Annotated in this window: 58 protein-coding genes (2 of these 58 only partly in view); 23 read left to right on the top strand and 35 right to left on the bottom strand. The window is 65.2% G+C overall.

Features of this window, described 5'->3' with window-relative positions:
• Together AC1DN9_RS21985 and AC1DN9_RS21980 are read right to left on the bottom strand one after the other, a co-directional pair.
• A protein-coding gene (locus tag AC1DN9_RS21985) for a hypothetical protein (RefSeq protein WP_478103682.1) crosses the window boundary here: on the bottom strand, positions 1–291 show its 5' portion. The gene continues 237 nt to the left of window position 1, outside the view; only the first 291 of its 528 coding nucleotides appear in the window; it begins with the start codon at positions 289–291; its stop codon lies beyond the left edge, outside the window.
• Between the two features lie 52 nt (positions 292–343).
• Complete coding sequence (locus tag AC1DN9_RS21980; protein WP_478103681.1) at positions 344–694, bottom strand: alpha/beta hydrolase; 351 nt, start codon at positions 692–694, stop codon at positions 344–346.
• 113 nt (positions 695–807) lie between these two features.
• On the opposite strand from AC1DN9_RS21980, the gene AC1DN9_RS21975 reads away from it, so the two are divergent.
• Complete coding sequence (locus tag AC1DN9_RS21975) at positions 808–1,761, top strand: LysR family transcriptional regulator (protein WP_478103680.1); 954 nt, start codon at positions 808–810, stop codon at positions 1,759–1,761.
• Positions 1,762–1,778: 17 nt separating this feature from the next.
• On the opposite strand, the gene AC1DN9_RS21970 is transcribed toward AC1DN9_RS21975, so the two are convergent.
• Complete coding sequence (locus tag AC1DN9_RS21970; RefSeq protein ID WP_478103679.1) at positions 1,779–2,465, bottom strand: dienelactone hydrolase family protein; 687 nt, start codon at positions 2,463–2,465, stop codon at positions 1,779–1,781.
• Between the two features lie 23 nt (positions 2,466–2,488).
• A complete protein-coding gene (locus AC1DN9_RS21965; protein ID WP_478103677.1) occupies positions 2,489–3,088 on the bottom strand; it encodes a DsbA family protein in 600 nt (199 codons plus the stop codon).
• A 72-nt stretch (positions 3,089–3,160) separates the two neighbouring features.
• Here AC1DN9_RS21965 and AC1DN9_RS21960 point away from each other — a divergent pair, with 72 nt between their 5' ends.
• Both AC1DN9_RS21960 and AC1DN9_RS21955 read left to right on the top strand, forming a co-directional pair.
• Positions 3,161–3,907 (top strand): SDR family oxidoreductase, encoded by a 747-nt coding sequence (locus AC1DN9_RS21960; protein WP_478103676.1) that lies wholly within the window; start codon positions 3,161–3,163, stop codon positions 3,905–3,907.
• Positions 3,908–4,564: a MarC family protein gene (locus AC1DN9_RS21955; protein WP_478103675.1), complete on the top strand. Its 657-nt coding sequence runs from the start codon at positions 3,908–3,910 to the stop codon at positions 4,562–4,564.
• Positions 4,565–4,573: 9 nt separating this feature from the next.
• Here AC1DN9_RS21955 and AC1DN9_RS21950 read toward each other — a convergent pair whose 3' ends face one another.
• The 5 genes from AC1DN9_RS21950 to AC1DN9_RS21930 are packed head-to-tail and all read right to left on the bottom strand — an operon-like array spanning position 4,574 to position 8,767.
• Entirely contained in the window at positions 4,574–5,038 is a 465-nt protein-coding gene (locus AC1DN9_RS21950) for a metallophosphoesterase family protein (protein ID WP_478103673.1), read from the bottom strand.
• A gap of 19 nt (positions 5,039–5,057) precedes the next feature.
• Positions 5,058–5,738 carry an ABC-type transport auxiliary lipoprotein family protein gene (locus tag AC1DN9_RS21945; protein WP_478103672.1) on the bottom strand — a complete coding sequence of 227 codons (681 nt, stop codon included), beginning with the start codon at positions 5,736–5,738 and terminating at the stop codon, positions 5,058–5,060.
• A gap of 16 nt (positions 5,739–5,754) precedes the next feature.
• Positions 5,755–6,741 carry an MlaD family protein gene (locus AC1DN9_RS21940; RefSeq protein ID WP_478103671.1) on the bottom strand — a complete coding sequence of 329 codons (987 nt, stop codon included), beginning with the start codon at positions 6,739–6,741 and terminating at the stop codon, positions 5,755–5,757.
• Positions 6,742–6,746: 5 nt separating this feature from the next.
• Entirely contained in the window at positions 6,747–7,601 is an 855-nt protein-coding gene (locus tag AC1DN9_RS21935; RefSeq protein ID WP_478103670.1) for an ABC transporter ATP-binding protein, read from the bottom strand.
• Positions 7,601–8,767: an MlaE family ABC transporter permease gene (locus AC1DN9_RS21930; RefSeq protein WP_478103668.1), complete on the bottom strand. Its 1,167-nt coding sequence runs from the start codon at positions 8,765–8,767 to the stop codon at positions 7,601–7,603. The genes AC1DN9_RS21935 and AC1DN9_RS21930 overlap by 1 nt, the downstream gene beginning before the upstream one ends.
• Before the next feature lie 204 nt (positions 8,768–8,971).
• Between AC1DN9_RS21930 and AC1DN9_RS21925 the strand changes: the two genes are divergently transcribed.
• The 3 genes from AC1DN9_RS21925 (at position 8,972) to AC1DN9_RS21915 (ending at position 13,188) form a co-directional block, all read left to right on the top strand.
• The gene (locus tag AC1DN9_RS21925; protein ID WP_478103697.1) at positions 8,972–10,483 is read left to right on the top strand and encodes a CoA-acylating methylmalonate-semialdehyde dehydrogenase; all 1,512 of its coding nucleotides are present in this window, start codon (positions 8,972–8,974) and stop codon (positions 10,481–10,483) included.
• Positions 10,484–10,498: 15 nt separating this feature from the next.
• A complete protein-coding gene (locus AC1DN9_RS21920) occupies positions 10,499–12,127 on the top strand; it encodes a GMC family oxidoreductase (RefSeq protein ID WP_478103667.1) in 1,629 nt (542 codons plus the stop codon).
• 302 nt (positions 12,128–12,429) lie between these two features.
• On the top strand, positions 12,430–13,188 hold the full coding sequence (locus AC1DN9_RS21915; RefSeq protein ID WP_478103666.1) for a sulfite exporter TauE/SafE family protein: 759 nt from the start codon (positions 12,430–12,432) through the stop codon (positions 13,186–13,188).
• 28 nt (positions 13,189–13,216) lie between these two features.
• Here the strand turns inward: AC1DN9_RS21915 and mrdA are convergent, their stop codons facing one another.
• The 4 genes from mrdA to AC1DN9_RS21895 form a co-directional block, all read right to left on the bottom strand.
• A complete protein-coding gene (gene mrdA / locus AC1DN9_RS21910; protein ID WP_478103664.1) occupies positions 13,217–15,193 on the bottom strand; it encodes a penicillin-binding protein 2 in 1,977 nt (658 codons plus the stop codon).
• A 76-nt stretch (positions 15,194–15,269) separates the two neighbouring features.
• A complete protein-coding gene (mreD, locus tag AC1DN9_RS21905; RefSeq protein ID WP_478103663.1) occupies positions 15,270–15,791 on the bottom strand; it encodes a rod shape-determining protein MreD in 522 nt (173 codons plus the stop codon).
• Complete coding sequence (gene mreC / locus AC1DN9_RS21900; protein ID WP_478103662.1) at positions 15,788–16,771, bottom strand: rod shape-determining protein MreC; 984 nt, start codon at positions 16,769–16,771, stop codon at positions 15,788–15,790. Before mreC ends, mreD begins: the two co-directional genes overlap by 4 nt.
• Before the next feature lie 77 nt (positions 16,772–16,848).
• Complete coding sequence (locus tag AC1DN9_RS21895; protein ID WP_028249609.1) at positions 16,849–17,892, bottom strand: rod shape-determining protein; 1,044 nt, start codon at positions 17,890–17,892, stop codon at positions 16,849–16,851.
• 229 nt (positions 17,893–18,121) lie between these two features.
• Here AC1DN9_RS21895 and gatC point away from each other — a divergent pair, with 229 nt between their 5' ends.
• Genes gatC through gatB form a run of 3 tightly spaced genes read left to right on the top strand, consistent with a single transcriptional unit; the run spans position 18,122 to position 21,408 of the window.
• Entirely contained in the window at positions 18,122–18,421 is a 300-nt protein-coding gene (gene gatC, locus AC1DN9_RS21890; RefSeq protein WP_478103660.1) for an Asp-tRNA(Asn)/Glu-tRNA(Gln) amidotransferase subunit GatC, read from the top strand.
• Positions 18,418–19,905 (top strand): Asp-tRNA(Asn)/Glu-tRNA(Gln) amidotransferase subunit GatA, encoded by a 1,488-nt coding sequence (gatA, locus tag AC1DN9_RS21885; RefSeq protein WP_478103659.1) that lies wholly within the window; start codon positions 18,418–18,420, stop codon positions 19,903–19,905. The genes gatC and gatA overlap by 4 nt, the downstream gene beginning before the upstream one ends.
• Positions 19,906–19,920: 15 nt before the next feature.
• Complete coding sequence (gene gatB, locus AC1DN9_RS21880; RefSeq protein ID WP_478103657.1) at positions 19,921–21,408, top strand: Asp-tRNA(Asn)/Glu-tRNA(Gln) amidotransferase subunit GatB; 1,488 nt, start codon at positions 19,921–19,923, stop codon at positions 21,406–21,408.
• A gap of 130 nt (positions 21,409–21,538) precedes the next feature.
• Here the strand turns inward: gatB and AC1DN9_RS21875 are convergent, their stop codons facing one another.
• Both AC1DN9_RS21875 and pyrE read right to left on the bottom strand, forming a co-directional pair.
• Positions 21,539–22,216: a DUF4124 domain-containing protein gene (locus AC1DN9_RS21875; RefSeq protein ID WP_478103656.1), complete on the bottom strand. Its 678-nt coding sequence runs from the start codon at positions 22,214–22,216 to the stop codon at positions 21,539–21,541.
• A 24-nt stretch (positions 22,217–22,240) separates the two neighbouring features.
• The gene (pyrE, locus tag AC1DN9_RS21870; protein ID WP_478103655.1) at positions 22,241–22,924 is read right to left on the bottom strand and encodes an orotate phosphoribosyltransferase; all 684 of its coding nucleotides are present in this window, start codon (positions 22,922–22,924) and stop codon (positions 22,241–22,243) included.
• 13 nt (positions 22,925–22,937) lie between these two features.
• Here pyrE and AC1DN9_RS21865 point away from each other — a divergent pair, with 13 nt between their 5' ends.
• Entirely contained in the window at positions 22,938–23,741 is an 804-nt protein-coding gene (locus tag AC1DN9_RS21865) for an exodeoxyribonuclease III (protein ID WP_478103653.1), read from the top strand.
• Between the two features lie 12 nt (positions 23,742–23,753).
• Here the strand turns inward: AC1DN9_RS21865 and AC1DN9_RS21860 are convergent, their stop codons facing one another.
• Positions 23,754–24,662, bottom strand: coding sequence for a LysR family transcriptional regulator (locus AC1DN9_RS21860; protein WP_478103652.1), 909 nt, complete (start codon positions 24,660–24,662; stop codon positions 23,754–23,756).
• 113 nt (positions 24,663–24,775) lie between these two features.
• Here AC1DN9_RS21860 and AC1DN9_RS21855 point away from each other — a divergent pair, with 113 nt between their 5' ends.
• Complete coding sequence (locus AC1DN9_RS21855) at positions 24,776–26,035, top strand: flavin-dependent oxidoreductase (RefSeq protein WP_478103650.1); 1,260 nt, start codon at positions 24,776–24,778, stop codon at positions 26,033–26,035.
• A 25-nt stretch (positions 26,036–26,060) separates the two neighbouring features.
• A complete protein-coding gene (locus AC1DN9_RS21850; protein WP_478103649.1) occupies positions 26,061–27,023 on the top strand; it encodes a tripartite tricarboxylate transporter substrate binding protein in 963 nt (320 codons plus the stop codon).
• An 18-nt stretch (positions 27,024–27,041) separates the two neighbouring features.
• On the opposite strand, the gene AC1DN9_RS21845 is transcribed toward AC1DN9_RS21850, so the two are convergent.
• The 11 genes from AC1DN9_RS21845 to atzF all read right to left on the bottom strand — a co-directional run bounded on the left by AC1DN9_RS21845 (position 27,042) and on the right by atzF (position 38,313).
• Positions 27,042–27,788 (bottom strand): GntR family transcriptional regulator, encoded by a 747-nt coding sequence (locus AC1DN9_RS21845; RefSeq protein WP_478103648.1) that lies wholly within the window; start codon positions 27,786–27,788, stop codon positions 27,042–27,044.
• Positions 27,789–27,798: 10 nt separating this feature from the next.
• Positions 27,799–28,464 (bottom strand): cysteine hydrolase family protein, encoded by a 666-nt coding sequence (locus AC1DN9_RS21840; protein WP_478103646.1) that lies wholly within the window; start codon positions 28,462–28,464, stop codon positions 27,799–27,801.
• Between the two features lie 356 nt (positions 28,465–28,820).
• Entirely contained in the window at positions 28,821–30,431 is a 1,611-nt protein-coding gene (locus tag AC1DN9_RS21835; protein ID WP_478103645.1) for an ABC transporter ATP-binding protein, read from the bottom strand.
• A 15-nt stretch (positions 30,432–30,446) separates the two neighbouring features.
• Positions 30,447–31,160 (bottom strand): biuret amidohydrolase, encoded by a 714-nt coding sequence (gene biuH / locus AC1DN9_RS21830; protein WP_478103696.1) that lies wholly within the window; start codon positions 31,158–31,160, stop codon positions 30,447–30,449.
• 23 nt (positions 31,161–31,183) lie between these two features.
• Positions 31,184–32,104 carry an ABC transporter permease gene (locus AC1DN9_RS21825; RefSeq protein ID WP_478103644.1) on the bottom strand — a complete coding sequence of 307 codons (921 nt, stop codon included), beginning with the start codon at positions 32,102–32,104 and terminating at the stop codon, positions 31,184–31,186.
• A complete protein-coding gene (locus tag AC1DN9_RS21820) occupies positions 32,101–33,186 on the bottom strand; it encodes an ABC transporter permease (protein WP_478103642.1) in 1,086 nt (361 codons plus the stop codon). Before AC1DN9_RS21820 ends, AC1DN9_RS21825 begins: the two co-directional genes overlap by 4 nt.
• A gap of 37 nt (positions 33,187–33,223) precedes the next feature.
• Positions 33,224–34,339, bottom strand: a complete 1,116-nt coding sequence (locus AC1DN9_RS21815) for a BMP family ABC transporter substrate-binding protein (RefSeq protein WP_478103641.1) — start codon at positions 34,337–34,339, stop codon at positions 33,224–33,226.
• A 102-nt stretch (positions 34,340–34,441) separates the two neighbouring features.
• Positions 34,442–34,822, bottom strand: a complete 381-nt coding sequence (gene hpxZ, locus AC1DN9_RS21810) for an oxalurate catabolism protein HpxZ (protein ID WP_478103640.1) — start codon at positions 34,820–34,822, stop codon at positions 34,442–34,444.
• A 130-nt stretch (positions 34,823–34,952) separates the two neighbouring features.
• Complete coding sequence (locus tag AC1DN9_RS21805; RefSeq protein ID WP_478103638.1) at positions 34,953–36,377, bottom strand: AtzE family amidohydrolase; 1,425 nt, start codon at positions 36,375–36,377, stop codon at positions 34,953–34,955.
• Complete coding sequence (locus AC1DN9_RS21800; RefSeq protein ID WP_478103637.1) at positions 36,374–36,580, bottom strand: DUF4089 domain-containing protein; 207 nt, start codon at positions 36,578–36,580, stop codon at positions 36,374–36,376. Before AC1DN9_RS21800 ends, AC1DN9_RS21805 begins: the two co-directional genes overlap by 4 nt.
• Positions 36,577–38,313, bottom strand: a complete 1,737-nt coding sequence (gene atzF / locus AC1DN9_RS21795) for an allophanate hydrolase (RefSeq protein ID WP_478103636.1) — start codon at positions 38,311–38,313, stop codon at positions 36,577–36,579. Before atzF ends, AC1DN9_RS21800 begins: the two co-directional genes overlap by 4 nt.
• Positions 38,314–38,436: 123 nt before the next feature.
• Here atzF and AC1DN9_RS21790 point away from each other — a divergent pair, with 123 nt between their 5' ends.
• From AC1DN9_RS21790 to AC1DN9_RS21760, 7 genes are all read left to right on the top strand, one after another.
• A complete protein-coding gene (locus AC1DN9_RS21790) occupies positions 38,437–39,807 on the top strand; it encodes an AmpG family muropeptide MFS transporter (RefSeq protein WP_478103634.1) in 1,371 nt (456 codons plus the stop codon).
• 120 nt (positions 39,808–39,927) lie between these two features.
• A complete protein-coding gene (locus tag AC1DN9_RS21785; RefSeq protein WP_478103633.1) occupies positions 39,928–41,121 on the top strand; it encodes a beta-ketoacyl-[acyl-carrier-protein] synthase family protein in 1,194 nt (397 codons plus the stop codon).
• Positions 41,118–41,948 (top strand): beta-ketoacyl synthase chain length factor, encoded by an 831-nt coding sequence (locus tag AC1DN9_RS21780; RefSeq protein WP_478103632.1) that lies wholly within the window; start codon positions 41,118–41,120, stop codon positions 41,946–41,948. The genes AC1DN9_RS21785 and AC1DN9_RS21780 overlap by 4 nt, the downstream gene beginning before the upstream one ends.
• 7 nt (positions 41,949–41,955) lie before the next feature.
• Positions 41,956–43,584 carry an NAD(P)/FAD-dependent oxidoreductase gene (locus tag AC1DN9_RS21775; RefSeq protein WP_478103630.1) on the top strand — a complete coding sequence of 543 codons (1,629 nt, stop codon included), beginning with the start codon at positions 41,956–41,958 and terminating at the stop codon, positions 43,582–43,584.
• Positions 43,585–43,699: 115 nt separating this feature from the next.
• Positions 43,700–44,413, top strand: a complete 714-nt coding sequence (locus AC1DN9_RS21770) for a response regulator (RefSeq protein WP_478103629.1) — start codon at positions 43,700–43,702, stop codon at positions 44,411–44,413.
• A gap of 7 nt (positions 44,414–44,420) precedes the next feature.
• Positions 44,421–45,605, top strand: a complete 1,185-nt coding sequence (locus tag AC1DN9_RS21765) for a sensor histidine kinase (protein WP_478103628.1) — start codon at positions 44,421–44,423, stop codon at positions 45,603–45,605.
• Between the two features lie 127 nt (positions 45,606–45,732).
• A complete protein-coding gene (locus AC1DN9_RS21760) occupies positions 45,733–46,995 on the top strand; it encodes an O-antigen ligase family protein (protein ID WP_478103626.1) in 1,263 nt (420 codons plus the stop codon).
• Here AC1DN9_RS21760 and AC1DN9_RS21755 read toward each other — a convergent pair.
• Complete coding sequence (locus AC1DN9_RS21755) at positions 46,961–47,173, bottom strand: zinc-finger domain-containing protein (protein ID WP_478103625.1); 213 nt, start codon at positions 47,171–47,173, stop codon at positions 46,961–46,963. The two genes, AC1DN9_RS21760 and AC1DN9_RS21755, sit on opposite strands and share 35 nt — an antisense overlap.
• 5 nt (positions 47,174–47,178) lie before the next feature.
• A complete protein-coding gene (locus AC1DN9_RS21750; RefSeq protein ID WP_478103624.1) occupies positions 47,179–48,117 on the bottom strand; it encodes a branched-chain amino acid transaminase in 939 nt (312 codons plus the stop codon).
• Positions 48,118–48,236: 119 nt separating this feature from the next.
• Here AC1DN9_RS21750 and AC1DN9_RS21745 point away from each other — a divergent pair, with 119 nt between their 5' ends.
• Positions 48,237–49,226: a recombination-associated protein RdgC gene (locus tag AC1DN9_RS21745; protein ID WP_478103623.1), complete on the top strand. Its 990-nt coding sequence runs from the start codon at positions 48,237–48,239 to the stop codon at positions 49,224–49,226.
• On the opposite strand, the gene AC1DN9_RS21740 is transcribed toward AC1DN9_RS21745, so the two are convergent.
• Complete coding sequence (locus AC1DN9_RS21740) at positions 49,223–49,708, bottom strand: glycerate kinase (protein ID WP_478103621.1); 486 nt, start codon at positions 49,706–49,708, stop codon at positions 49,223–49,225. The genes AC1DN9_RS21745 and AC1DN9_RS21740 overlap by 4 nt on opposite strands.
• Positions 49,709–50,053: 345 nt before the next feature.
• On the opposite strand from AC1DN9_RS21740, the gene AC1DN9_RS21735 reads away from it, so the two are divergent.
• Positions 50,054–50,368 (top strand): hypothetical protein, encoded by a 315-nt coding sequence (locus AC1DN9_RS21735; RefSeq protein WP_478103620.1) that lies wholly within the window; start codon positions 50,054–50,056, stop codon positions 50,366–50,368.
• Positions 50,369–50,435: 67 nt separating this feature from the next.
• Here the strand turns inward: AC1DN9_RS21735 and AC1DN9_RS21730 are convergent, their stop codons facing one another.
• A complete protein-coding gene (locus AC1DN9_RS21730) occupies positions 50,436–51,482 on the bottom strand; it encodes an alpha/beta fold hydrolase (RefSeq protein WP_478103619.1) in 1,047 nt (348 codons plus the stop codon).
• 102 nt (positions 51,483–51,584) lie between these two features.
• Between AC1DN9_RS21730 and AC1DN9_RS21725 the strand changes: the two genes are divergently transcribed.
• Positions 51,585–52,556, top strand: coding sequence for a LysR substrate-binding domain-containing protein (locus tag AC1DN9_RS21725; protein WP_478103617.1), 972 nt, complete (start codon positions 51,585–51,587; stop codon positions 52,554–52,556).
• Positions 52,557–52,722: 166 nt separating this feature from the next.
• A complete protein-coding gene (locus tag AC1DN9_RS21720) occupies positions 52,723–53,112 on the top strand; it encodes a VOC family protein (RefSeq protein WP_478103695.1) in 390 nt (129 codons plus the stop codon).
• 7 nt (positions 53,113–53,119) lie between these two features.
• On the opposite strand, the gene AC1DN9_RS21715 is transcribed toward AC1DN9_RS21720, so the two are convergent.
• The 4 genes from AC1DN9_RS21715 to AC1DN9_RS21700 form a co-directional block, all read right to left on the bottom strand.
• Positions 53,120–53,851 carry an HAD family hydrolase gene (locus tag AC1DN9_RS21715; RefSeq protein ID WP_478103616.1) on the bottom strand — a complete coding sequence of 244 codons (732 nt, stop codon included), beginning with the start codon at positions 53,849–53,851 and terminating at the stop codon, positions 53,120–53,122.
• On the bottom strand, positions 53,848–54,237 hold the full coding sequence (locus tag AC1DN9_RS21710; RefSeq protein WP_478103615.1) for a VOC family protein: 390 nt from the start codon (positions 54,235–54,237) through the stop codon (positions 53,848–53,850). Before AC1DN9_RS21710 ends, AC1DN9_RS21715 begins: the two co-directional genes overlap by 4 nt.
• A 73-nt stretch (positions 54,238–54,310) precedes the next feature.
• The gene (locus AC1DN9_RS21705; protein WP_478103613.1) at positions 54,311–54,871 is read right to left on the bottom strand and encodes a dihydrofolate reductase family protein; all 561 of its coding nucleotides are present in this window, start codon (positions 54,869–54,871) and stop codon (positions 54,311–54,313) included.
• 16 nt (positions 54,872–54,887) lie between these two features.
• Positions 54,888–54,945, bottom strand: partial view of an alpha/beta hydrolase gene (locus AC1DN9_RS21700; RefSeq protein WP_478103612.1) — the end only. Its footprint extends 566 nt past the window's final position; 58 of the gene's 624 nt are visible here — the last part of the coding sequence; its start codon lies beyond the right edge, outside the window — the gene reads right to left on this strand; the stop codon is at positions 54,888–54,890.

The raw sequence follows: 54,945 nt of genomic DNA, 5'->3' as shown, positions 1-54,945 counted from the left end.
GGCTTCAGCGCCGACTTCGTCGCGGCTCTTGGCCGAGATGTTGGTTTGCACGCCTTGGTACGTTTCGGCCTGAGCGCCGGCAGCGGCGAGGATCGAGAGTGCGGCAGCGGCGAGGATGTACGAGGTCTTCATTTCAGTTCCTTTGATTCGTCGGAGTTTTTTTGAACCAGGCTCGCTGTCGCTGGCCTGTGCGCCGAAGTTTCCGGTGAAACACCCTGGGGAAAACACTGAGAAAAGAGACACCGCGTTTCCTGGATCGAAACAATAACCCGGCGAAGTGCCGAGGCTCATGAAAAAGGCCGGGGCGCGCTCTTGCGCGACCCGGCCTCCCTGGCGGCCAGAATCAGAGGCCGGCTTGTTGCGTCACCGGACGCACGATCTTGTACTGCGACGGGATCACGCTGTTCACGAAGGCCTTGCGATCCAGGTTCTGGTTCGCCTCGTGGGCGGTGGCAACAGCTTGAGCGCGAATGACCGAGCGGTCGGCTGAAGCGGTCAGGGCGGGCGCAGCGCGCGACGAGGAAGCTTCAGCGTACGGGTTGTCGCCGCGGGCTGCGGCCACGGCTTGCGCATTCACGTCGGCGCGGCTGTTGGCCGACACGGGGGCGTGCACGCCTTCGTAGGTTTCGGCTTGCGCGCCAGCGGCGGCGAGAATCGAGAGAGCGGCTGCGGCGATGATCTTCGAGGCGTTCATTTCAATGGTCCTTCATGGTTGTTCTGTGGGGATGGAGCATAAGGCGAATTCATAGGTATAAACCCTATGAAAATGAACCGCGGTGTTCATCAATCAGAAACAATGAGATTCGAATGGACGGTCTTGACTTGCTCAGAACTTTTCGCGAAGTGGCCTCGCGAGGCAGCTTTTCCCGCGCGGCGACCGCGCTCGGCATGTCGAAGGCCAACGTCAGCAAATACGTTGCGCATCTTGAAGAGCGCTTCGGCGTGCGACTGCTCAATCGCTCGACACGCTCGGTCAGCCTGACCGACGCCGGCCACCTCCTGCTCGAACGCAGTACGCCGCTGATGGAGATGATCGAGCTCACGCAGAGCGAACTGCAGGAGCATGCAGGGCACCCGCGGGGACGGTTGCGGATCACCGCGCCTCAGGGCCTTGCGCAGAGTACGTTTCCCGACATCCTCGGCGAGTTCATGGCGATCTACCCGGATGTGCACGTCAGCCTGCACATGAGCAACCGCGTCATCGACCTGGTCGAGGAAGGTGTGGACATTGCGCTGCGCCTGGGGCGCATCCGCGACGAAAACCTGATTGTTCGGCGATTGCGGATGATGGATCTGGCGCTCTGCGCCACGCCAAGCTATTGGGCCAAGCGCGGCCTGCCCAGGAAGCCTGACGACATGCGCAGGCACGACGTCCTGACCTACTCGCTTTTGGGCAGCACGCCGAGCCTGCCGTTCGAAGTCGATGGCAAACCCTACAGTGTGCCCGTGACCAGCCGGATGGATGCCAACGACACCGCCATGCTGACCGCCATCGCGCTCACCGGACTCGGCGCCGTATGCGTTCCGATGTCGATGGCTCAGCCGCACATCGAGCGCGGTGCGCTCGTGCCGGTTCTGAAGGAATACATGCCCACCGATCTCTGGCTGTATGCGGCTTATACGCAGCGTCGCCACAACAGTGCCGCGCTGCGCGCGTTGCTCGACTTTCTGGAGATGCGGATACGGAAGTCAGAGCCGCCGATCGAGCCGGCGAGGCGCATTGCCCCCCGCGGCCGCGGTGCGGCGAAGTTGCCGCACTGAGCCTCGATCCTGCCTGGTCAGGCAGCGAGATGCTTGCCAAAGAAGGCGATCGTGCGCTGCCGTGCAAGCTTGGCAGCTTCGGCGTCGTAGGAGCCGCGCTGGTCGCAATTGAACCCGTGGCCGCATTCGTAGACATGGACCTCGACCTCGGGATGTGCCTTCTTGAAGGTCTCGACAGTGTCGAGCGGAATCCAATGGTCGTTGTTGCCGAAGTGCACGAGCACCGGCACCTTCGGCTGGAGCGCGGTCTCCTCCGGCGTCGTCATGCCGCCGCCGTAGTAAGGCGCCGCGGCAGCGAGGCCGGACACCCTCGCGGCGGCGCGCCACGTCAGCAGCCCGCCCCAGCAATAACCCACGATGCCGACCTTGCCGGCCTTGGCTGCGTAGTCGACGGCCGCCTGCAGATCCTGCAGCACGCCGGGTGCCGGCAGCGCTTCGACCGCCGTCTTCAGCGCGAAGCCGGCCTTCATGTCGTCTTCGGTGTAACCAAGCTCCACGCCCTGCTTCACACGGTGGAAGGTTGCCGGCGCGACGGCGAGATAGCCGTCGGCCGCATAGCCGTCCGCCACCGAACGGACGTGCGAATTGACGCCGAAGATTTCCTGAACGACCACCACGGCGCCCTTCGGCTTGCCAGACGGCTCCGCGACGTACGCGGGAAATTTGAAGCCGTCTTTGGCGGTGAGTTCGATGAATTGACCCATGGTCATGCTCCTTTGGTTGATGGTTATTGGCTCAGTGCGCGCTCGACGAAATCCAGGCGATCCTGGCCCCAGAAGATTTCGCCGTCGATCACGTAGCTCGGGGCGCCGAACACCTTGGCATCGATGGCCTGCTGCGTGTAGTCCTCGTAGCGTTCCTGCACCGCCTGGCTGAGCGACTGCTCGACCCGTCGCGGCGAGAGCCCGCATTCTGCAACCAGCGCTTCCAGCACCTTGGGATCGGCGATGTTGCGCTCCTGCACCCACACGGCGGCGAACACCGCACTGCAGAGCTTCAAGGCGACTTCGGTGCCGTCATGGAGGTCGACCGCGATGATGAGCCGCGCCGCATCATCGCTGGCGACCGGAAAGAACTTCGGCTTGACGTTCAGCGGAATGTCGAGATGGCGCGAAAAGCGCGCCAGTTCGACCAGCCGATAGGCTTGCCGCTGGGGCGCGCGCTTGCCGAGCGGCAGGCCGCCGGAAACCGGAAAAACGGCGCCAACGTCAATGGGTCGAACGCGCACATCGGCGTTGCAGGACTTCGCGATGGCGGCAAATCGCGCATGCCCAAGGTAGGTCCAGGGGCTTTGCGGCGTGAAGTAGTAGTCGATGCTGCGGCTCACGGGGGTCTCCTCGGTGTGTAATCCGTGCGGACGTTTTTAACTGACGCACGGCTTCCGTGCAGGAGGTGGGATTTGAACCAAGTGCTCCTGATCACCGGCGGCAGCCGCGGGATCGGTGCCGCGACAGCCTTGCTGGCGGCACAGCGCGGCTACGCGGTCGCAGTCAACTACACCCGCAACTCGCTGGCTGCCGACGAGGTGGTGCGCGCCATCCGCGCCGGCGGCGGGACGGCGATCACTGTGCAGGCTGATGTCGGCGATGAAGCACAGGTACGCGCAATGTTCGAGAAGGTCGACGCCAAGCTCGGCAGCCTCACCGCGCTGGTCAACAACGCCGGCGTGGTCGACGTGCAGGCGCGGGTCGACGAGATGTCGGTCGAGCGCCTCGAGCGCATGCTGCGCATCAACGTGATCGGCAGCTTCATCTGCGCGCGCGAGGCCGTCAGGCGCATGAGCACCCGGTACGGCGGGAGCGGCGGCGCCATCGTCAATCTCTCCAGCGCCGCGGCGCGGCTTGGGTCGCCGGGACAGTACGTCGACTATGCCGCGAGCAAGGGTGCGATCGACAGCTTCACCGTCGGTTTGGCCAAGGAAGTCGCTGACGAGGGCATTCGCGTCAATGCCGTGCGCCCGGGGCTGATCGACACCGAGATCCATGCATCCGGCGGACTTCCCGATCGCGCCGCGCAACTCGCGCCGACCGTGCCCATGAAGCGCACCGGCAGCGCGGAAGAAGTCGCCAACGGAATCGTGTGGCTGCTTTCAGCGGAGGCGAGCTACGTCACAGCGACATTCCTTGACGTAACGGGTGGACGCTAGATGGCCAGCCCGACGATGGACCTCGTCAAGCCGCTGATCACGCTGCTTGCCATCGTGAATCCTCTGGCGATCGTGCCGTTCTTCATTCACTACACGCAAGGCTGCACCGAGCTCCAGCGCAGGCGCACGGCCTGGGTGTCGGCCTTCAGTGCTTTCGTGGTGATCGCAGTCAGCGCACTGCTGGGGCTGCAGCTGCTTTCGTTCTTCGGCATCTCGATCGCGAGCTTCCAGGTTGGCGGGGGCATGTTGCTGCTGATGAGTTCGCTGAGCATGCTCAACGCCCAGCCGGCTGAATCGAAGTCCAATTCCGAAGAGATCCGTGCGGCCGAGGTGAAAGCCTCACTGGGCGCCTCGATCGCGGTGGTGCCGCTGACCATCCCGCTCCTGACCGGGCCCGCGACGATGTCGACGGTGGTCATCTTTGCCGAAAGAGCACAGCACGTCTGGGAGCTTGCGATCCTGGTCGGCTATGGCGTGGTGGTCGGCGTCGCGACCGGCGTCACTTTCTCGCTCGCAGAGCCGATCGCGCGCGTGCTCGGCAAGACCGGCATCAACGTGATGACACGTTTGATGGGCCTGATCCTCGCGGCGCTTGCAGTCGAAGTCATGTCGGTGGGACTCAGCACGCTTTTCCCGGTGCTTCGTCGGACGCTTTGACCCGTCGCGTTACCTCTCCAGCAATTCGACGATTCGCGGAGTGACTGCGCCGCCCTCCAGCAGAAGTTCGGCTGCGGAAATCGGCAGCTTGAATCGCCTCGGTCCGGCACTGCCAGGATTGATGTAGAGGACGCCGTCCCTCTCCTGCGCAACCGGCCGGTGCGAATGGCCGGACACGATGACGCGCACGCCGGCAGCGACTGGATCGATGTCCAACTGCGCCAGATCGTGGATGGCATAGAGCCGCACGCCGCCGAGTTCGATCAACGCCGTATCCGGCACGTCCTGCGCCCAGAACGCCACGTCATTGTTGCCGCGTACCGCGGTCACCGGCGCAATGGCGGTCAACTCATCGAGGATTCTTTGTTCACCGATATCGCCTCCGTGGACGATGTGATCGCAGCCGCGCAGGAACGCCAGCGCTTCAGGCCTGAGCAGACCGTGCGTGTCTGAGATGAGGCCGATGCGTTGCATGTGGCCGCCTCGGCGAACGTCAGCGCGCCTGCCCCACCCAGGCGACCAGATCGGCGACCACGGCATCGCTGGCGGCGGCCAGCGCTTTCACGCCACCCGGCGCGTCGTTGCTCGGTGCGGGTCTCTGCGCCGTGAAACTGCGCTGCGCGAGGACACGATCCCCGCCAGGATTGCTCCGAATGAGGGTGGCATTCACGCGAACCAGGCCGACGCTCTTGTCCGGCGATTCGAAGAAGTGGCTGAACTCCTCCAGCGAGACGCGCAGCGTGTCGGGCACCCGGCCTTGGGCGCGGGCGATCGCGGCGCTCTCCTCCGGGCCGAGCACCGTCCGGCTCTGGGCCAGCGCCTCGCGCAGACGCTGGCGCAGCAACTGGGCCGGCGGCTGGCTCCAACGCGATTGACCGTAGGGCCGCACTTCGTTCGCATCGGCATAGCCGAGACGGTAGACGATCTGGTTGCCATCGAGGCGGGAGGTGGCGTCGATATCGGCCAGCGCGATCGGCGGCAGCGATGGCGCGGCGGCGGCAGGCGTGGAGGTCGCCATCACGGGCCCGGGACCGAAGTCATAGAGCGTCGAGCGAACGGGCTTGTCGGGCAACGCGCCGCAACCCGCCATCAACAGCATGGCTGCAAGGCCACCCATGGCCAACAGGCGAATCCGCCCGGCTCCGGCTGCGGCGTTCTTCAAAGCGTCGTGCATGGTCATGATGATGATTTCAAGGACGAGCGGAGGAGGCAGACGGCGAAGTGAAGCCGGGCTCGCCCGGTCCAGCGACCACGCCGCCACTGCCGAACAGCAGCGACTGCGGGTTGTCGTTGATGTTGTCGGCCGCGCGTCCGAGGCGGCGCACAGCGCGCGAAGTGTCGTCGGCCACGCGATTCACCCGCGGCAGGGTGGCATTGTTGAAAGAATCTACGGCCTGCGACAAGGCTTTGGTGCCGTCCCCCAGTCGATCGATCGGGCCGTCCACCGCATTGAGGCGGCCTACGGTGGTATTGAGATTCTTGGCCACGCGCGAAACATCGCCCGCCGCAGTCTTGACCGAGACCATGGTGTCCTTGGTCCGATCCACCAACGGCGGCAGCGCCTTCAGCGCGGGGTTCAGGCCCGTCTTCACCGTGTTGTCCAGCGAGCGAGTGAGCTGGTTGGCACTGGCCGCGGCCAGCGAGATGCTTTCCAGTGCATCCGCGATGCGCTTCTGGTTCTCGTTGCCAAGCAGCGTGTTGATGCGGCTCGTGGCTTCCTCGACCTTGCCGACGATCGCTTCGCCACGATCCTGCAACTGCGCGAGCAATGACGGCTTGAGCGGGATGCGCGGCGGGTTGTCGTTGTCTGGCACCAGAGCCACCTGGGACTCGCCCTTGTCGTCGAGCGCAATGAAAGCCAGCCCGGTCACGCCCTGGTAGCTCAGGGTGGCAAAGGTCGAGGTCGTCAGCGGCACGCGTTCGTCGACGGTGATGCGCACGCGCACATTGCCCTTGACCTTCGGGTCGAAGTCGATCGATGCGACCTTGCCGACAGCGATGCCGCGGTAGCGCACCATCGCCTGTGGCTGCAGACCGCTGACGGCATCGCGCGTCGACAGTTCGTAGATGTTGCGCACAGTTTCATCGCGCGTGAGCCAGACCACCAATGCGACGAGCACGGCGACCAGGCCGAGCACAAAGGCGCCGGCGGCGAGGGCATGGGCCTTGTTTTCCATGGCAGCTACCTTTCGATGGTTGGGGCCGGCCCTGCGCCGTGCCAGCCCGTGAGCGGCACCGGCGCGGAGTGGTCATGCAGCGCTTCCATCGCGCGCTGGCCACGGCCGCCGAGAAAATATTCGTGGATGAACGGATGCGGGTAGGCGATCACGTCGCGCGCCGTACCCGCGACAATGACCTTCTGGTCCGCCAGCACCGCAATGCGCGTGCTCAACTCGAAGAGCGTGTCGAGATCGTGCGTGACCATCACCACCGTGAGTCCAAGTTCGCGATGCAGGCCGAGCAGCAAATCGCAGAAGCCGTCGGCACCCTCGGGGTCCAGGCCGGCCGTGGGTTCGTCGAGAAGCAGCAGCGGCGGATCCATGATCAGCGCGCGCGCCAGCGCCACCCGCTTGATCATCCCGCCCGACAGATCGGAGGGGCTCTTGGAGGCGTGCTTCGGATCCAGGCCGACCATCTGCATCTTGACCAACGCGGCATCGCGGATGAGATCGTGGGGCAGCAACTTCAGTTCACGAAGCGGGAACGCGATGTTGTCGAGAACGCTGAATGCAGAGAACAGCGCCCCGTGCTGGAACAGCATGCCGACGTTGGCGGCGCCCTTCGCGCCGAGTTGCCCCGGCGGCCGGCCAAGCACGGTGACCTCTCCCTTCGTCGGATGCTCGAGCCCGAGAATCTGGCGCAGCAGTACTGTCTTGCCGGTGCCTGATCCGCCCACGAGCGACAGGACCTCTCCGCGCATGATCGTGAGATCGAGATCGCGGTGCACAACCTGTTCGCCTTCCGGAGACTTGAACACGGTCCAGAGCTTGCGGATTTCCACCACAGACGATGCGTTGCTGGTCGAAGCGTCAGTCATCAGCGGAACCCCACGCCTTTGAAAAGCACGGCGAACAACGCGTCGACAAGGATCACGACGGTGATGGACGTCACCACCGAAGACGTGGTGCCTCGGCCGAGGCTCTCCGTGTTGGGCTTCACTTTCATCCCGAAATAGCAGCCGATCAGCGCGATGAGGATGCCGAACACCGCCGACTTGGACATCGCCAGCCAGAGGTTCGACATCGGCACCGCGCGCGGCAGCGCCGACATGAAATACGCCGGCGAGATGTCGAGCGAGAGATCGGCAGCGATCATGCCGCCGAACAGCGCCGCCATCGACGTCCACATGCTGATGAGCGGCATCGCGATCGCCAGCGCCAACACGCGGGGCATCACGAGCCTGAAGCCGTGCGGAATGCCCATCACGCGCATGGCGTCGAGTTCTTCGGTCACTCGCATGACGCCGATCTGCGCGGTGATGGCCGAGCCGGAACGACCGGCGATCAGCACTGCAGCCAGCACGGGCCCGAGTTCACGAATCAAGGACAAGCCGAGGATGTTGACGATGAAGGTCTCCGCCCCGTATTGCCGCAATTGCTGGGATGTCAGGTACGCCAGCACCACGCCGATCAGCAGGCCCACCAGCGCGGTGATGGGCAATGCCGTCGTGCCGAACTGATAGATCTGCCCCGAGAAATCGCGCCAGGGGCCACGGTGCGGTGCGCGGATCAGCTTGCCGATGTCGAGCGTCAGCTGCCCGATGAGGCGCAGGAAATCGCGCGCCACGAACATCATGCGGGGACCGTTGTGCGCAAAGGCCTTGAATCGGTCGGCCGGCTTCAGCCTTGGTTCGGTCGGCGCGCTGCATGTGTACAAGGCGACCTGGTCCAGCACGGCCTTGTGCTGCGAGTCCATCTCGACGTTGGCCGGCCATGCCTGCCGCCAATGGTTCCAGAGCAATTGGGCGCCGATGTGGTCGAGCTGTTCGATGGGTCGCAGATCCCATGATCTGTCGTCGCTCGCTGGCAAGCCGGCGAGATTGCTGGACAGCGCGTCCCAGGTCCGCCGCGACGACATGGCGAGCGCCGTCCAGCGTCCGCTGGCGATGGCCCAGTTGCCGCCGTCCTGCTGGCGCTCCTCGACGCGCGGCCGGATGCTCTCGGCATCTTGCGCTGCGGCGGGCGACAGGGACTCGGAGGGCATGTTGTGGTGGACAGGGACGGTAGGGACGGACAACGCAGCATCGTAACCGTGTACGTCTGCGCCAAGCCTCGGGGCCAACGCGCATCGACGCGGGAGGTCGCGCATTGCGCGAGCGTTTGCCACAATCGCCGGTTGAGTCGATTTCATTCGATGACCCATTCCCGCAATCAACCGGCCCGGCGCCGGTAGGAGAACGCCATGCAGATGAGCAAGACCCCGATCCATCATTACATCGGCGGCCGCGTCGTCGCCCCCCATTCCCCGCGCAACCAGGATGTCTTCAATCCCGCGACCGGCATGGCTACCGGCAGTGTCGCGCTCGCCAACCGCGCCGATGTCGATGCTGCGGTGGCCGCCGCCCAGGCTGCATTCCCGGCGTGGGCCGACACACCGCCAATCCGGCGCGCGCGCGTGATGTTCAAGTTTCTCGAACTGCTCAACAAGCACCGTGACGAACTCGCCCACCTGATCACCGCCGAGCACGGCAAGGTCTTCACCGACGCTCAGGGCGAAGTCACGCGCGGTATCGACATCGTTGAATTCGCGTGCGGCATTCCGCAGCTTCTCAAGGGCGACTACACCGACCAGGTTTCCACCGGCATCGATAACTGGACGATGCGCCAGCCGCTCGGCGTGGTGGCGGGTATCACGCCATTCAATTTCCCGGTGATGGTCCCGATGTGGATGTTCCCGGTGGCGATCGCCGCAGGCAACACCTTCATCCTGAAGCCCAGCCCGACTGATCCGAGCCCCTCTCTGCGCATGGCCGAGCTGCTCAAGGAAGCCGGTCTGCCAGACGGTGTGTTCAACGTCATTCAGGGCGACAAGGAGGCGGTCGACGCACTGCTGGAGCATCCGGACGTCCGGGCCATCAGCTTCGTCGGCTCGACGCCGATCGCCAACTACATCTATGAGACCGGCGCGCGCCACGGCAAGCGCGTGCAGGCGCTCGGCGGCGCGAAGAACCACATGGTGGTGATGCCCGATGCCGACATCGAGCAGACGGTAGACGCGTTGATCGGCTCCGGCTACGGCTCGGCCGGCGAGCGCTGCATGGCGATCAGCGTCGCGGTGCTGGTGGGTGACGTGGCCGACAAGATCATGCCGCTGCTGGCCGAGCGCGCACGGACGCTGAAGGTCAAGAACGGCACCGAGCTCGATGCGGAGATGGGCCCGATCGTCACGCGGGCGGCCCACGAGCGCATCACCGGCTACATCGCGCAAGGCGAGAAGGAGGGCGCAAAGCTGGTGGTCGACGGCCGCGGCTTCAGCGGCAAGGCCGCGGGCGAAGGCTGCGACGAGGGCTTCTGGATGGGCGGCACGCTGTTCGACAACGTCACGCCCGACATGCGCATCTACAAGGAAGAGATCTTCGGCCCGGTGCTTTCGTGCCTGCGCGTTCACGACCTGAAGGAAGCCGTCGACCTGATCAACGACCATGAGTTCGGCAATGGCGTCTCGTGCTTCACCCGCGACGGCAACGTGGCGCGCGAATTCTCGCGGCGCATCCAGGTGGGCATGGTGGGCATCAACGTGCCGATCCCGGTGCCGATGGCATGGCATGGCTTCGGCGGCTGGAAGAAGAGCCTGTTCGGCGACATGCATGCCTATGGCGAAGAAGGCGTGCGCTTCTATACCAAGCAGAAGTCGATCATGCAGCGCTGGCCGGAGAGCATCGGCAAGGGCGCCGAGTTCGTGATGCCGACGGCGAAATAGATCTCAAAGACGCGGATGAGCGACACCACCTTCGACTACATCATCATCGGCGCCGGCACCGCCGGCTCGCTGATGGCCAATCGCCTGAGCGCCAACAAGCAACGCCGCGTGCTACTCATAGAGGCGGGCCGAAGGGACGACTACCACTGGATCCACATCCCGGTCGGGTACTTGTATTGCATCGGGAATCCGCGCACCGACTGGCTCTACAGCACCGAGCCGGACGCTGGGCTCAATGGCCGCACGCTGCGCTATCCGCGCGGCAAGACGCTGGGCGGTTCCTCGAGCATCAACGGGATGATCTACATGCGCGGCCAGTCGCGTGACTACGACCAGTGGGCGCGCATCACGGGCGACGACGAATGGCGGTGGAGCCATGTGCTGCCTGCGTTCAAGAAGCACGAGGACTACTACCTCGGCGCCGACGAGCTTCACGGCGCCGGCGGCGAGTGGCGGGTCGAGAAGCAGCGCCTGCGCTGGGACATCCTCGACGCTTTTGCCGAAGCCGCCGTGCAGGCGGGCGTGCCGCACAGCACCGATTTCAACCGCGGCAGCAATGAAGGCGTGGGGTACTTCCAGGTCAACCAGAAAGACGGCTGGCGCTGGAACACCGCCAAGGCGTTCCTGCGACCGACCTGCTATGGGCGCCCGAATTTCGAACTCTGGACGGGTGCGCAGGTGTCGCGCCTGCTCTTCGAAACCCACGCCGACGGCAGCCGCCGCTGTACCGGCGTGCGGGTGTGGGACGGGAACGAAATGGTGATCGCCCATGCGACGCGCGAAGTGATCCTTTGCGCCGGCAGCATCGGCTCGCCGCAGATCCTGCAACTCTCGGGCGTCGGGCCGGCGGACCTGCTGCGCCAGCATGGCATCGATGTGATGCTCGACGCACCCGGCGTTGGCGCGAATCTGCAGGACCACCTCCAGATCCGCGCGGTCTACAAGATCAAGAATGCGCCGACGCTCAATGTGCTGGCCTCTTCGCTCTACGGCAAGGCGAAGATCGGGATGGAATATCTCTTCAAGCGCAGCGGCCCGATGAGCATGGCGCCTTCGCAACTCGGCGCCTTCACGCGCAGCTCGCCAGCGTACGAATGGCCGAATCTCGAGTACCACGTGCAGCCGCTTTCGCTCGACGCCTTTGGTGAGCCGCTGCACAGCTTTCCGGCCTTCACCGCGAGCGTTTGCAACCTCAACCCGACCAGTCGCGGCAGCGTGCGTATCAAGAGCCCTCGCTTCGAGGATGCGCCGGCCATCGCGCCCAACTACCTGAGCACCGACGAAGACCGCAAGGTCGCGGCCGATTCGCTGCGGGTGACGCGCCGGATCGCATCGCAGCCCGCGTTGGCGAAATACAGACCCGAGGAATGGAAGCCGGGCGCGCAGTACCAGAGCGACGAAGAACTGGCGCGGCTCGCCGGCGACATCGCGACCACCATCTTTCACCCGGTGGGCACCACGAAAATGGGCCGCGACGACGACCCGATGGCGGTGCTCGACGCCCGCCTGCGCGTGCGCGCCATCGCGGGCTTGCGTGTGGTCGACGCCGGCGCCATGCCGACCATCACCAGCGGCAACACCAACAGCCCTACCCTGATGATGGCGGAGAAGGCGGCCGCCTGGGTGCGCGAAGCCGAAGTTTGACCTTTCCGTGTTTCCAGTTGTTGCAGTTTGACGGGTAATCCCCGATGCACTGCGGCGGTGCGCCGAATAAAGTCTCGGCACTCGCAAACGGGCCTGCCCGCTGCGCGGGGGACCGAGGAGACATCTTTCCAAGAATCAGAACAATCGACAAAAGGCATCCGCACGAGATGCCGTTTTTTTGAACAAGGCGCCGCTGGTCGGCGCCTTTTCTTTTTGCGGCGGCAAAGCCTGCACCACGGCCTGAATTCGCACGGTCTTGCTACAAGATCGATAGCAAAAACCGGGTGGGACAATTTCTCCCCATGGAAATTCTGGTGCTGACCCTCGCTTCGCTGTTCGCGGGCTTCGTGGATTCGATCGTAGGGGGAGGCGGACTGATCCTGGTGCCGGTGCTGTTCAGCGTGCTTCCCGGCGCGGCACCGGCGACGTTGCTGGGCACCAACAAGAGCGCCTCGGTCTGGGGCACCGCCGCCGCCACCGCACAGTTCCACCATCGCGTCGGCCTGCGCTGGCGCACCTTGTTGCCCGCCGCCGCCCTCGCCTTTTCGGGCGCGCTGGTCGGAGCGTGGGGCGTGACCGTGGTGCCGGGCGACTTCCTCCGAAAGCTGCTACCAGTCATCCTTGTCGTGCTGCTGGTCTACACCCTCGCACGCAAGGACATGGGCCATCACCATGCGCCGCAGTTCAGCGGCCGTGCAGAGCTTGCTGCGACGGCGCTGATCGGCTTCGCGCTCGGGATATACGACGGCTTCTTCGGACCCGGCACCGGGAGCTTTTTCGTGTTCCTGTTCGTGCGCTGGCTGGGCTACGACTTCCTGAACGCCGCCGCGTCGGCCAAGCTGCTCAACACCATGACCAACCTCGGCGCGCTGCTGCTGCTCGGGCTCAAGGGCCACGTGCTGTGGCGCTATGGGCTGGTGATGGCAGTCGCGAACGTCGCCGGGAGTGTGATCGGCGCCCGCGTCGCGATCAGGCACGGGGCCGGCTTCGTCCGGAAGGTGTTCATCGTCGTGGTGGGCGCACTGATCCTGAAGACCGCGTATGACGCCTTTCTACGCTGACCCTGCCCGCGCGCCAGCGGGTTTTCGTTCAGGGTGCAGCCGACGCCGCTGCGGGCGTTGCATCCGAAGGCCAGGCCACTTCGCTGGCGACGCGCGGCTTGCCGATCGGCGCAGCGGCCTTGCCCGTCTGGATGGCGGCCAGGTCGGCCTCGCTGGGATACTGGTTCATCAGCCAGTAGTCGAATACGCGGCGCGCGATCGGCGCCGCGGCGCCAGCGCCCCAGCCCGCGTTTTCGACAACGACCGCCACCGCGATCTTCGGATCGTTCACTGGTGCAAAAGCCATGAAGAGCGCGTGATCGCGCTGGTGCTCTTCGAGAGCCTTGGCGTTGTACTTGGTGTTCTGCGCCTGGGTCATCGCCTGAGCGGTACCGGTCTTGCCGGCGGCCTGGTAGCCCGCGCCGGCAAACACACCCCGTGCAGTGCCGGCAGTCACGACGGCAACCAGGCCGTCGCGCACCACCCCGATATTGGCGCTCGTCAGCCCAAGGTTTTCGGCAGGCGGCTGCTCGACGGGATTGACCTGTCCGGTCACCGTGTCCCGAACGGCAAGCGCCAGATGCGGTTTGTGCTTCATGCCGCCGTTGGCCACGATCGACGTGGCCTGCGCCAACTGCAACATCGTGAAGGCGTTGTAGCCCTGGCCGATGCCCAACGAGATGGTTTCGCCCGCGTACCACTTCTTCTGCTCCGGGCGCTTGTAGGTATTGCGCTTCCACTCGGTGCTGGGCAACACGCCGCGCACCTCGCCGCCGATGTCGATGCCGGTGATCTGGCCGAAGCCCAGCGGCTTCATCGAGTCGTGGATCAGGTCCACGCCCATTTCGTTGGCTAGCGAATAGAAGTAGATGTTGCTCGACAGCTGGATCGCACGACGCATGTCGACGCCGCCGAGATAGCCCTCGGGGCTGCCGAACCGGTGTCCGCCGAAATTGAAATACCCCGGGTCGTTAACCACCACGCTCGGTCCGCGTTTGCCGGTCTGCAGTGCGGCCAGCGCCATGAACGGCTTGTAGGTCGAGCCCGGCGGATAGGTGCCTCGCAATGCGCGATTGAGCAGCGGCTTGTCGATCGACTCGCTGAGTTCCTTCCAGCTTTCGGAATCGATGCCTTCGACGAAAAGGTTCGGATCGAAGGTGGGCTTGCTCACGAAGGCCAGGATCTCGCCCGTCCTGGGATCGATCGCGACAAGCGCGCCGCGCCGGTCGCCGAACATTTCCTCCACCAGCTTCTGCAGCTTGATGTCGATCGAGAGCATGACGGTATTGCCCGGCGTGGCCGGGTGCGCCGCAAGGCGACGCACTGCGCGGCCGCCGGCCGATGTTTCCATCTGCTCCACACCGGTCTGACCGTGCAGCGTCTTTTCGTAGCTCTGCTCGATGCCGAGCTTGCCGATGTACTCCGTGCCCTTGTAGTTGGCCAAGTCCTCGTCTTCCCAATCGTCCATGGCCGCCTTCTCGGCTTGGTTGATGCGGCCGATGTAGCCGAGCACATGGCTCGCCAGTTCGCCGTTCGGATAGTTTCGGAAGAGCCGCGCCTTGATTTCGACGCCGGGGAAGCGATAGCGTTGCGCGGCGAACCGGGCGACTTCCTCGTCGCTCAGCCGGGTGCGGATCGGAACGGAGTCGAAACTGCGTGAATCCTCGCGCAGGCGTTTGAAACGACGGCGATCGCGCGGCGAGATCTCGAGAACTTCGGCAAGGCTGTCGATGGTTTCCTCGAGGCTGTCGACCTTCGACGGCGTGATTTCGAGCGTATAGGCTGAATAGTTCGAAGCCAGCACGATCCCGTTGCGATCCAGGATCAGGCCGCGATTCGGTACCACGGGCACGATGGCCGTCCGATTGCTCTCGGCCTGCTCCGCGAGATCTTCATGGCGCACGACCTGCAGATAGACCAGCCGCATGCACAACAGTCCGAAACACGTCAGGACGACGAGGCCGATCACGATCACCCGGCGCTTGAAGCGCGAGAGGTCGGCGGCGACATTGCGGATTTCGGTCATGACAGGGTCAGCTTAGATGGGACGAACGATGGAAGCAAATGCTCACCTCATCGTTTACGCGCTCTGGCGGCCTCATCTAGAGTGGCCGATTGGCATCTGGTTCCGGCGCTCGGCGCTGCGGTGCCAGCAGCGCGAGGCTCACCAGCGGCCACAGCACCGCCTCAATGACCGGGGCGATCAGCAGCGACCAGCCGGGGAACACGCCGCCGCCGATCATCCGGATCGCAAGCTCGATGAGGTGCGATACCGCGAACAATGGCAGCACCTGCAAGGCCTGCGAGATCACCGGAAACCACAGCAGCCGACGGTGGATCATGATCGCGAAGAAGCCGAGCGTCGTGTATGACAACGCATGCTGGCCGAGCATGGCCGCCTGATGCACATCCATCAGCAGGCCGAACACGAAGGCGGCACCGATGCCGATGCGGGCGGGCTGATGGACGCTCCAGAACACAATCACCAGCGCCAGCAGGTCGGGGGTCCACGCAGCTCGGCCGATCGGCACCATGTTGAGCAACAGCGCAACGATGAGGCTCGTCCACATGAAGAAAGGGCTGACGGGCAGCAGCAGCTGCTGTTGTCCGGGACGCATGATCATCGGGTGCGCCTCTCTTTCTTGTCGCCCTTGTCCGCCTTGGCATCTGCCTTGGCGTCCGCCTTGTCGGCCTTCTTCTTGGCGGCGGCCGCCGCGGGCGCAGATGGGGCGGGCCGCGGCAAGGGCGGTGTGCCGGTCGGCGCCAGTACGAGCACGTAGCGCGCCGCCGTCACGTGGCCCAGGGGCTCGCTGTGGATGCGCGCGAAGGCGGATTCAGCGCGGCGCTCGATGCGATCGATCTTCGCGACCGGCAAGCCGGGCGGATAGACGCCGTCGACGCCGCTGGTCGTCAGGATGTCGCCTTCCTGGATATCCGCATTCGCAGCGATGAAACGCAATTCAAGCCCGGCGCCATGAGCGCTGGCGTCGCCGAAAGCCACGCTGCGGGCGCCGGTGCGCGTGTTCTGCACGGGGATGGAAAGGTCGCGATCGATCACGAGCGTGACCTCGCTCGTGAACGGCAGCACCTGGGTGACCTGCCCGAGCACGCCGTTCTCGTCGATCACCGGCGAGCCGGCCGCGATGCCGCTGTTGAGGCCCTGGTCGATGACAAGCTTGCGGGTATAGGGGTCGGCCGTGTCGTAGAGCACCTCGGCCACCCTTCCGGGGGTCTGGGTCGTCTGGCGCAGTTCGAGCATCGCGCGCAGCCGGGCGTTTTCCTTCGCGAGCGTATCGGCCTGGCTCGCCCGTTCGGACTGCAGCGCGAGCGCCTTGCGCGCGTCTGCCTCATTGGATTGCGCGGCTTGCAGATCTTCGAGATAGCGCCCGCCGCCCGCGATGAGCTGCACCGGCTTCAGCGCGAGCCACTGGATGGGATAGAGCACCGCGCCGATCGCTGTACGCACCGGCTGGACGATGTTGAAGCGTGCGTCGGCCACCATCAGGAACAGCGCGAGCGCGCTGAAGAAAATCAGCTTGCTGAGCGCCGAAGGCCCCTGGTTGAACAAGGGTGGCGCGGTGCGATCGAGCGTCCCGAGCGGCATGACGAGAGGAGTGCCTTAAATTGAAAAAGCCGGCCCTGCGCAGACGACGCGGGCCGGCCATTTGCGCAACAGCTGCATTATTCGCTGGTAAAGATGCTTCCGAGCCGGTCCATGCGCTCCAGCGCGATGCCGCAGCCTCGCACCACGCAAGTCAGCGGATCTTCGGCCACGAGCACTGGCAGGCCGGTTTCCTCGGCCAGCAGCCGGTCGAGGTCGCGCAAGAGCGCGCCGCCGCCGGTGAGCATCATTCCGCGTTCAGCAATGTCGGCACCCAGTTCGGGAGGTGTTTGCTCGAGGGCGTTCTTGACGGCGGACACGATGTTGTTGAGCGGGTCGGTCAGCGCTTCCAGCACTTCGTTGCTGCTGATGGTGAAGCTGCGCGGCACGCCTTCGCTCAGGTTGCGGCCCTTGACTTCCATTTCCTTGACTTCGGAGCCCGGGAAAGCGGAGCCGATGCTCTTCTTGATGACTTCGGCCGTCGGTTCGCCGATCAGCATGCCGTAGTTGCGGCGGATGTAGTTGATGATGGCCTCGTCGAAGCGGTCGCCGCCGACGCGGACGCTGCCCTTGTAGACCATGCCGCCCAGCGAGATCACGCCGACTTCGGTCGTGCCGCCGCCGATGTCGACAACCATCGAGCCGCTGGCTTCGGAAACCGGCAGGCCGGCACCGATCGCGGCGGCCATGGGTTCTTCGATGAGGTAGACCGAGGTCGCGCCTGCCGCTTCGGCCGCGTCCTTGATGGCGCGGCGCTCGACCTGGGTGGAACCGCAGGGTACGCAGATGATGATGCGCGGGCTGGGCGTGAGCAGCGAACGCGGGTGCACCATCTTGATGAACTGCTTGATCATCTGCTCGGTGATCACGAAATCGGCGATCACGCCGTCCTTCATGGGACGGATGGCTTCGATGTTCCCGGGCACCTTGCCGAGCATGGCCTTGGCTTCGCGACCCACGGCCTGGATCACCTTCTTGCCGTGCGGACCGCCTTCATGGCGGATGGCGACAACCGAGGGTTCGTCCAGGACGATGCCCTTGTTGCGAGCAAAGATCAGGGTGTTGGCGGTGCCGAGGTCGATCGCGAGGTCGGTAGAAAAGTACCGACGGAAAGCTCCAAACATTGTGGAATCCTCTGGAGCACGGCATGCGCGTCGGCACGCCGTCGCCCTCTTGCTGGGTCGTTTGACGGGGGTGGTTTGAAACGGTTTTGCGGCAAATGCCGTCGCGTTCGCGGGGGTTGCGGCAAAGGCGGGATAATAACCGAATCCCTTGACGCTCCCAGCGTTTCGGCGCACCTTTTCAGCGTGCCAGGGGCCTCGTTTTCACGTTCGCCAAGGCTTCTTTTCTCCGATGTCCCTCACTTCTTCCGATATCGCGCGCATCGCGTCGCTCGCCCGGCTCCAGCTGGCCCCCGATGAAAGCGAGCGCATGCGCGGCCAGATCAACGGCTTTTTCGACCTCGTCGAACAAATGCGTGCCGTCGACACTACCGGCATCGAGCCGCTCGCCCATCCGGTCGCCACGATCGAGGACGTGACCCTCCGTCTTGCCGAAGACGCCGTCACCGAGCCCGACAACCGCGAAGCCAACCAGCGCAGCGCGCCGGCAGTCGAGAACGGTCTGTTCCTGGTCCCGAAGGTGATCGAATGAGCGGCGAACTGCATCAATTGAGCGTGACGGAACTCGCCAAGGCGCTGCGCGAACGCAAGGTGTCGGCCGTGGAAGCCGCCAAGCACCAGCTGACCCGCATCCGGCAACACAAGGAGCTGGGTGCCTTCATCGCCATCGACGAAGACCTGACCTTGACCCAGGCCCGCGCGGCCGACGTGAAGATCGCCGCCGGCCAGGCCGCCGCATTGACCGGCGTGCCGATCGCGCACAAGGACATCTTCGTCACCGCCGACCTGCCGACCAGCGCGGGGTCGCGCATCCTCGCCGGTTACCGATCGCCGTTTGACGCCACTGTCGTGCAGCGCCTCGCAGACGCGGGCGCCGTGACGCTCGGCAAGCTGAGCTGCGACGAATTCGCGATGGGCTCGGCCAACGAGAACGTGGCCGTGCCCGCCGTGGGCTTCGACCACGCGGTGCCGGTACGCAATCCCTGGGATCCCACGCGCATTCCAGGCGGCTCGTCCGGCGGCAGCGCCGCCGTGGTCGCGGCGCGACTGGCACCCGCCGCGACCGGCACCGACACGGGCGGCTCGATCCGCCAGCCGGCCTCGTTCTGCGGCGTGACCGGCATCAAGCCGACCTACGGACGCGCTTCGCGCTACGGCATGGTCGCGTTCGCCTCGAGCCTCGACCAGGCGGGCCCGATGGCTCGATCGGCCGAGGACTGCGCGCTGCTGCTCTCGGCCATGTGCGCCCCTGACCCGGACCGCGATTCGACATCGCTCGACCGCCCCCCGGAAGATTTTTCGCGCCGTCTGGGCGAATCGCTCGAAGGCCTTCGCATCGGCGTACCCAAGGAGTTCTTCGGCGAGGGCGTTGCCCCTGGCGTGCGCGCCGCGGTCGATGCGGCACTTGCCGAATATGAAAAGCTCGGCGCCCGCCGCGTAGAGATCACGCTGCCGCGCACCGAACTGTCGATTCCCGTGTACTACATCATTGCGGCTGCTGAAGCGTCGAGCAACCTGAGCCGATTCGATGGCGTCAAGTTCGGCCATCGCGCGAAGGACTATCGCGACCTCGCCGACATGTACGGCAAGACACGCGAGGAAGGCTTCGGCGACGAGGTCAAGCGCCGCATCATGATCGGCACCTACGTGCTGTCCCACGGCTATTACGACGCCTACTACCTGCAAGCCCAGAAGGTGCGCCGCATGATCGCGGACGATTTCCAGGAGGCCTTCAGCCAGTGCGACCTCATCGCCGGCCCCGCGGCACCCACGGTGGCATGGAAGCTTGGTGAGCACGGCGGTGACCCAGTGGCGGACTACCTCGCGGACATCTTCACGTTGCCGGCGTCGCTCGCCGGCCTGCCCGGCATGAGCGTGCCGGCCGGCTTCGACGGCGGCATGCCTGTCGGGGTGCAATTGATCGGCAACTACTGCGACGAAGCCCGTCTGCTCAACGCGGCACACCGCTTTCAGCAGGCCACCGACTGGCACCAGCGCGCGCCGGCCGGCTATTGATGGCGAAAAATTGACATGAGCGAAATCAACACTTTCGAGGCCGCGCAGAGCGGACGTCCGACAGGCCCGCTGGTTCGTGGCTATGAAGTCATCATCGGCTTCGAGACCCACGCGCAGTTGTCCACCGCATCCAAGATCTTCAGCCGCGCATCGACCGCCTTCGGCGCCGAGCCGAACACACAGGCCTGCGCGGTCGATCTGGCACTGCCCGGCACGCTGCCGGTAATGAACAAGGGCGCCGTCGAACGCGCCATCAAGCTCGGCCTCGCGCTCGGCTCGCACATTGCGCCGCGCAGCGTGTTTGCGCGCAAGAACTACTTCTATCCCGACCTGCCGAAGGGCTACCAGATCAGCCAGTTCGAGATTCCGGTCGTGCAGGGCGGCTCGGTGAGTTTCTTCCTCGGCGACGAGAAGAAGACCGTGCGACTGGTGCGCGCGCACCTCGAGGAAGACGCGGGCAAGTCGCTGCACGAGGATTTCATCGGCCAGTCGGGCATCGACCTGAACCGCGCCGGCACGCCGCTGCTGGAAATCGTGACCGAACCCGACATGCGCTCGACCGCCGAGGCCGTCGCCTACGCGCGCGAACTGCACAAGCTCGTCACGTGGATCGGCATCTGCGACGGCAACATGCAGGAAGGCAGTTTCCGCTGCGACGCCAACGTGTCGGTGCGCAAGCCCGGCGACCCTCTGGGCACCCGCCGCGAGATCAAGAACCTCAACAGCTTCAAGTTCATGCAGCAGGCGATCGACTACGAGATCCGCTGGCAGATCGACGAGATCGAGGATGGCCGCGAGATCCAGCAGGCGACGGTGCTGTTCGACCCCGACACTGGCGAAACGCGCGCCATGCGGACCAAGGAAGACGCGGCCGACTACCGCTACTTCCCCGATCCGGACTTGCCGCCGCTGGCGATCGCCGCCGAATGGATCGAGCGCGTTCGCGCCCAGATGCCCGAACTGCCGCGCGCGATGGCCGAGCGCTATGTGCAGGCGCACGCCCTGTCCGAGTACGACGCCACGCAGCTCACCCAGAGCCCCGCGCTGGCACGCTATTTCGACGATGCAGTAAGCGCCGGCGCCGCACCCAAGCTGGCCAGCAATTGGATCACCGGCGAAATCGCGCGGCGCCTGAACCTGCAGGACATCGCGATCACCGAAGCGCCCGTGGGCGCGGCACAACTCGCGAAACTGATCCAACGCATCAGCGACGGCACCGTGTCGAACAACGCAGCGCGCCAGGTCTTCGACGCACTCTGGACCGGCGAAGGCCAGGACGCCGATGCAGTGATCGAAGCCAAGGGCCTCAAGCAGATGAGCGACACCGGCGCGCTGGAAAAGATCATCGATGGCGTCCTGGCCACCAACCAGAAAAACATCGACGAATACCGCGCCGGCAAGGACAAGGCCTTCAACGCCCTCGTCGGCCAAGTCATGAAGGCCAGCCAAGGCAAAGCCAACCCCGCCCAAGTCAACGCCCTCCTGAAAGCCAAACTGGGCTGATGGCGCGCCAGCGGCCCGCGAAGCGCGGCCGCCCTTCGCGAAACACCGCGGAACCGGCTTTGCCGGGCCGCCGGTGTTGCCCCCGGCAGGGGGTGGGCGGCTACACGAAGTGAGCCAACCTGGGGGCGAGCTACTTCCCAGCCCACAAAGGCTTGAGGCGCACCTGTTCTTCATCGAAGCGCGCGTTGACGCGCTTCTTTTCGTCTTCCTGCTCCGCGATGAACCTGTTCTGCACCTCGGCGCTTCTGGCGTTGTCGTCGGCCTTGCGGCGGACCGAGCCCGGCGCCTTGGCCGGGTCGCCCTTGTAGAACTCGAGCTCCTCGTCGATCCGCTTGCGCTCCTCGGCCAGCTCGCCAAGGCGCTTCTTGGCCGCCTGAATCACCGCATCGATCTGCACCAGCGCTTCGGCGCGTTCGCGGTCGTGCGCAGCGGCGTTGGGATAGCGGATCAGCAACGCACGTTCGCGCCGCCGCTCTTCGATCTGGCGCGACGCCTGCAACTGCGCCTGGCGTTCGCGCTCTTCGCGCTCGGCCTGTTCACGCGGCGTGTACGTAGGTTCGACCTTGCGCCGTATCGTGCCACTGGGGTTCAGCTCGCGCTGCTCCCGGTCGATGCAATCGGGAATGGGTCGGTCGGCGGTGATGGTGTGGCCCCGCGCGTCGACGCAACTGTAGATGCCGGCGCTGCTGGATGCGCCCCCGGCAGCGCCGCCCGGCGGGCGCGCTGCGCCGGCTTGTTGCGCGCGGATTTCGCCGGCAACGACCAGCGTGAGCGCCAGGAATCCAATCAGTGCGTAGGTTCTCGCCAACGTGAGTCCTTCAGGCGGGTTGAATCAGCTTGCGCCGTAACGAGTCCTGTATGCCAGCACCGCCTGGTGATGGGCGCCCAGTTCGTCGTCGGCACGGCCTGAGAGGTACTGTAACAAGTCGTCAAGCGTTGCGATCGCAATCACGTGCAGGCCCAGTTGATTACGGACATATTGCACGGCGCTGTGCGCCACGTCCTGACCGTTTTCGGTCGCCATCTCCTGGCGATCGAGGGCGATGGCCACCGCATGCGGGGTGGCGCCAGCGTTCTGGATGGCGGCAATGGATTCGCGCACCGCGGTGCCGGCGGACATCACGTCGTCCACGATCAGCACGCGGCCCTTGAGCGGCGCGCCGACCAGCGAGCCGCCCTCGCCGTGGTCCTTGGCTTCCTTGCGGTTGTAGGCGAACGGCACGTTGCGCCCGCGGCGAGCGAGTTCGGCAGCCACTGTGGCACCCAGTGGGATGCCCTTGTAGGCCGGGCCAAAGATCATGTCGAATTCCAGCCCGCTGGCGATCAGGCGGTCTGCATAGAATCCGGCGAGCCTCGCGAGCTTGGCGCCGTCGTCGAACAGGCCCGCGTTGAAGAAATAGGGGCTCATGCGACCGGCCTTGGTCTTGAACTGGCCGAAGCGCAGCACCCCCGACTCCAGAGCGAACTGCACAAACTCCTGTGCGAGCGCGCTGCCCTCTTCAATCTCTCCAGCCATAGGGAATGTCCTCGTGTTCAAACTGACCAGCCTCAACCTCAACGGCCTGCGATCGGCTGCCACCAAAGGCGTTGCCGACTGGGTGGCCGAACTGGCGCCGGATTGTATTTGCATGCAGGAAATCCGCGTCCAGGCGAGCGACATCGAGGGCCGCTTCGAAGAAATGGCGGGGCTGAAAGGCCACTTTCATTTCGCAGAGAAAAAAGGCTATGCGGGCACTGCGATCTACACGAAGCATGCGCCCAGCGACGTCATCGTGGGCTGGGGCGATCGCGAGTTCGACGCCGAGGGCCGCTACCTTGAACTGCGTTTCGATACGCCGAAACGCAAGCTGTCAGTCATCAGTTGCTATTTCCCGAGCGGCTCATCGGGCGAAGAGCGGCAGGCGGCGAAGTATCGATTTCTCAAAGGCTTCTTTCCGCATCTCGTGGCGCTCAAGCGCGAGCGCGAATTCGTGCTGTGCGGCGACATCAATATCGCGCACAAGGAGATCGACCTGAAGAACTGGCGCGGCAACCAGAAGAACAGTGGCTTCCTGCCGGAAGAACGCGCCTGGATGACGAACCTGCTGGACACCGGCGCCGAAGGTGCCGGGCTCGTCGACGTCTACCGGATGCTCAGGCCCGACACCACCGAAGAAGCCTACACGTGGTGGAGCAACCGAGGACAGGCCTACGCGAAGAACGTGGGCTGGCGGCTGGACTACCACCTTGCCACGCCGAAGCTCGCCAAGCTCGCGCGCAACGAATCGATTTTCAAGACGCTCAAGTTCAGCGACCACGCGCCGATCACGATCGACTACGACTTCACGCTGTAGCGCGAACAGTCCCTAGCGGGAGAGCACGGGCAGCGCCTTCATGAGCGTTTCGCCGAATGAATGCATGGCTTCGCTCTCGTACGCGCCGCGCTTGGTGATGCGAAAGAAATCCATGCCCACCTTGGGCTTGACCAGCACGTCGGTGCTCACCCGGTGGCGGCGACACGCCGCAAGCGCGAAGGTGGGCATCACCGCAGTACCGAAGCCGGCCTCGACCATCGAGATCATCGTGCCGAAGAAATTGAAGGACTGCCGTTGCTGCGCATCGGCCCGCCCGATCGCGCCGAGATGAACGTCGATGACTTTCTGGATCGGATTGTTCTGCGGCAGCGCCAGCAGCTCGGCGGATCGCAGCGCCGACCATGACACCGTCCCGGTGGACGCAGATGCTTCGTCGGATTCTGCAGGCGCCACCCGCATCAGATGAAAGCGGCCCACGGGCGTGCGCTCCAGTCCCGCCGCCGCCTTGAAGAAGAAGCCCAGGCCCATGTCCGCCTCGCCGTTGACGACCATCTCCTCCACATCACGCAGGTCAGCATCGAAGAGGCGCAAGCTGACCGACGGATGGTCATGGCGAAACTGACGGAACACCTGCGGCAGAAGATTCGACGACACCAACGGCGTCGCGGCAATGCGCAAGGTCTGCCGCGCCGCATCGCCTTCAATGCCGAGGCGCGAAGTGACGTCGTCCAGGTCGGTGACGACGCGTTCCACCACCGGCAGCAGGCGACGACCGGCCGAGGTCAGGCTCACCATCCGCGTGGTGCGGTCGAACAGGCGACAGCCGAGCTGCCGTTCCATCTCGCGCACCAGGGTACTCAGCCCAGCCTGTGTCATGTGCGCCTGCTCGGCCGCGCGGGTGAAATTTCCAATGCGCGCCACGTGCAGAAAAGCGCGCATCTGACGGACCGACATATTCATATGACTTCATGATAAATCCATACGACATCTAAATTTCCCAAATGATCGATGGCTCGATCTAATCCGCTTTCTTACTTTCTTATTGATGCAGGACAAGAAGAGCGAGACGAGATATGAGCAAGCAAACCGAAGTCATCGTGCTGGGTGCCGGCATCGGCGGCCTGACCCTGGCCTTGAGCCTGCACCAGGCCGGCATCGCCTGCCGCGTGTACGAGGCAGTGCCCGAACTGAAGCCGCTGGGCGTCGGCATCAACCTGTTGCCGCATGCGGTGCGCGAACTGAGCGAACTCGGCCTGTCGAGTTCGCTCGATGCCGTGGGCGTCCGCACGCAGGAATCGGTCTTCTTCAATTCGCACGGCCAGCTCGCGTTTCGGGAAGCGGCCGGGAGCGCGGCGGGCTACGACTGGCCGCAATACTCGATCCATCGCGGCGATCTCCACAGCGTTCTTCTGGCCGCGACGCTGGAGCGCCTCGGCGCCGATGCCGTCGTGTGCGGCCACCGCTGCGCGGGCGTGGACCAGGACGACACCGGCGTCACGGCCCGCTTCACCTCCCCTGACGGCTCGCCCCTGCCCAGCGTGCGCGGCGCCGTGGCCGTGGGATGCGACGGCATTCATTCGGTGCTGCGCAAGCAGTTCTATCCCAATGAAGGCGCGCCGCGCTACTCGGGCGTCAACATGTGGCGCGGCACCGCGAAGCACAAGCCGTTTCTCTCCGGCGCGAGCATGGTCCGGGCGGGCTGGCTCGACCAGGGGAAGATGGTGATCTATCCGATCCGCAACAACGTGGACGGCGAAGGCAACCAGCTCATCAACTGGGTCGCCGAGATCCATGCACCCAAGCCTGCGCTGCAGGACTGGAGCCGCCCCGGCCGCCTGGAGGACTTTCTCCCGGCCTTCGAGAACTGGCATTTCGACTGGCTCGACGTGCCGGAGCTGATTCGCTCTTCCGACGCGATCCTCGAATACCCGATGGTCGACCAGGACCCGCTGCCCAGGTGGACGCACGGGCGCCTCACGTTGCTGGGCGATGCGGCACATCCCATGGTGCCGCGCGGCTCGAACGGTGCCGGCCAGGCCATCATCGACGCCCGCTATCTCGCAGGTGCGCTGAAAAAGCTGGGCATAGGCAACCCGGCACTGGAGGACTACGACAGCGTCCGCGTGAAGGCGACCACGAACGTCGTGCTCACCAATCGCAGCAATCCGCCCGACACGATCCTTCGCGAGGTCTTCGAACGTTCCGGCGGACGACGCTTCGAGCGGCTGGAAGAATTCGTGACGCAGGACGAACTGCAAGCCATTTCGGACAACTACAAGCGCGTCGCCGGCTACGACCCCGTCGCGCTGAAGAACCGTCCTTCCTACCTTTGATTTCCAACAAGAAGACGGAGACATCATGCGCAAACTGACCCGATTCCTCGGCGCCTTCCTCATGGCCGCCAGCGCAGTGGCCGCCCACGCATGGCCCGAGCAGCCGATCACGCTGGTCGTGCCGTACACGCCCGGCACCGGCATCGACCTGGTCGCACGGCAACTGTCGGCGCGGCTGCCGGCATTGCTCGGCCAGCCGGTGGTCGTCGAGAACATCGCCGGCGCCAGCGGCAACATCGGCAGCGAAAAGGTGGCACGCGCCAAGCCAGACGGCTACACGTTGATGGTGCAGGTCAACACGCTGGTGATGAACAAGAGTCTGTACAAGTCTCTCGCCTACGACCCGGTCTCCGACTTCACGCCGGTTTCCCTCACGTCGTGGGGCACGCTGCTGCTGGTCACCAATCCCAATGTGCAAAAGACCAGCTCGGTCGCGGAAATGGTTGCTGCAGCCAAGGCCAACCCGGGCAAGCTGAATTACGCGACGCCGGGCGTCGGCACGCCGCACCATCTGTCGATGGCCATGCTGCTGCAGAGCTCCGGTGCCGAGATGCTGCACGTCCCCTACAAGGGTACGGCCGGCGCCGTGACCGATCTGCTGGGCGGCCGCATCGACTACATGTTCCTGCCGGTGCACGTCGCGCTGCAGCACATCCAGGCCGGCAAGCTCAAGGCCATCGCCACCGGCAGCGACAAGCGGCTTCCGCAATTGCCTAACGTGCCGACGCTCGCCGAATCCGGCATCAAGGGCGGCAACGTCGACATGTGGTACGGCGTGCTCGCGCCCAAGGGCACGCCGCCCGCCGTGGTCGCGCGACTCAACAAGGAAATCGGCGCCGTACTCAAGCAGCCGGAAGTCGCGAAGGCCTTCGAGGCGCAGGGCATGGTTCCGGCCGCGTCGACGCCCGAGGAGTTCGGCACGCTGATCAGCAAGGATGCAAAGCGCTGGGCCGAGGTGGTTCAGCGCGGCGGCATCACCGCGGACTGACGGGCGAGCGCCAGGCGCTCAACGCTCGGGCCGCCGTGTGCGGCCCGCATGCCTTGCCATGTGCACTTGGTGCAGCGTGATCTTGCGCACCTCGGCCTGGCTGGTCTCGATGTGCGCGCGCAGCAGCATCGCGGCCTGATCGCCGCGATTGGCACGAATCGCCTTGAGGATCTTGGCGTGCTCGTCGTAGGTGGCATCGATGCGCGGCTGCTGGGTGAAATCGAGCCTGCGGATGATGCGGATGCGGTCTGTCACGTCGCGATGGACGCGCGCCATTTCGCCATTGCCCGCCGCTTCGACGAGCGAGCAGTGAAAGGCCTCGTCCCATTGCGCGACCTGCACCGTGTCGGCGCTGCGTTGCGCGGCCGGCACGAGCCAGATGCCGGCGAGGCTGTCGAGCAGGCTGCGATCGACGCGATGGTCGCTTTCACAGAGGCGGTGCACGGCAGTGGTCTCGAGGACCATCCGCAGGTCGTACAGCTGCTCGAACTGGTCGAAGTCGAAAGGCAGCACGCGCCAGCCGCTGCGAAACAGCACTTCGACGAAGCCTTCCTGCTGGAGCCTGAAGAGCGCCTGCCGCACCGGTGTGCGCGAAACGCCGAGCCGTTCGCTGATTTCGTTCTCGGTGAAGCGGTCTCCGGGCACGAGGCTGAATTCGGCCACATCGCGCTTGAGCTGCGCGTAGACCTCATCCGCGCGCGTGCGGAACGCTACCTCCTGCAAAGCGGGCTGGGCTGGCGCGGAAGGGGTTCGAACGGTCGACACGAGGGCAATGTTAGTGCTTGCCGAGCGCGGCAAGCAACGAGGAACTCGGGGCGGTCCAGCCGACGATTGCACCCTGCGCGCGAATCATTTCAACGGCAGCGGCCTTGAAGGCGGGAAAGTAGCTTTCGGTGCAATCTTCAAGCAGGAGGCAGTCGTAGCCGCGATCGTTGGCCTCGCGCATGCTGGTCTGCACGCAGACTTCGGTGGTCACGCCGCCGAAGAGCAGATGCGTGATGCCGCGCCGCCGCAGCATCTCGTGCAGGCCCGTGGCATAGAACGCACCCTTGCCGGGCTTGTCGACGACGATCTCTCCTTCGATGGGAGCGAGCGCGTCGATGATCTGGTTGCCCGGCTCCCCCATCACCAGGATGCGGCCCATGGGGCCTTGGTCGCCGATGCGCAAGCTCGGGTTGCCGCGATTGCGCTTGGCGGGTGGGCAATCGGAGAGGTCGGGACGGTGTGCCTCGCGGGTATGGACGACAAGGCCACCTGCTTCTCGCCAGGCTTCGAGAGTCTTCTTCGTCGCCGGGACGATGGCTTCGAGCAGGGAGACGTCGTTGCCCAAAGTCTCGCCGAAGCCGCCGGGCTCGATGAAATCGCGCTGCATGTCGATCAGGACCAGTGCCGTTTTCGGGAGATCGAAATCGTATGGGAAGGGGGTGGCGGCTACCTGCATTTCGGGCCTTCGATGGAGTGGGGTTGGGGGTGGCGGAGGGAAGGGGTTGACTGTCCGCCGCCATCGCCGTGATGCACGCGCAGGCTGTTGGCGTTCGAGACGCGCGCATCGCTCGCACAACCATGGAGCCCGGTGTGCGGTGCGGGCTGTGCGACCCTTCTGCGCCGCTGAGGAGCGCAGCTTCAGGCGGATCAGGGCCGCGCGTGTTTGAGCGAAGCGAGTTTCGCGCGGACCCCGCCTGAAGCGAGCACCGCAAGGAAGCCCGAAGGGCCGGCGCAGCGGGGTCGCACAGCCCGCACCGCATACCGGGCGGCCCCCCCAAGCAAACGAACACGGCAGCAAGGCCCGGAGGAGCCTCATGAAGCCACCACAGCGTGCTCCCCGCCCCCCATATGCGCCCCCAACACATGCCTTTCAGCCGTAGCAGCAGGCGTCTCGAACACAACACGCCCTTCGCTCATCACGACGATCCGGTCCGCCATTTCCAGCAGTTCATCCAAGTCTTCGCTGATCAGCAAAACCGCACCACCCCGCGCCCGCACCTGCACGATACGGCTGTGAATCTCCGCCACCGCCGCGAAGTCCAGCCCGAACACCGGGTTCGCCGCAATCAGCACGTTGATGTCGCCCGCCAACTCCCGCGCCAGCACCGCCCGCTGAACGTTGCCGCCGGAGAGGCTGCGGATCGGCGCGCCCTCCCCTTGCGTCTTGACGCCGTATTCCGTGATCCATTCGCGCGCACGACTGCGCCACAGCGGGAAGTTCAGCACTCCCGCGCCGAGCGCCTGCCACGCCAGCGGCGGTTGATCGAAATCGCGCAGGGCCATGTTTTCCGAAACACTGAGATCGCCCACGCAAGCATTGCGCAATGGCTCTTCGGGCAGGCTTCGCACCTTCAGGCGCCGGTTCTCCTCACGCCGCGCACCATAGGGCTTGCCCATCACCGTGACTTCGCCCGCGAGGCGCGGCCGTTGGCCCACCAGCGCCTCTACCAACTCGCGCTGGCCATTGCCGGAGACCCCGGCCACGCCCAGGATTTCCCCGGCCCGCACGCTCAGGCTCAGGTCGTGCACCGCCAGCGTTCCCCGATCACCCTGCGCACGTAATCCGTCGATGCGCAAGGCAACGGGCGCATCCGTCGGCGTGTCCTTCATCGCGTGCAACGCGCGCCCGGACGGCGCAGCCGTGTCGCTTTCGGGCGGCGGCGCCTCGCCTTCGCCCATCATGGCCGCCGCAAGTCTCGCCGGATTCGTCTCGGCCACCTTGCAGTGATGCACCGCCTTGCCGCGGCGCAGCACCGTCACGCTGTCGGCATAGGCCATCACCTCGCGGAACTTGTGCGTGATGATGAGCACCGTGCACATCCCGCTCAACGCGAACTCGCGCACGTGGCCCAGCACCTCGTCGGCCTCTTGAGGCGTCAGCACCGAAGTCGGCTCGTCGAGGATCAGCAGGCGCGGCTTCAGATACAGCTGCTTCAGCAATTCGAGCTTCTGCTTCTCGCCGGCCGCCAGTTCCGAAGGCCGCACGTCGAGATCGAGCGTGAAGGGCGTCGTGGCCAGGAAATCCTTCAGTTCGGCACGCTTGCGCTTCCAGTCGATCATGGCCGGCGTCTTGCCGCCCGCCAGCAACAGGTTTTCCGCAACCGTCATGCCCGGTGCCAATGTGAAGTGCTGGTAGACCATGCCGATGCCGAGCGCCCGCGCGACGATCGGGTTCGCGATGTCCTGCTCGCGCCCGTCGATCATGATGCTGCCCTCTTCCGCACGCTGGAAGCCGGCCACGCACTTCACCAGCGTGCTCTTGCCAGCGCCGTTCTCTCCCAGCAGCGCATGCACGGTGCCTGGCTCGACGTGCATGGTCACATGGTCCATGGCCGTGAAGCTGCCGAAGCGCTTGGTCAGTTCGTAGGTGTCGAGCGCCAGCGCGCCTGTGGCTGGCGGGATCGGGTAGACGGGGGCGATCATGCTCGGAGCCTTTCTCTACATGGCCGACACGGCGTCCAGCAACGCGGCCGAATTGGCGTGCGCGCCGAACACGCCACCCTGCATGGTGATCATCTTCAGGGCGGCCAGATGATTGCCATGATCTGTCGCGGCCGTGCAGTCCGACAACAGCAAGCATTCGAAGCCGCGATCGTTCGCATCGCGCATGGTGGTGTGCACGCACACGTCGGTCGTAATGCCGGCGAGGATCAAGTTCTCGATGCCACGCGTGCGCAAGACAAGTTCGAGATCGGTCGCGTAGAACGAGCCCTTGCCCGGCTTGTCGATCACCACCTCGCCGGCCATCGGTGCCAGCGCGGGAATGATTTCCCACCCAGGCTCGCCGCGCACCAGGATGCGCCCGCACGGGCCTTCGTCGCCGATGCCCACGCCGTTGGCGCCGATCTGTCGCGACCGCCAGCGCTTGTTCGGCGGCAGATCGGCGAGATCCGGGCGATGGCCCTCCCGCGTGTGGATGATGTGAAAGCCGAGTTGCCGCAGCCGCGCCATCGTGCGCGCGATCGGCTCTATGGGCGCCTGGACCAGCGACAGGTCATAGCCCATCACATCGACATAGCCGCCCTTGCCGCAGAAGTCCGTCTGCATGTCGATCACGATGAGCACCGTGTTGTCGGGCCGCAGCTCGCCGTTGTAAGGCCACGGATACGGGTCCGCCGCAACGAAGCGTGTGGCTTGCTCGACGGCATTCATGGATCGTCTGCTCACAAGGATTCTCAACGTGTTGAAGACAGCTCGCCGGGACTTCCGACGGCCACGCTGCCTGGCTTGCAGGTCAGTACGAGGATGACGAGCGTGAGCACATAGGGCACGGTATTGAAGAGGTGGTAACCCCACCCCACGCCGACCGATTGCAGCGCCGGGCCGATCGCGCCGGCACCGCCGAAGAGCAGTGCGGCGCCGATGCAGCGCAGCGGACTCCAGCGCGCGAAGATCACGAGCGCCACCGCGATCAGGCCTTGGCCGCTGGAGATGCCCTCGTTCCAGCTACCCGGATAGAAGAGCGTCAGCGACGCACCCCCGAGCCCCGCGATGAATCCGCCCGCCGTGGTGGCCGCGATGCGCAGGCCCGCGACGGAATAGCCAAGCGCTCGTGTCGCGTTCGCGGAATCTCCTGCCATGCGTACCAGCAATCCGATGCGCGTGTGCGCGAAGCCCCACCACAGCAACACTGCCAGCACGATGCCAACCGGCACCAGCGAATTGACCTGCAGCGCCGCCCGGATGACCGGGTTGTCGCTCCAGTTGCCCAGCGGAATCGCCGGCAATTGCGGCGCCTGCGGTTGGATCAGCGGCTTTCCCAGGTAGAACGCGAGCCCGGTGCCGAACAGCATCAGCGCGATGCCGGTCGCGACATCGTTGACACGGTCGAGCGAACACAGCAGGCCGTGCAGCAGCGCGAGCATCGCGCCCACGATGCCGCCGATCAGCACACCGAGCCATGCCGACCCTGTCAGCCACGCGCCGCCAAACGACGCCATCGCCGAAAGTACGAGCACGCCTTCCAGGCCGAGGTTGATGCGGCCGGACTTCTCCGTCAGGCATTCGCCCAGGCTGACGAACAGGAACGGCGCGCCGACGCGCAGCGCGCCGCCGACGATCGCGGCAACGAAGGCGATCCACTGGTCGGTGGTCATTGCGCGATCTCCTTGGCGAGCGCGGTGCTCGGCGCAGCCCTCGGCGCACGGTTCCTGAACAGCGCATTCCAATCGATCATTCGCAGCCCCTCGCTCGCCAGGATCAATACGAACGCCATGCCCTGCAGCACCAGCACCGAGGCGTCGGGCAACCCCAGCCGGCGCTGCAGCAGGCTGCCGGCGGCGCCGAAGCCTCCGAAGAGGATCGCCACCGGGATGACGGCCACCGGGTTGTGCCGTGCGATGAAGGACACAAGGATGCCCGCATAGCCGTAGCCTGCGATCAGCGAAGCGTTGGCATTCGTATGGACCGCCGCCACCTCCACCGCACCCGCCACACCGGCGCACGCGCCGCCGAGGCCGCAGGCGGCCAGGATCAATCGATTGGCCGGCAGCCCTACCAACTGGGCGGTCCGCGGATTGCCGCCGACGACCCGTACCGAGAAACCGGAGGCCGTTAAGCGCAGCCACAGCCCCGACACGATGCACGCGACCACGCCGATCACCAGGCCCCAGTGCACATCCGAACCGCCGATGCCACCGATCCCCAGTCCGTCCGCGAGCGATCGCGTCGCCGGCTTGTTGAGACTGGCCGGATCACGCAACGCACCTTCGACCAGATGCTTGAAGAGTCCGATCGCCACATAAGCGAGCAACAGGCTGCTGATGGTTTCGTTGATGCCGCGGTACTGACGCAGCCAACCCGCGAGTGCGATCCATGCCGCACCGGCCACCGCGCCCGCAATGCACAGCGCCACCGTGCCTGCGATGTTCGCCGGCAGCGGCAGCACATAAGGAAGCGCAGCGCAGGCCAGCCCGCCAAGCACCAGCGCGCCTTCGCCGCCGATGATCACCAGTCCCGCACGCGCCGGGATCGCGACGCACAACGCCGTGAGCATCAGCGGCGCCGCGCGCTGCAGCGTGTTCTGCCACGAGAACCAGTCGCCGAAGGCGCCCTTGAACAGGATGATCCAGACATCCAGCGGACTCGCGCCGGCGAACCAGACGAACACACCGAACAGCAACAGCGCCGCCGCGATGGCGAACACTGGCAATGCGATCTCGCGAAGAGTGTTGCGCATGAGGTGGGCGGCTATACGAAGCGAGCCAACCTGGGGGTCAGCCGACCGCCCCAACGACGCCTTCCACGAGGTAGTTCATCTTCTCCAGCTCGAGGTCGGTCTGCTTGAGCGTCTTGCCCGCCGGGATGACGACCGCACCCTTGTTGTCCTTCAGCGGCCCCTGGAAGATGTCGAAGCTGCCCGCGACCATCTTGGCCTTGAGATCGTCGGCGTTCTTCTTCGCGGCGTCGGTCACCATCGGACCGTAGGGCGACATCTTCACGTAGCCCTCTTTCAATCCACCGCGCAGGAAGTTCGGATGCGGCTTGCCGGCCTGTGCGGCATCGAGGACGGTCTTGTAGGCCGTCAGCCAGTTCCATTCCGCACCGGTCAGGTAGGCGTTGGGCGCGAGCTTGGCCTGGCTCGCGTGATAGCCGCACACCATCTTGCCGCGCTTGGCGGCGGTCTCGACCACCACCTTGGGGCCATCGACGTGCATCGTGAACACGTCGCAGCCCTGGTCGGCGAGGCTGTTGGTCGCCTCGGCTTCCTTGACGGCCATCGACCAGTCGCCGGTGAAGATCACGCTGCAGGTGATGTTCGGCTTGACCGAGCGCGCGCCCATGGTGAAGGCGTTGATGTTGCGCAGCACCTGGGGAATGGGCTTGGCAGCGACGAAGGCGATCTTGTTGCTCTTGGTCATGTGCCCGGCGATCACGCCGTTGAGGTATTGGCACTCGTCGATGTAGCCGAAGAAGCTGCCGACGTTCTTCGGGTGCTTGCCTTCGGTCCAGAGACCGCCGCAGTGCGAGAAGCGCACATCCGGATTCTTGGGCGCGACCGCCAAGATGTGCGGATCGAAGTAGCCAAAGGAAGTCGGGAAGAGCAGCGTCGCACCGTCCTGCGCGATCATCCCCGTCATCGTCTTCTGCACGGCCGCCGTCTCGGGCACGTTCTCTTCCTCAACCAGTTTGACGCCAGGCAGCTTCTTGAGCTCCGCCGCTGCTTGCGCGTGCGCCTGGTTGTAGCCGTAGTCGTCGCGTGGACCGACATAGATCACGCCGACGGTCAGCGGCTTCTGCGCGCCTGCGAGCGCGCTCCATCCGCCGAGCGTGGTCGCGGACGCGAGCGCAGCAAGTGACTTGAGGGAATCGCGGCGATTGAACTGGCTCATGGTGCTGACTCCTGGAGGTGTTGAAAGGGGTCGGAGGGCTGGTTGCCCTGTCTTGGATACAAGATGGTGTGCATAAACCGTACCAGCGGTTTCGGCCTGAAATCAGCCCAAAAGGCTCACGTGGGCCGCGACGACGCGCCAGCCTTGGGCAGTGCGCATCCATGTCTGGCTCTGGCGCCCCGTCTTTGTGCTTCCCTCGCGGCGGAATTCGATGTTCGCGGTGGCGAAGTCATGGCCGTAGGTGGTGATGATCGATCGCAAGACCTCACGGGCGAGCCCCTGCGACAGCCGCGATGCGCGGAAGGCCTGGATCTCGTTGTAGCCGTAGAGGTTTTCAGTGGCGCCATAGCGCAGCGTGTGCGGGCTGTCCCAGAACAACTCGTCAAGCACGTCGACCTTGTTGTTCACCAGCGCGTCTTCGTAGCGATCGAAGGCCGCGGTGACTTCAGCCAGCACCTCGGGCAAGTTGATGGGGTGATTCATTGACAACTTTCCTCAATCAGTGCGTCGAGCCACTCCAGGAATACCGCGGAACCGGCTTCGCCGGGCCGCTGGTATTGCCCCCGGCAGGGGGTGGGCGCCCGACACGAAGTGCGGGCAACCTGGGGGCGAGTCATAAGGTCGCGACGGGTGCCTGGGCCACGCCCGCGGATTCGAGCGCGGCGGCGATCCGCAGGACGAGGTCTTCGCGCCAAGGCGCAGCGATCACCTGGACGCCGATGGGCAGATCCGGATGCGCTCCCCACACAGGCACTGCGCACACGGGCAGGCCGATGCATGAGATGGGCTGGGTCAGCACACCCATGTTGGGACGGACTGGCAGACGCTGGCCGTTGAGCTCGAACCACTCGGCGCCGATCGGCGTCGCCGCGCAGGGCGTCGAAGCGGCAATCAGCACGTCGAAGCGCTCGAACAGCCGCGCCACCTGTTCGGCATAGCGTCGACGCACACGCTGTGCACGCGCAACCCAAGCCGCGGGCAGCAGCGCACCGGCGAGGAAGCGATCACGCGACAAGGGCTCGAAGTCCTGCGGACGGGTACGGAGGTCAGGCAGATGCAGCGCTGCGCCCTCCGCATTGGTGATGAGAAAGGCGGCGGCGCGTCCGGCTTCGACCATCGGCAGCTCGACCGTGTGGCTCGCGCCCAGTGCTTGCGCGACAGCGTCGACGGCAGTCAGCGCCTCGGGCTGCGCACGTTCGCGAAAGTAGCCGCCCAGTACGCCGATCCGAAGCCCTTGCAGGCCGCGCGCGAGTGTGGGCGTCGTGAGTTCCACGCCGCGCTGTGCGCACCCAGGATCGCGCAGGCCGAAGGGCTCCGGACCTTGCATCGCATCGTAGGAAAGCGCCAAGTCGCGTACCGAGCGCGCGAAAGGCCCGAGATGATCGAGGCTCGACACGAAGGGAAAGCTGCCGGTGCGCGGCAGACGGCCGAAGGTCGGCTTCAGTCCGAAGACGCCACACAGCGACGCCGGCACGCGGATCGATCCGTTGGTATCGGAGCCCAGCGAGAGTGGCACCTGCCCTGCCGCAACGGCCGCGCCGGACCCACCCGACGAACCGCCGGCAATGCGCGACAGGTCATGCGGATTGCGCGCCGGACCTACGTGGCTGTTTTCCGTGGTGAAGCCGTAGGCGTACTCGTCCATGTTGAGCGCGCCCACCAGGACTGCACCGGCGCTTTCAAGGCGGCGGACGAGCGCTGCATCGCCTCGCGCCGGTTGGCTCTCGCGTTCGATCTTCGAGCCGGCGAGAGTCGGGAGGCCGGCGATGTCGAAGAGGTTCTTCACCGCGAAAGGCACGCCAAGCAACGGCAGCTCGCGCGTGCGGGCACTCTTGTCCGATGCCAGTGACGCGTCGACTTGCGCCGCTCGCCGCAGCGCGCGCTCGCGGACCACGTCCGTGAAGGCGTTGACGCGTCCGTCCGTTGCGTCGATGCGATCCAGGCTCGCCTGGACGAGCGCAGTCGCGCTGACCATGCCGGCGCGCACCGCCGCTGCCATCGCCGATGCATCGCGACGCAGGAATTCCGCTGCGGTCATTCCTCCTTCTCCTTCGGCGAGACCGGCGCAAAACTCACCGCCGCTTCGTCATGCGGATCGAGCGGCACGGCTTCGACGATCGCGGCGAACTCCGCGGCGAGCCCGAAGTAGCGCACGACCCCGGGCCGATGATCGGGGCGCAGCCGCAACCCCAATGCGGCAGAGGCCGCGTCGACATAGGCTTCGATCTGTGCCGGCGTCATGGCTGCACCTGAGAATCAGAGGTGTCGCGCGAGGCGATGTAGGCGCGCCATCCGCCGTGGTGCGTGACGTCCTCGGCATCGGCCACGGCGAGCGCTTCGCAAAGAAAGCCTTGTACGCTGCTCCCGTCGGCGAGCCCGAGACTTCCGATGCCCAGCGGCGCCGGAATGAGCGCAACGAAGCCGCCGTACTGCGCGAGCGGCATCTCCCAGATTTCGACAGCGATCGCTGCGCCTTCGCCGGACGGCACGCGCAGGAGGCCGGGCTTCGGCGGTACCGTGCCGGGCAGCGCAAAGAGGCGGTATTCGGGCGCCGTGTACGTGGCGTGCAGCAGGCGAGCGCCCCTTTCGGTCAACTGGCCGTTGAGCGGCATGCCCGACAAATGGGCACCGACGACCGCCACCTTGGTCACAGCCGGCTGCGCAACGAGCGGCAGCGGCGCGGGCACCGGCATCGGCTCGTCGGTCGCGCCCAGCGGCAGGACCGTGGCATGGTGAAAGCGCTGGCCGAGCTCGGCAAGCTGGAAGTCGCTGCCGCAGCGGCCGATCAAGGTGATGCCGAATGGCAGGCCATCCTCCCGCATGCTCGACGGCACCGAGATCGCTGCGTAGTCGAGCAGATTCACGAAGTTGGTGTATTCGCCGAAGTTGCGGTTGAGGCCGACCGGATCGGCCCGCATCGCTTCGATCGTGTAGTGCGTCGGCGCGGTCGGCACCATCAGGACGTCGATGTCGTTCCAGATGGCGGCGGCGCGTTGGCCCAGCGCCTGCAGCTTCACGCGTGCATCGACATAGTCGGCCGCGCTGTAGCGCCGTCCCTGGGCGATGATGCCGCGCACGGGCTCGATCACCTCGGCCTCGTGGGCGTCGAAGAAGTCGCGGACGGCTGCGTAGCGTTCGGCCACCAGGGCGCTGTCATAGAGCAGCGCTGCGGCCTCGGCCAGCGGCGCATAGTCGATCTCGACGGGCGTGCCGCCGAGCGCCTTCATCTGTTCGACGGCGCGGGCGAAGGCCTTGGCGGACAGGGCATCGCCGAAGAACCGGAGCTTCGACGGAACGCCGAAGCGAAAGCTTCTCGGCAGCGGCTGCGTCATCAGCGCGAGGTCGCGCGAATAGGGGTCTTCCGAATCGAAGCCCATCGCCGCCTGCAGCACGCGGGCAGCGACTTCCACCGTGCGGGCGAATATCGACACGCAATCCACACTCTGCGCCGCAGGCACCACGCCGCGCGCGCTGACGAGGCCGCGCGACGGCTTGATGCCGACGATGTTGTTGAGCCCCGCCGGCACACGTCCGGAGCCGGCGGTGTCGGTGCCGAGCGCGAAATCGACCTGCCCCGTCGCCACGACATAGGCCGAGCCGGAGCTCGATCCGCCCGACACATAGCGCGCATTGAAGCTGTTCGGCACCGCACCGTAGGGCGAGCGCGTGCCACTCAGCCCGCAGGCGAACTGGTCCAGATTGGTCTTTCCGAGCACCGCTGCACCGGCATCGAGCAGACGCTGCACCGCCTGGGCGTGTGCGGTCGGCGTCCGCTCGAAGGCGGGGCACGCCGCCGTGGTGGGCACGCCGGCCACGTCGATGTTGTCCTTGACCGCAAAGCACAGGCCGGACAGCGGGCCGGTGTCTGCACCGTGCAGCGGCGTGTCGAGGCGCGTGATCCACGCCCGCGCGGCGATCTCGTTGGTCTGCGGATCCTTGGTCTTGCCTTCGGGCAAGCCATCTTCATGCACCATCGTTAAGCGTCCTGTCTTGTGTACAAGATGCCTTGCAAACCGTATGCCAGCGTTTGCCAAGAGCCGGACCGTCGCCTGCGCGAGACATGCGGGAATAATGAGAGGCCTCAACGACACCTCTCCATGTCCGCACCACCGGCTGCCGAAGCCTCTCCTTCCCCGCCCTGGCGCGACGCGCTCAAGGTCTACCTTGAACCCGCCACCCTGCGCATGCTGGCGCTGGGCTTCTCTGCCGGCCTGCCCTTGCTGCTGGTGCTGGGCACGCTGAGCTTTCGCCTGCGGGAGGCCGGCGTCGACCGCACCACGATCGGTTTCCTGAGCTGGGTCGGCTTGGCCTACGGCTTCAAGTGGGTCTGGGCGCCTCTGGTCGACCGACTGCCCATCCCTCCGCTGACCACGCTGCTCGGGCGGCGACGGGGTTGGCTCCTGCTGGCGCAGATGGCCGTGATCGCCGGGCTTTGCGGCATGGCCTTCAACGATCCGCGCGACGGCCTGCCGCCGCTGGTCTGGTGCGCGCTGCTGGTCGCCTTCGCCTCCGCCACGCAAGACATCGCGCTCGATGCCTTCCGTATCGAATCCGCGGCGACGCGCAAGCAGGCCGCGCTGGCGGCGGCCTACCAGACCGGTTACCGGCTCGCGATGATCTGGGCGGGCGCGGGCGTCCTGTGGGTCGCAGCGTGGGCCGAGGTGTCCGGCATCACCGGCTACCAGAACGCGGCGTGGAAGTTCGCCTATCTCGTGATGGCCGGGTCCATGGCCGTGGGCGTGATCACTGTGCTCCTTTCGCCCGAGCCCGTGCGCGCCGTGCTGCCGCAGCCGAAGAGCGTCGGCGAATGGCTGGAGAGCGTGCTGATCGAACCCTTCGCCGACTTCATCCGCCGCTACCGGTGGCAAGCGGTGCTGATCCTGTCGCTGATCGCCATCTACCGGATCAGCGACGTGGTGATGGGCATCATGGCCAATCCGTTCTACGTCGACATGGGGTTCACCAAGGACGAGGTTGCCACGGTCAGCAAGGTCTACGGCGTGATCATGACGCTGGCCGGCGCCTTCGTCGGCGGCGTGCTGTCGATGCGGCTGGGCGTGATGCGGGTGCTGATGCTCGGCGCCGTCCTGAGCGCCGCGAGCAACCTGCTCTTCGCGGGACTGGCCACGCGCGGGCACGACCTGACCGCGCTCGTCGTCGTGGTGTCGGCCGACAACCTGGCCGGAGGCATCGCCTCGGCGGCATTCATCGCCTATCTCTCAAGCCTGACTAACGTGAGCTATTCGGCCACGCAGTACGCGCTGTTCAGTTCACTGATGCTGCTGTTGCCGAAGTTCATCGCCGGCTATTCGGGCGCGTTCGTGGACGCCCACGGCTACAGCGCCTTCTTCATTGGCACGGCGATGCTGGGCGTGCCGGTGCTGTTCCTGGTGGCGCTGGCGTCGCGGTCGTACAGCAACGGCAAGGCAAAAGCCCCTGCTGAGTCCGCCGACTCGGCGCCGTCCTGACCCAACGCGGCCCGCCAGCCCGAGCCCAGCCGCGGCATTCACTGACGTCCGACCCCGGGAGCTTGCTGTTAGGCTGTGCAGTTTTCACGCTGCCGTCTTCGGTACACACCTTTCTTCATCGTGTCACCTTCACGCATCCCCCCACTGCATATCAGCGCCTTCACGGCGACGTCGTCCGTCGGCGCCGGCAAGGCATCTCTCCTCGCCGCGCTCGAACAGTCGCGCAGCGGGCTCCGCGCCAATGACTTCGGCCCGACGCCGCTGCCGACATGGATCGGACGCGTCGACGGCCTTGAAGAGCTGCGGCTCCCCGAGCACCTCGCGAGCTGGGATTGCCGCAACAACCGACTGGCGTGGCTGGGCATGCAGGCCGACGGCTTCATGGAGGCCGTGGCCGATGCGTCCAAGCGCCATGGCCCCGCGCGCATCGCGCTGATCCTGGGCACATCCACGTCAAGCATCGGCGAAACCGAGGCGGCCTACACACGGCTCGATGACGGCGCGTTCCCGGTTGACCAGCGACGCCCAAAGGTCCATACACCGCATTCGCTCACGATGTTCGTGCAGGAGGCGCTAGGCCTCGAAGGGCCTGCTGAAACGATCTCCACCGCCTGTTCGTCAAGCGCCAAGGTGTTCGCATCGGCCGAGCGCCTGATCCGTCTCGGGCTGGTCGATGCGGCCGTGGTCGGGGGCGTCGACACGCTCTGCGGCAGCGTGCTCTTCGGCTTCAATTCGCTCGAACTGGTCTCGCCTGAACCGTGCCGGCCCTTCGACGCCGACCGCAACGGCATCAGCCTCGGCGAAGCCGCGGGCTTCGCGCTGGTCGAGCGCGGTCAGGGCAAGCTCGAACTGTTGGGCTATGGCGAAGCGAGCGACGCGCACCACATGTCCACGCCTCATCCCGAAGGACTGGGTGCCGAGAAAGCGCTCGACGATGCGCTTGCGCGCGCCGGCCTGAAGGCAGAAGCCATCGACTACATCAACATGCACGGCACGGCCAGCACCAAGAACGACGAAGTCGAAGGCGCGCTGGTCGCGCGGCGCTTCCCCGAGACCACCCACGCCAGCTCGACCAAGGGATTCACCGGCCACACACTGGGTGCGGCAGGCATCGTCGAAGCCGTGATCAGCCTGCTGGCGATCGAAACGGGCCTGAAGCCCGGCACCGTGAACACCACCACGCTCGACGCCGAGTGCGGCCCGCAGATCAAGCTGAAGCCCGCACGCGGGGAAGTGCGCTACGCGCTGAGCAATTCCTTCGGCTTCGGCGGCAACAACTGCTCGCTGATCTTCGGAAAAGGAGCAGCGGCATGAGTGGCGCAAAGACTCCCACCCTCTACATCGAAGGCCCCGCCTTCTGGGCGCCCACATTGCCTGGCTGGGACATTGCCAGCGCCGTCTTTCGCGGCGAGGCAAGCCCGGCCGATCCGCCGGCCAAGCGGCCGTCGCCGCAAGTCCTCGCCCCGGCCGAGCGCCGCCGCGCGCCCGACACCGTGGCGCTGGCGCTCGAGGTCGCGACCGCAGCGGTCGCCGGCGCGGGTCGAAACGCCGCCGACCTGCCCTGCGTGTTCGCATCGGCGCACGGCGATCTGGGCATCAACGACTACATGTGCAGCACGCTGGCCGCCGATCCCAAGTTGCTGTCGCCGATCAAGTTCCACAACTCGGTGCACAACGCCGCCGTGGGCTACTGGACGATCGGCACCGGCTGCATGGCCGCGAGCAATTCGCTGACCGCCTACGAAAGCACCTTCGCCGCCGGCCTGCTCGAAGCCGCGGCGCAATGCGCCGCAGACCAGCAGCCTGTGCTGCTCGTTGGCTACGACATGCCTGCCGTGGGCGCGCTCGCTTCGGTGACGACCAGCCGCGGCCTGCTGGCGGTGGCCCTCGTCGTTTCGCCGACACGCACCGAGCGCACCGTGGCCGCGCTCGAATGGTCGCTCGCCACCGGACCGGCGACGACGCCCGCGCTGCGGAGCGACGCCGCGCGCGCGCTCGATGCCAATGCGATGGCCGACGCACTTCCCTTCTTCGAGGCACTGGCGCACGACGATGCCGAATCGCTCAGCCTGCCGCTGTCTGCCAAGCTCTCGCTGCAGCTTCAACTGCAACCCACATTGCAACTCGAAGGGCAAGGCTGAGGGTCTCATGAGCATGCCGCCCTCCGAACACGACGTTGTGATCATGGGTGGCGGCCTTGCCGGGCTCACGCTCGCGCTGCAGATCAAACAGCGCTTCGCCGACCTCGACGTCGTGGTGCTGGAGCGCCGGACCCATCCGGTGCCACAGGCCACGCACAAGATCGGCGAGTCGTCGGTCGAGATCGGCGCGCACTACTTCGACACGGTGCTCGGCCTCAAGCCACACATGCACGGCGCGCAGCTGCGCAAGTTCGGATTCCGGTTCTTCTTCAGCGAGGGCCGGCGCGACATCGAAAACGTCACCGAGATCGGCGCCAGCCGCTATCTCTCGGTGCCCAGCTACCAGATCGACCGCGGCATCTTCGAAAACTTCCTGGCCGAGGAAGCGTCTCGCCGGGGTGTGCGCTTCATCGACAGCGCGACCGTCCGCCGGATCGAACTGGCCGAAGATGCGCACTGCCCGCATCGGATCGAATGGGCGCGCCACGGCGAATCGCATGCCATTCATGCCCGCTGGCTGGTCGATGCTTGCGGGCGGGCCGGCATGCTCAAGCGCAAGCTCGGCCTGGCACAGCCCAACGCGCACGACTGCAATGCCGTGTGGTTTCGCATCGGCGAGCGCATCATGATCGACGACTGGTCCGACGACCCGGAATGGCGCGCACGCTGCGAACCGCGGGCACGCTGGCTCTCGACCAACCATCTGGTGGGCGCGGGCTACTGGGTGTGGCTCATTCCGCTGGCATCGGGCTCCCATTCAGTCGGCATCGTGGCGGACCCGCGCATCCACCCGCTCGAGCGGATGGACACCTTCGACAAGGCGATGCAGTGGCTCCGCACCTGGCAGCCGCGCCTGTACGACGATCTCGACGAAAAGCGCCATCTGCTGCAGGACTTCGCCTTCTTCCGCGGGTTTTCGTATGGCTGCAAGCAGGTTTTTTCCGGCCAACGCTGGGCGCTGACGGGCGAGGCCGGCCTGTTTCTCGATCCGTTCTATTCGCCGGGCAGTGATTTCATCGCGGTCGGCAACACCTACATCACCGATTTGATCGCGCACGACCGCGCCGGCCACACCGTGGATGCACGCGCGCAGCTCTACGACCAGATCTACCACTCGTTCTATGAGAGCACGCTGGCGCTCTACACCGACCAGTATTCGCTCTTCGGCGATCCCGAGGTACTGCCGGTCAAGGTGATCTGGGACTACACCTACTACTGGGGGGTGCTGTCGCAGATCTTCTTCCAGCATCGACTCACCGACCTGGCACTGCTGGGCCGCCTGCGCGAAGAGCTCCAGCATTGCCAGCGACTCAATGTCGCCATGCAGGAATTCTTGCGTGCGTGGTCCGGCGTGAGCTTCCGCCGCAATCGACCGCTGATGCTCGATCAGGCAGCGCTGCCTTGGTTTGCCGAGCTCAACCGCTGCCTCACGGACCGGCTGGACGATCGTGCCTTCGAAGGCCGGATGAGGGATTCGGCGCAGCAGTTGCGCGCACTGGCGGCCGAGATTCTGGAGCGCGCTACCCGCGATCACCCTGAACTCGCAGCGGAAGGCCTGCAAGCGGCACTGGACGAAAGACCGCATGCCATCGGCCCCGAGATCCCGCGCGAACCCATGCTTTTCGCGTCGGGATGAAAGCCGCCGCCACGACATTTACCCAACTTTACGAAGCGTTCAAGCCTGCTTGGCGGCGCAGGAAGAACCTAGCAACATCAAACGCCCGACACCGAGCGCGCACGAAGGTTGACCCATGAGTACCCCCCAACTCCTGATGATCGAAGACGACACCCGGCTGGCCCACATGGTGGGCGAGTACCTGACGCAGTCGGGTTTCGGCTTCAGCCACGCCGCTGACGGCGGCAGCGGGCTCGAGATGCTGCAGCAGCGCAGCCCTGACCTCGTCATCCTCGACCTGATGCTGCCCGATACCGACGGGTTGGAGATCTGCCGCCGCATCCGGGCGTTGCCCAACGGGCTCGCCAAGGTCTCGGTGCTGATGCTCACCGCCAAGGGCGATCCGATGGACCGCATCATCGGCCTCGAGATCGGCGCCGACGACTATTTGCCGAAGCCCTTCGAACCGCGTGAGCTGCTCGCCCGCATCCGCGCCGTGCTGCGCCGCCGCGGCGAAGGCGCGGCCGATTCGAGCGCACCTTCGGTGATGCGCTTCGGCTCGCTCGAAATCGATCGCAATGCGCGCACGGTCACCGTCAGCGGCGATCCGGCGGACCTCACTTCCTACCAGTTCGACTTGCTGACCGCGATGGCGGAGCGCGCCGGCCGCGTGCTGACGCGCGACCAGATCATGGAAGCCGTGCGCGGCCGCGAGCTCGAAGCCTTCGACCGCTCGATCGACGTGCACATGGGCCGCATCCGCGCCGCGATCGAGATCGATGCCAAGAATCCGAAGCGCATCCTCACCGTGCGCGGTGTCGGCTACGTGTTCGCCAAGCAGCAAGACTGAACCGTCGATGCTCCTGAAGCTTTACCAGCGTCATCTCTACGTCCGCATCTGGCTGGCGGTGGTCGCGGGTGTCTTCATCCTCACGCTGACCGCCAACTGGATCGTGCGAGAAGCCGCCGAGTACGAACGCGAAAGGCTGGCGCCCGTACCGCGCGACGTCGTGGTGCTGGACGACCAGGACCGTGCCATCGGCGGCGGCAAGGCCACGCGCGTGCCGGGCCAGGGGCTGGAGTTCGACGTGACGCTGAACGACGGGCGCTCCCTCACGCTGCGGGTCGCGCCACGCGATCGCCCGCCTCCGCCGTCCGCTTTGGCACCATGGCGCTCGCCATTCGGACTGGGCTGGATGGTCGCGCTGGTTGGTGTGGCCGTCGCGCTGGGCGTCTACCCGATCGTGCGGCGGATCACCAAACGACTCGAGGTGTTGCAGCGCGGCGTACAACGCTGGGGCGAAGGCGACCTCTCGGTGCGCGTCGCCGAGGACGGACAGGACGAGGTGGCCGATCTTTCCAATCGCTTCAATGCCGCCGCGGCCCGCATCGAGCAACTGGTGCGCTCGCACAAGTCGCTGCTCGCCAATGCCTCGCACGAGCTGCGCTCTCCGCTCACGCGCATCCGCATGGGCCTGGAGCTGATGGGCGAGCGTCCCAGCCTCGCCGCGCGCGACGAAATCTCGCGCAATATCGGCGAACTCGACCAGCTGATCGACGAGATCCTTCTCGCGAGCAGGCTCGACGCCAAGGAAGCCGACATGGGCACAGTCGAGACCGTGGACCTCACCGGCCTCGCGGCCGAGGAATGTGCGCGCGTGGACGCCGATCTCGATGTGATCGACGGCACCGACGGCGACGTGCTCACGGTGCGCGGCGTGCCGCGCCTGCTGCGCCGTGCGATCCGCAACCTCCTGGAAAACGCCCGTCGCTACGGTGCCGGCGAAACCAGCGTGGAACTTGGAAGCCGCAACGGTGCGGCGGAGATTCGCGTCAACGACCGCGGCCCCGGGGTGCCCGCGGCGCTGAGGGAGCGCATTTTCGAGCCGTTCTATCGGCTGCCTGGCGCCAGCGAGAGAAACGGCGGAGTCGGCCTTGGCCTGGCACTGGTCAAGTCGATCACCGAGCGCCACGGCGGCAATGTACGCTGCGAAGACCGCCCAGGCGGCGGCGCGAGTTTCGTCATCACATTGCCGCACTGATTGGCTCGCCCCCAGGTTGGCTCACTTCGTGTAGCCGCCCACCCCCTGCCGGGGGCGACACCAGCGGCCCGGCGGAGCCGGTTCCGCGGTGTTTCTCGAACAAGTTACCTCTCTAGAATCGCGCCCCATGCAGAGATCGAACATCGTCCGTCCCGCAGCCATGTTCTGGGGGCTCACTGTGTTCATGCCCGTCGGGGCTACCTATGCGGCGGCGGTTTTGCTGCTGATCACGTTGTTCTGCGCCGGCGGGCTGCGTGAACGCGCGGCGCGCCTTCGCGCGAATCCGCTGTGGTGGCCCGTCGTGGTCTACGTGGCCTGGACGCTCATCGTGCTGGCTGTCGGGCGGCACTACCCGCAGACTGGCTCGAACCTGGGCCATGGACTTCGCATTGCCGCCACGGTTCTGATGGCGCAGGCGCTCACTCGCGACGAAGCCCTCTGGGCACTGCGCGGCTTCTGGCTCATCGGGCTCGTGAACTTCGTGCTGATCGCGCTGTACTACACGGTGGGACTGCCGGTGCTGGAAGTGTGGCGCGGGGTGTTGATGCCGGTCGGCAACAAATCCATCAGCAACGCCCTGCTCTTCACCATCATGGGCGCAACGGCCGCGGTGTACGGCATCCAGGCGATCAGGGAACATCAGTTTGTTCGGCGGGCACTGCCGGCCTTTGCGCTCACGCTGGTGGTGGCTGTGGTCATCACGCTCGCGCTCGTCTCGCGCACCTCGCTGCTTGCGTTGATCCTGGCGATCGCGGCGGCCTGCGTGCACCAATGGCGCAAGCAACTCGAAGTGCTCGCGATCGCGATCGCGCTGGTCGCCGTAGTGGCAGCAGTCGGCATCTGGAACACGCCTTCAGTCCAGCAGAAGTTCGAGCTGGGCCTGCAGGAACTCGAAGCCGCACAGGCGGGCGCGGTGTCAGAAGGCAGCTGGGTGGTGCGCTACTACATGTACCGCGACACCGCGCGCATGATCGAGGACAAGCCGGTCATGGGCTGGGGCATCGGCGGCTGGACAGAGCAATGGCACCTGCGCGGACCCAAGCTCCTGGCGGACTACAACATGCCGCACAACGACTTTCTCTGGATGGGCTCGCAAGCCGGCATCCCGGGCTCGCTGAGCCTGCTCGCGATCATTCTCACGGCGCTGTGGGTTGCGTGGCGACGCAACGACCTGGCCGGTTGCCGGGCCTTTGCCGCCATCCTGATCATGCTGATCGCGACAAGCCTGAACTCCGCGCTTCGTGATGCGCAGATCGGGCTGTCGCTCCTGTGGGTGACGATGGTTTACCTGCGGCTCGCGCAGGAACCGGGCGATGCCTGGCGCGAGCTCGTGCCGCGCCGGATCGCCCTGAAGCTCAGTGGTGGTGACCCACCGCCTCGCCCGCTTTGAGACGGTAGACCGTGCCGCAATAAGGGCACTTGGCTTCGCCGGTCCGGGCAACGTCGAGATAGACCTTCGGGTGCGCGCTCCAGAGCGGCATGTCGGCCTTCGGGTTCGGGCAGAACACGCCGCCCTGATCGTTCAGGTCCTTGGCGAGCAGTTCGATGACGGCTTTGGGAGACGACATGGTTTTTAGATCTTCGTGAGCCAGTGGGCGTACTTGGGGTTGCGTCCGTTCACGATATCGAAGAACGCGTTCTGGATCTTTTCGGTGACGGGGCCACGCGAACCCTTGCCGATCTCGACGCGGTCGAGTTCGCGGATCGGCGTGACTTCGGCCGCAGTGCCCGTGAAGAAGGCTTCTTCAGCGATGTAGACCTCGTCCCGCGTGATGCGCTTCTGCACGACTTCGATGCCGAGGTCCTTGCAGATGTGCAGGATGGTATTGCGGGTGATGCCGTTGAGCGCGCCGGCCGACAGGTCGGGCGTGTAGACCACACCACCCTTGACCACGAAGATGTTCTCGCCCGCGCCTTCGGAGACGAAGCCGCTTGCGTCCAACAGCAGGGCTTCGTCGTAGCCGTCGTCCAACGCCTCCATGTTGGCCAGGATGGAGTTGCTGTAGTTGCTCACCGCCTTGGCTTGCGTCATCGTGATGTTGACGTGATGTCGCGTGTAACTCGACGTCTTGACGCGGATGCCGCGCTTCATGCCTTCTTCGCCGAGGTAGGCCCCCCAGGACCATGCGGCGACCATCGCGTGGATGCGGTTGCCCTTGGGGCTGACGCCGAGCTTCTCGGAGCCGATCCACACCAGCGGGCGCAGGTAGCAGCTGTCGAGATTGTTGGTGCGCACCACCTGTTTCTGCGCCTCGTTGAGCTGTTCGGGCGTGAACGGGATCTTCATGCGCAGGATCTTGGCGCTGTTGAAGAGGCGCTCCGTGTGCTCCGCCAGGCGGAAGATCGCCGTGCCGTCGACCGTCTTGTAGGCGCGCACGCCTTCGAAGACACCGCAGCCGTAGTGCAGCGTGTGGGTCAACACGTGGATCTTGGCTTCGCGCCAGTCCACGAGATCACCATCCATCCAGATCTTGCCGTCACGGTCGTCCAGTGCGGGGGGCAGCGCGCTCATGTTCTAGGTCCTCAGGCGTTTGGGGGGTAAGTCGCAAAAGCTTTCGATTTTACGACCGCGACCGTCGGCACCGCACCGACAATGCTCAGCTTTGCCAATCGCCAGAGAAAAGGGTTTCAGTGTCCGTCTTCAAGAATGTCATCGTCTACCGCATCGAGCCTACGTGGTCGCAGTCGCTCGATCAGGTCGAGAAGTGCCTCGATGCGCAGCGCTTCGTCCCCTGCAGCCCTTCGCAGGAGAAGTCCACCGGCTGGGTCGAGCCTCGCGGCGAAGACCACGGTCCGCTCGCCGAATCGATCGGCGGCCAGTGGCTGCTCGAATTCATGGTCGAAAGCAAGACGCTGCCGGCCTCGGTGGTTCGCCGCAAGGTCGACGAGCGCGCCGCGCAGATCGAGGCCACCACCGGCCGCAAGCCCGGCAAGAAGGAAAAGAAGGAACTCAAGGAAGACGTCACGCACGAGCTACTGCCGCTGGCCTTCACGCGGCACGCGCGCGTGGCGGTGTGGATCGATCCTGCTGCGCGCCGGCTGGTGGTCAATTCGAGCAATGCGGCACGCGCGGATGAAGTCGTGACGAACCTGGTGAAGGCGCTGGACGGCTTTGCGGTCGCGCTGATCAACACGCAGGTCGAGCCTGCCGTCGCGATGTCGAACTGGCTGTCGACCCAGGAGCCGCCGGCCGGCTTCACGATCGACCGCGAATGCGAACTCAAGGCCAGTGACGAATCGAAGGCCGTGGTGCGCTATGCCAAGCATCCGCTCGACATCGAGGAAGTGCGGCAGCACATCGCCGATGGCAAGCGACCGACCCGCCTTGCGATGACGTGGGACGACCGCGTTTCATTCGAGCTGACGGAAGGTCTGCAGATTCGCAAGATCGTATTCCTGGAAGGCACGCTCGACGACGCGCCGGCCTCGGGCAAGGAAGACAACTTCGACGCGGACGCCGCGATCGCGACGGGTGAACTCGGCCAGTTGGTGCCCGAATTGCTCGACGCGCTGGGCGGTGAAATGCAACTGGGCGCGGCGACGGTCAATGCAGCGCCTGCGGCCGTCAAAGCCACGCCAAACGCGGAAGAAGCGCTGGCCGACGAGTCGGCGCCGTTTTAAACGGGCGGGCGCAGGGCGTCCGTCGCGCCGGGCTTCACGGCGTCGGCGCTGGGCGCATCCGCCTGCGCACCATCGTCCTCGACCGTCTCTGGCACCTCCGGCCGCACCATCTTCCATTCGGTGAGCTTGCCGCCGACGAAGGTGGCATCGACCCACGAGCCGCCCGCGTCGGTCCAGCGGAACACTTCGGGCTGGGTGTCCTTGGGCGTACGGAGTTCGCCGATCGCGCGCGTCATCGCGACCACGTGCAGCAGGGTCGCCTTCGGCTTGAGCTTCGCGTTGAGCATCACGGCGCTCGCCACCGAGCCGATGGGCCGGTCGGCCGCGCGCCTCAAGACCGTGATCGCGCGATTGATATTCAAAAGAACGAACATGATCATGGCGCCGGCGGCAAGCGCCACGCCGGCCCAGCCATAGCTGCGATAGGCCCCGCCGATCAATACGATGCCAACGATGGGGACGAGGATCTTGCCGAAATTCATGGGGCCGATTGTCGCGCGACTTTTTTCCGAGGAGCCCGGGCGGTGCGGCACGTCGCCAAATGAGACAACGACATCCGTCTTCCTCTTACATCCACGCCGAAGAAAACACAAAAAAGTACGGAAGGAGGAATCCTCTTCATGACGAAGTACTGCGACGCGTGTCACTCGGCGAACATCGATCGTGCCAAATATTGTTGCTATTGCCACGGCAGGTTTTCGGGTGTCCGCTTCGGCGCTCACACAACTGCCGGCGCCCCCTCCGATTCACTCCCGCCACGTGGCAGATCGCGACTGCCGTCGACGCCAGCAAGAAGACGGGAGCGAGCGCGCAGCACTTCACCGGCCATGCGCGCAGGCTTGCTGTTGATTTTTCTCGTGTTGCTGTTCGGGCCTTTCACGCATTGGAATTCCGACGCTTCCCCCGAGCGCTGGTCGTCGGTCAAGAGTTCGGTCGCCTCCGCATGGGATTGGTCCGCCGCATCCATCGCCGACACCATCAAGCCGCTCCTGACGAGCATGTCGCCGAACGGGCAGACAGAGCCAGAGCCCGATGCCGCACCCCTGACAACCGCCGCTGCGCCAGCGAAGCGGAGTGACGATGCTGGAGGCAAGAGTTGCACCGACGCGCAAGCGGCGCTGTCTCTGTGCCCCAAGCATTAGCAGAAGGTAGTTGGTAGAGCTTCAGCCGATCGGTAAGCCACGGCGAGGATCGGCGCATTCATGTTCGTCAGTGCCCCGAGGCCAACGCCACGACGGCGTCGACGAAAGCCTGCGGCGCCTCCTGCGGAACGTTGTGACCGGCCTGCACCACTCGGTGCGTACGCGGCCCGCTGAACTTCGCCGCCTGCGCCTTGCCGTCGCTGGCCGGCACGATGCCGTTGGTCGCGCCGTCCATCGTGATCGTCGGAACGGTGATCACCGGCTGCGTGGCGAGCCGCTTTTCCCACTCGTCGTACTTCGGCTGTTCGGGCTCCAGGCCAAGGCGCCAGCGATAGTTGTGGACCACGATGTCGACGTAGTCAGGGTTGTCGAAAGACGCCGCGCTGCGTTCGAAAGTCGCTTCGTCGTAGTCCCACTTCGGCGAGTTGTTCGTCCACAGGATTTTGGCGATGTCGCGCCGGTTGGCCTTCAGGCCCGCGCGGCCGCGCTCCAGCGCGAAGTAGTACTGGTACCACCAGTCGTGTTCGGCCTTCGCCGGCAAAGGCATTCCGGCAGCAGCGAGATTGGTGACGATGTAGCCGCCGACCGTCAGCAGCCCCAGGCAGCGCTCCGGCCACAGCGCCGCGATGATGCAGGCCGTGCGCGCGCCCCAGTCGTAGCCGACCATCAAGGCGCGGTCGATGCCCAGCGCGTCGAGCAGCGCGATCTGGTCCAGCGCGACGGCGGATTGCTGCGCATTGCGCGGCGCCGACGGGTCGAGAAAGCGCGTTGTGCCGTGACCGCGAAGGTGCGGCACGATCACGCGGAATCCGCGCTCAGCGAGCAGCGGCGCGACGTCGGCATAGCTGTGGATGTCGTAGGGGTAGCCGTGCATCAGCAACACGGGCGTGCCATCGCGCGGGCCGGCTTCGTAGTAGCCGACATCGAGTTCGCCGGCGCGGATCTGACGGATCGGTTCGAGCCTTCGTGGCGCGGCGCCCGAGCCTGCGACGGGCTTCTGCTGCGATGGCGTCGCTGCCTGGGCGAAGGCCGGAAGCAGCGATTCAGCGAGGGCGATCCCGGCGGCTGCGCTGCCCAGGAAGCTGCGGCGTTGAAGTTTGAAGGATTCGGACATGGCGTTCTCCGTGGTGCGATGGAACGGATTCTTTGCCTTTGCCATCGTTCGACCAATAGCAATCTGTTGACTACTTCGTTGCTCGTTGAGCAACACTACGTCATGCGCGAAATCAACCAGAAACGACTGAGGTACTTCCGTGAAGTCCTCACCCACGGCTCGATCCGGGCCGCAGCGGACAGCCTCAACACCGCGCCGTCGGTGATCACCCGACAGGTGGCGTTGCTGGAGGAGGAACTCGGGCTGGACCTGTTCGAGCGGCAGGCCCGGGGCGTCGTGCCGACCGATGCCGCCCAGCACTTGCTCGAATACTGGCGCGGCTGCCAAGCCCATCAGGAGCAATTGGCCGAGCGGCTCCGCGCGGTCAAGTCACTTGAAGCCGGCACAGTCAGGATCGTCGCGAGCGAGGGCTTCATCGACGGCCTGCTGGATCAGGTCGTCTCGGCCTTCTGTGCCGCGCACCCGAAGCTGAACGTCGTGGTCGATGCCGTGCCCGCCAATGAACTCGTGCGCGCAGTCGTCGACGACGAGGCGCACATCGGCCTCGCGTACAACCCGCCTGCCGAGCCTCGGCTCGAAGTCGTCGCAACTGCAGCCGCGCCGGCCAAGCTGCTTGTTCGTGCTGGCCATCCGCTCACGCGGTTCGGCGGGCCGCTGCATCTGCGGCAGATCACGGGATATCCGCTGGGACTCATGCCGGCGGGCTACGGCGTCGGGATCCTCGTCGAGTTGCTCGAATACGCCGAGAACGTGAAGCTGCATGCGACCCTGCGCAGCAACTCGGTGGCGGCGCTCAAGCGATTCGTGCGGACCACGGATGGGGTGACCTTCATCGGCGCCGGGCTGGCTGCGGCGGCGGAGGTCGATGCGGGGCATCTTGTGGCGCTCGATCTGGCGCACCCGCTTTGCCGGTCGGCGCAAGTCAAGCTGATCGTTCGCGGTGGTCGGCCGTTGTCGATTGCGGCGAGCAGCTTGCTTGGCGAGATTCGGGAAAAGTTCTCGGTCTTTCAGGGGCCGGGCCGGCGAGCCCGAAGCACAGCACCAGCGCGAACGAAGTTGCCTGCGCCCAGGTAGGTGCTTCCCTCGACCTTCATTCATCAAGAATCGAGAAGCTCAGCAAGAAAATATATCGCTTTCGGTGATGAGAGCCACTGCTTAGAGTCTGGCTACCTGAACTCTCGCCGTGATGACTCTCATGACCACGCCCCACACACCGATTCCGTTTCACCTCGCGTTTCCCGTGCGGGACATTGACGAGGCCCGCGCGTTCTATGGCGAGCTGCTGGGTTGCCCGGAGGGCCGAAGCGCGCCCGAATGGGTCGACTTCAATTTCTACGGCCACCAGATCGTGGCGCACCTGGCCCCCGATGAATGCGGCCATCATCAGCACAGTGCCGTCGACGGGCACGACGTCCCGGTGCGCCACTTCGGCGCCGTGCTCCCGATGGACCAGTGGCAAGCCATGGCCGACAAGCTCATCGCACACAAGACCCCATTCGTCATCGAGCCCTACATCCGGTTCAAGGGCGAACCGGGCGAGCAAGCGACGATGTTCTTCCTCGACCCTTCGGGCAACGCCATCGAGATGAAGTCGTTCGCGAACCTGGATTCGTTGTTCGCCGTGGCGTGATTGGTGATTACCTTGAGGGCGTGCTTCCCGAAGCGCCGCTTCGCATGCGGGTCGCTGCGCGCATCGCGTGGTTCACCGCCTCCGGTGAGCCAAAGTCTTCGAGCTTCACGACGTCAATGCCCTTGAAGTTGTCGCGCTCGTTCGTCACCCCCACAAATGCGACGCGAGCTTCTCGGGCTGCGTCCAGGTCACCAAGCGAATCGCCGAAGAACACGATCTCCTCATTGGGATGCTGCTTCGAGATTTCCGCCAGAGCCTTGGCCTTTGGGGTGTGACTCCCGTAGACCCCGGCGAAGCAGTGAAGGAGGCCATTCCGGACGAGCTGGTCGCGTACCTCCTCTTCCGGAGCCGTCGAACTGACATAGAAGGCATGGTCGCCCCTGGCAGCGAACGCCTTGATGCCCTCGACAAGCGGCGCGACAGCGAGCGACGCCTCAAGGCTTTTCGCATATCGCGCAAGGTACTGAGCCAGTCGTTCCTGTGTGGCCTCGACGCCGACGATGGTTTCGAGTATCGCCATCAGCTTGTCGCGTCGGGCAACGCCGCCGTTGTCGAGGATGTAGGCATCGATGGCCGCACACTTGTCCGGGTAGTCGGCGAACAATGCCAGCATTGACCTGTGCTTGACGAAGTTCGATCGGATGATCACGCCGTCGAGGTCAAGGACAACCACAGGCTTTCTGGTTGGATGGCTGCTCTCCAGCCCAGCTCCGGAGTCGACCCTCGCCTGTTCCGTCACGCGGTGATCTCGATTCGGTTGCCGTCCGGGTCGAGGACGACGCTCTCGTAGTAGCCGTCCCCGGTTCTTCGAGGACCGTCAAGCACTGGATATCCGTCGTCCTTCAGGCGCCGCGTGAGTTCGTCGACGAGCGCCTCCGACCCCAGCGACACCGCGAAATGCGTCAAGCCCATACGCTGAGCACCCGGCTCGATGGCGACAGGGCGTAGCGAGGTCGTCTTCATGACCTCGATGCGCGCCCCTTCCTTGAAGCTGAGGAAACAAGACTCGAAGCCCTTCGACGCGTTGATGTAGCCGCTGCCGGCAATGGCGCCGAAATATCGCGTGTAGAACTGCTTGCAACGCTCAAGGTCATCAGTCCAAAGGGCAATATGCTCGATGCGCATTGGATTCCTGTTCAACACTCAATCCTGAATTCTTCGAGGCCATGACGGAGGAGTTCTCTGATCGACCAGGAGATCACATATCACCCTTGCGCACTTCATAGCGCAACTCGACCATGCCAATGCCCATCTGGCGGACAGACACCAGGCGCAGAACCGGGTTCAGCACTCTGCGCGGGAAAAGCGGCTTCCCCTTGCCGAGCGTGGCCGAACCAACCTGGACAACAAGTTCGTCCAGCAACCCAGCATCGTAGAACTGACCCGCGAGATCTCCGCCTCCAACGATCCAGATGTTTTGGGTTCCAGCAGCGGCTCGCATTGCGGCATGAGCATGTCGCACATCGCCATTGACGAATCGGATGTTCCCACCTTCGATGGTTGGAAGCTTGCGACTCGAGAAGATCCAGGCTGGCTGAGCATAGGGCCATGTCGAGCCAGTCTCAGCGGCAACCTTTTCTGCGTTGCGCACCATCCACTCGTAAGTCGCCGATCCCATTGCCAACGCACCCACATTGGCGATGAACGCCGGATAGCTGGAGGCATTCAAGTCGCCAAGCGGAAACAGCCAGTCGAGCGAGTCATCCTCGGTCGCAATGAACCCGTCGAGACTTGTTGCTGTGAAGTACTGGGTTTTCATTCGCGCCTCGTGCTGTTCAGGGGCCAAGGAGAAATTCCACGGTCTTCGTCCACCAACCATGGTCCAGGTGCGCC

This window comes from Variovorax sp. 05L425, from assembly GCF_056397705.1.
Note: the sequence above shows the minus strand (reverse complement) of the source record. Positions and strands in the feature narration are given on the sequence as shown.

Excerpts from the sequence above, each read along its gene's own strand:
- AC1DN9_RS21825 (WP_478103644.1), bottom strand. The coding sequence starts at position 32,104 with ATGACCACCGACCAGTGGATCGCCTTCGTTGCCGCGATCGTCGGCGGC.
- mrdA (WP_478103664.1), bottom strand. The coding sequence starts at position 15,193 with ATGACCGAAATCCGCAATGTCGCCGCCGACCTCTCGCGCTTCAAGCGC.
- AC1DN9_RS21850 (WP_478103649.1), top strand. The coding sequence starts at position 26,061 with ATGCGCAAACTGACCCGATTCCTCGGCGCCTTCCTCATGGCCGCCAGC.
- gatA (WP_478103659.1), top strand. The coding sequence starts at position 18,418 with ATGAGCGGCGAACTGCATCAATTGAGCGTGACGGAACTCGCCAAGGCG.
- AC1DN9_RS21980 (WP_478103681.1), bottom strand. The coding sequence starts at position 694 with ATGAACGCCTCGAAGATCATCGCCGCAGCCGCTCTCTCGATTCTCGCC.
- AC1DN9_RS21765 (WP_478103628.1), top strand. The coding sequence starts at position 44,421 with ATGCTCCTGAAGCTTTACCAGCGTCATCTCTACGTCCGCATCTGGCTG.
- AC1DN9_RS21915 (WP_478103666.1), top strand. The coding sequence starts at position 12,430 with ATGGAAATTCTGGTGCTGACCCTCGCTTCGCTGTTCGCGGGCTTCGTG.
- AC1DN9_RS21710 (WP_478103615.1), bottom strand. The coding sequence starts at position 54,237 with ATGCGCATCGAGCATATTGCCCTTTGGACTGATGACCTTGAGCGTTGC.
- AC1DN9_RS21780 (WP_478103632.1), top strand. The coding sequence starts at position 41,118 with ATGAGTGGCGCAAAGACTCCCACCCTCTACATCGAAGGCCCCGCCTTC.
- gatC (WP_478103660.1), top strand. The coding sequence starts at position 18,122 with ATGTCCCTCACTTCTTCCGATATCGCGCGCATCGCGTCGCTCGCCCGG.
- AC1DN9_RS21840 (WP_478103646.1), bottom strand. The coding sequence starts at position 28,464 with ATGCAGGTAGCCGCCACCCCCTTCCCATACGATTTCGATCTCCCGAAA.
- AC1DN9_RS21820 (WP_478103642.1), bottom strand. The coding sequence starts at position 33,186 with ATGCGCAACACTCTTCGCGAGATCGCATTGCCAGTGTTCGCCATCGCG.
- atzF (WP_478103636.1), bottom strand. The coding sequence starts at position 38,313 with ATGGTGCATGAAGATGGCTTGCCCGAAGGCAAGACCAAGGATCCGCAG.
- mreC (WP_478103662.1), bottom strand. The coding sequence starts at position 16,771 with ATGCCGCTCGGGACGCTCGATCGCACCGCGCCACCCTTGTTCAACCAG.
- AC1DN9_RS21725 (WP_478103617.1), top strand. The coding sequence starts at position 51,585 with ATGCGCGAAATCAACCAGAAACGACTGAGGTACTTCCGTGAAGTCCTC.
- AC1DN9_RS21790 (WP_478103634.1), top strand. The coding sequence starts at position 38,437 with ATGTCCGCACCACCGGCTGCCGAAGCCTCTCCTTCCCCGCCCTGGCGC.
- AC1DN9_RS21970 (WP_478103679.1), bottom strand. The coding sequence starts at position 2,465 with ATGGGTCAATTCATCGAACTCACCGCCAAAGACGGCTTCAAATTTCCC.
- AC1DN9_RS21760 (WP_478103626.1), top strand. The coding sequence starts at position 45,733 with ATGCAGAGATCGAACATCGTCCGTCCCGCAGCCATGTTCTGGGGGCTC.
- AC1DN9_RS21800 (WP_478103637.1), bottom strand. The coding sequence starts at position 36,580 with ATGACGCCGGCACAGATCGAAGCCTATGTCGACGCGGCCTCTGCCGCA.
- AC1DN9_RS21815 (WP_478103641.1), bottom strand. The coding sequence starts at position 34,339 with ATGAGCCAGTTCAATCGCCGCGATTCCCTCAAGTCACTTGCTGCGCTC.
- pyrE (WP_478103655.1), bottom strand. The coding sequence starts at position 22,924 with ATGGCTGGAGAGATTGAAGAGGGCAGCGCGCTCGCACAGGAGTTTGTG.
- AC1DN9_RS21860 (WP_478103652.1), bottom strand. The coding sequence starts at position 24,662 with ATGAATATGTCGGTCCGTCAGATGCGCGCTTTTCTGCACGTGGCGCGC.
- AC1DN9_RS21920 (WP_478103667.1), top strand. The coding sequence starts at position 10,499 with ATGAGCGACACCACCTTCGACTACATCATCATCGGCGCCGGCACCGCC.
- AC1DN9_RS21895 (WP_028249609.1), bottom strand. The coding sequence starts at position 17,892 with ATGTTTGGAGCTTTCCGTCGGTACTTTTCTACCGACCTCGCGATCGAC.
- mreD (WP_478103663.1), bottom strand. The coding sequence starts at position 15,791 with ATGATCATGCGTCCCGGACAACAGCAGCTGCTGCTGCCCGTCAGCCCT.
- AC1DN9_RS21740 (WP_478103621.1), bottom strand. The coding sequence starts at position 49,708 with ATGAATTTCGGCAAGATCCTCGTCCCCATCGTTGGCATCGTATTGATC.
- AC1DN9_RS21925 (WP_478103697.1), top strand. The coding sequence starts at position 8,972 with ATGAGCAAGACCCCGATCCATCATTACATCGGCGGCCGCGTCGTCGCC.
- AC1DN9_RS21930 (WP_478103668.1), bottom strand. The coding sequence starts at position 8,767 with ATGCCCTCCGAGTCCCTGTCGCCCGCCGCAGCGCAAGATGCCGAGAGC.
- AC1DN9_RS21805 (WP_478103638.1), bottom strand. The coding sequence starts at position 36,377 with ATGACCGCAGCGGAATTCCTGCGTCGCGATGCATCGGCGATGGCAGCG.
- AC1DN9_RS21940 (WP_478103671.1), bottom strand. The coding sequence starts at position 6,741 with ATGGAAAACAAGGCCCATGCCCTCGCCGCCGGCGCCTTTGTGCTCGGC.
- AC1DN9_RS21735 (WP_478103620.1), top strand. The coding sequence starts at position 50,054 with ATGCGCGCAGGCTTGCTGTTGATTTTTCTCGTGTTGCTGTTCGGGCCT.
- AC1DN9_RS21730 (WP_478103619.1), bottom strand. The coding sequence starts at position 51,482 with ATGTCCGAATCCTTCAAACTTCAACGCCGCAGCTTCCTGGGCAGCGCA.
- AC1DN9_RS21775 (WP_478103630.1), top strand. The coding sequence starts at position 41,956 with ATGAGCATGCCGCCCTCCGAACACGACGTTGTGATCATGGGTGGCGGC.
- biuH (WP_478103696.1), bottom strand. The coding sequence starts at position 31,160 with ATGAATGCCGTCGAGCAAGCCACACGCTTCGTTGCGGCGGACCCGTAT.
- AC1DN9_RS21975 (WP_478103680.1), top strand. The coding sequence starts at position 808 with ATGGACGGTCTTGACTTGCTCAGAACTTTTCGCGAAGTGGCCTCGCGA.
- AC1DN9_RS21705 (WP_478103613.1), bottom strand. The coding sequence starts at position 54,871 with ATGAAAACCCAGTACTTCACAGCAACAAGTCTCGACGGGTTCATTGCG.
- AC1DN9_RS21770 (WP_478103629.1), top strand. The coding sequence starts at position 43,700 with ATGAGTACCCCCCAACTCCTGATGATCGAAGACGACACCCGGCTGGCC.
- gatB (WP_478103657.1), top strand. The coding sequence starts at position 19,921 with ATGAGCGAAATCAACACTTTCGAGGCCGCGCAGAGCGGACGTCCGACA.
- AC1DN9_RS21950 (WP_478103673.1), bottom strand. The coding sequence starts at position 5,038 with ATGCAACGCATCGGCCTCATCTCAGACACGCACGGTCTGCTCAGGCCT.
- hpxZ (WP_478103640.1), bottom strand. The coding sequence starts at position 34,822 with ATGAATCACCCCATCAACTTGCCCGAGGTGCTGGCTGAAGTCACCGCG.
- AC1DN9_RS21945 (WP_478103672.1), bottom strand. The coding sequence starts at position 5,738 with ATGCACGACGCTTTGAAGAACGCCGCAGCCGGAGCCGGGCGGATTCGC.
- AC1DN9_RS21955 (WP_478103675.1), top strand. The coding sequence starts at position 3,908 with ATGGCCAGCCCGACGATGGACCTCGTCAAGCCGCTGATCACGCTGCTT.
- AC1DN9_RS21935 (WP_478103670.1), bottom strand. The coding sequence starts at position 7,601 with ATGACTGACGCTTCGACCAGCAACGCATCGTCTGTGGTGGAAATCCGC.
- AC1DN9_RS21855 (WP_478103650.1), top strand. The coding sequence starts at position 24,776 with ATGAGCAAGCAAACCGAAGTCATCGTGCTGGGTGCCGGCATCGGCGGC.
- AC1DN9_RS21750 (WP_478103624.1), bottom strand. The coding sequence starts at position 48,117 with ATGAGCGCGCTGCCCCCCGCACTGGACGACCGTGACGGCAAGATCTGG.
- AC1DN9_RS21835 (WP_478103645.1), bottom strand. The coding sequence starts at position 30,431 with ATGATCGCCCCCGTCTACCCGATCCCGCCAGCCACAGGCGCGCTGGCG.
- AC1DN9_RS21755 (WP_478103625.1), bottom strand. The coding sequence starts at position 47,173 with ATGTCGTCTCCCAAAGCCGTCATCGAACTGCTCGCCAAGGACCTGAAC.